Origin of the sequence: Symbiobacterium terraclitae, from assembly GCF_017874315.1 — a bacterium.
Classification (GTDB): domain Bacteria; phylum Bacillota; class Sulfobacillia; order Symbiobacteriales; family Symbiobacteriaceae; genus Symbiobacterium; species Symbiobacterium terraclitae.
Map to the genome: position 1 here is coordinate 1 of NZ_JAGGLG010000014.1, position 57671 is coordinate 57671.

44 protein-coding genes (1 of these 44 running past the window's edge) are annotated in these 57671 nt (G+C 66.8%); 16 read left to right on the forward strand and 28 right to left on the reverse strand.

Annotation, left to right across the window (positions count from 1 at the left end; all coding sequences use genetic code 11):
• Window positions 1-573: 573 nt before the first annotated feature.
• Both J2Z79_RS09475 and J2Z79_RS09480 read left to right on the forward strand, forming a co-directional pair.
• The gene (locus J2Z79_RS09475; protein ID WP_209466632.1) at window positions 574-888 is read left to right on the forward strand and encodes a YbjQ family protein; all 315 of its coding nucleotides are present in this window, start codon (window positions 574-576) and stop codon (window positions 886-888) included.
• A gap of 182 nt (window positions 889-1070) precedes the next feature.
• Window positions 1071-1418, forward strand: a complete 348-nt coding sequence (locus J2Z79_RS09480; RefSeq protein ID WP_209466633.1) for a cupin domain-containing protein — start codon at window positions 1071-1073, stop codon at window positions 1416-1418.
• Window positions 1419-1515: 97 nt separating this feature from the next.
• Here the strand turns inward: J2Z79_RS09480 and J2Z79_RS09485 are convergent, their stop codons facing one another.
• The 6 genes from J2Z79_RS09485 to J2Z79_RS09510 form a co-directional block, all read right to left on the reverse strand.
• Window positions 1516-2190 carry a hypothetical protein gene (locus J2Z79_RS09485; protein ID WP_209466634.1) on the reverse strand — a complete coding sequence of 225 codons (675 nt, stop codon included), beginning with the start codon at window positions 2188-2190 and terminating at the stop codon, window positions 1516-1518.
• Window positions 2187-4289, reverse strand: a complete 2103-nt coding sequence (locus J2Z79_RS09490; protein ID WP_209466635.1) for a hypothetical protein — start codon at window positions 4287-4289, stop codon at window positions 2187-2189. Before J2Z79_RS09490 ends, J2Z79_RS09485 begins: the two co-directional genes overlap by 4 nt.
• On the reverse strand, window positions 4286-5158 hold the full coding sequence (locus J2Z79_RS09495; RefSeq protein ID WP_209466636.1) for an ABC transporter ATP-binding protein: 873 nt from the start codon (window positions 5156-5158) through the stop codon (window positions 4286-4288). Before J2Z79_RS09495 ends, J2Z79_RS09490 begins: the two co-directional genes overlap by 4 nt.
• Window positions 5148-5801 carry an ATP-binding cassette domain-containing protein gene (locus tag J2Z79_RS09500; protein WP_209466637.1) on the reverse strand — a complete coding sequence of 218 codons (654 nt, stop codon included), beginning with the start codon at window positions 5799-5801 and terminating at the stop codon, window positions 5148-5150. The genes J2Z79_RS09495 and J2Z79_RS09500 overlap by 11 nt, the downstream gene beginning before the upstream one ends.
• Window positions 5802-5882: 81 nt before the next feature.
• On the reverse strand, window positions 5883-6719 hold the full coding sequence (locus J2Z79_RS09505; RefSeq protein WP_209466638.1) for a hypothetical protein: 837 nt from the start codon (window positions 6717-6719) through the stop codon (window positions 5883-5885).
• On the reverse strand, window positions 6716-7273 hold the full coding sequence (locus tag J2Z79_RS09510; RefSeq protein ID WP_209466639.1) for an RNA polymerase sigma factor: 558 nt from the start codon (window positions 7271-7273) through the stop codon (window positions 6716-6718). Before J2Z79_RS09510 ends, J2Z79_RS09505 begins: the two co-directional genes overlap by 4 nt.
• Before the next feature lie 256 nt (window positions 7274-7529).
• On the opposite strand from J2Z79_RS09510, the gene J2Z79_RS09515 reads away from it, so the two are divergent.
• Together J2Z79_RS09515 and J2Z79_RS09520 are read left to right on the forward strand one after the other, a co-directional pair.
• Window positions 7530-9101, forward strand: a complete 1572-nt coding sequence (locus J2Z79_RS09515) for a putative glycoside hydrolase (protein WP_209466640.1) — start codon at window positions 7530-7532, stop codon at window positions 9099-9101.
• A gap of 189 nt (window positions 9102-9290) precedes the next feature.
• Window positions 9291-9548, forward strand: a complete 258-nt coding sequence (locus J2Z79_RS09520; protein ID WP_209466641.1) for an RNA recognition motif domain-containing protein — start codon at window positions 9291-9293, stop codon at window positions 9546-9548.
• Between the two features lie 159 nt (window positions 9549-9707).
• Here the strand turns inward: J2Z79_RS09520 and J2Z79_RS09525 are convergent, their stop codons facing one another.
• Entirely contained in the window at window positions 9708-10604 is an 897-nt protein-coding gene (locus J2Z79_RS09525; RefSeq protein WP_209466642.1) for a Gmad2 immunoglobulin-like domain-containing protein, read from the reverse strand.
• Between the two features lie 259 nt (window positions 10605-10863).
• Here J2Z79_RS09525 and J2Z79_RS09530 point away from each other — a divergent pair, with 259 nt between their 5' ends.
• Complete coding sequence (locus J2Z79_RS09530) at window positions 10864-11280, forward strand: hypothetical protein (RefSeq protein ID WP_209466643.1); 417 nt, start codon at window positions 10864-10866, stop codon at window positions 11278-11280.
• Here the strand turns inward: J2Z79_RS09530 and J2Z79_RS09535 are convergent.
• From J2Z79_RS09535 to J2Z79_RS09555, 5 genes are read right to left on the reverse strand one after another with little or no spacing between them, the layout of a single operon-like run.
• A complete protein-coding gene (locus tag J2Z79_RS09535; RefSeq protein WP_209466644.1) occupies window positions 11277-12944 on the reverse strand; it encodes an ABC transporter ATP-binding protein in 1668 nt (555 codons plus the stop codon). The genes J2Z79_RS09530 and J2Z79_RS09535 overlap by 4 nt on opposite strands.
• 10 nt (window positions 12945-12954) lie before the next feature.
• Window positions 12955-14034, reverse strand: a complete 1080-nt coding sequence (locus J2Z79_RS09540) for a FecCD family ABC transporter permease (RefSeq protein WP_245302537.1) — start codon at window positions 14032-14034, stop codon at window positions 12955-12957.
• Window positions 14031-15044, reverse strand: a complete 1014-nt coding sequence (locus tag J2Z79_RS09545; protein WP_209466645.1) for a FecCD family ABC transporter permease — start codon at window positions 15042-15044, stop codon at window positions 14031-14033. The genes J2Z79_RS09540 and J2Z79_RS09545 overlap by 4 nt, the downstream gene beginning before the upstream one ends.
• Window positions 15031-16107 (reverse strand): ABC transporter substrate-binding protein, encoded by a 1077-nt coding sequence (locus tag J2Z79_RS09550; RefSeq protein WP_209466646.1) that lies wholly within the window; start codon window positions 16105-16107, stop codon window positions 15031-15033. Before J2Z79_RS09550 ends, J2Z79_RS09545 begins: the two co-directional genes overlap by 14 nt.
• Window positions 16108-16135: 28 nt before the next feature.
• On the reverse strand, window positions 16136-17020 hold the full coding sequence (locus tag J2Z79_RS09555) for a hypothetical protein (protein WP_209466647.1): 885 nt from the start codon (window positions 17018-17020) through the stop codon (window positions 16136-16138).
• A gap of 1313 nt (window positions 17021-18333) precedes the next feature.
• Here J2Z79_RS09555 and J2Z79_RS09560 point away from each other — a divergent pair.
• From J2Z79_RS09560 to J2Z79_RS09570, 3 genes are all read left to right on the forward strand, one after another.
• The gene (locus tag J2Z79_RS09560) at window positions 18334-18528 is read left to right on the forward strand and encodes a hypothetical protein (RefSeq protein WP_209466648.1); all 195 of its coding nucleotides are present in this window, start codon (window positions 18334-18336) and stop codon (window positions 18526-18528) included.
• A 529-nt stretch (window positions 18529-19057) separates the two neighbouring features.
• Entirely contained in the window at window positions 19058-19990 is a 933-nt protein-coding gene (locus J2Z79_RS09565; protein WP_342589461.1) for an ABC transporter ATP-binding protein, read from the forward strand.
• Entirely contained in the window at window positions 19980-20771 is a 792-nt protein-coding gene (locus J2Z79_RS09570; RefSeq protein ID WP_209466650.1) for an ABC transporter permease, read from the forward strand. The genes J2Z79_RS09565 and J2Z79_RS09570 overlap by 11 nt, the downstream gene beginning before the upstream one ends.
• A 490-nt stretch (window positions 20772-21261) precedes the next feature.
• Here the strand turns inward: J2Z79_RS09570 and J2Z79_RS09575 are convergent, their stop codons facing one another.
• Window positions 21262-21804 (reverse strand): putative glycolipid-binding domain-containing protein, encoded by a 543-nt coding sequence (locus tag J2Z79_RS09575; RefSeq protein WP_209466651.1) that lies wholly within the window; start codon window positions 21802-21804, stop codon window positions 21262-21264.
• Between the two features lie 62 nt (window positions 21805-21866).
• Here J2Z79_RS09575 and J2Z79_RS09580 point away from each other — a divergent pair, with 62 nt between their 5' ends.
• On the forward strand, window positions 21867-22742 hold the full coding sequence (locus tag J2Z79_RS09580; RefSeq protein ID WP_209466652.1) for a GNAT family N-acetyltransferase: 876 nt from the start codon (window positions 21867-21869) through the stop codon (window positions 22740-22742).
• 299 nt (window positions 22743-23041) lie between these two features.
• Here J2Z79_RS09580 and J2Z79_RS09585 read toward each other — a convergent pair whose 3' ends face one another.
• The 4 genes from J2Z79_RS09585 to J2Z79_RS09600 form a co-directional block, all read right to left on the reverse strand.
• Entirely contained in the window at window positions 23042-23653 is a 612-nt protein-coding gene (locus J2Z79_RS09585) for a TnsA endonuclease N-terminal domain-containing protein (RefSeq protein WP_209466653.1), read from the reverse strand.
• 93 nt (window positions 23654-23746) lie between these two features.
• Complete coding sequence (locus tag J2Z79_RS09590) at window positions 23747-25465, reverse strand: xylulokinase (RefSeq protein WP_209466654.1); 1719 nt, start codon at window positions 25463-25465, stop codon at window positions 23747-23749.
• 3 nt (window positions 25466-25468) lie between these two features.
• Entirely contained in the window at window positions 25469-26845 is a 1377-nt protein-coding gene (locus tag J2Z79_RS09595) for a pyridoxal phosphate-dependent decarboxylase family protein (protein ID WP_209466655.1), read from the reverse strand.
• A 318-nt stretch (window positions 26846-27163) separates the two neighbouring features.
• Window positions 27164-28477: an amidohydrolase gene (locus J2Z79_RS09600; protein ID WP_209466656.1), complete on the reverse strand. Its 1314-nt coding sequence runs from the start codon at window positions 28475-28477 to the stop codon at window positions 27164-27166.
• 115 nt (window positions 28478-28592) lie between these two features.
• On the opposite strand from J2Z79_RS09600, the gene J2Z79_RS09605 reads away from it, so the two are divergent.
• Window positions 28593-28754 carry a hypothetical protein gene (locus J2Z79_RS09605; protein ID WP_209466657.1) on the forward strand — a complete coding sequence of 54 codons (162 nt, stop codon included), beginning with the start codon at window positions 28593-28595 and terminating at the stop codon, window positions 28752-28754.
• Window positions 28755-29341: 587 nt separating this feature from the next.
• On the opposite strand, the gene J2Z79_RS09610 is transcribed toward J2Z79_RS09605, so the two are convergent.
• The 11 genes from J2Z79_RS09610 to J2Z79_RS09655 form a co-directional block, all read right to left on the reverse strand.
• A complete protein-coding gene (locus J2Z79_RS09610) occupies window positions 29342-30166 on the reverse strand; it encodes an HAD family hydrolase (RefSeq protein ID WP_209466658.1) in 825 nt (274 codons plus the stop codon).
• A 10-nt stretch (window positions 30167-30176) separates the two neighbouring features.
• Entirely contained in the window at window positions 30177-31013 is an 837-nt protein-coding gene (locus J2Z79_RS09615) for a carbohydrate ABC transporter permease (RefSeq protein ID WP_209466659.1), read from the reverse strand.
• A gap of 3 nt (window positions 31014-31016) precedes the next feature.
• Window positions 31017-31943 (reverse strand): carbohydrate ABC transporter permease, encoded by a 927-nt coding sequence (locus J2Z79_RS09620; RefSeq protein ID WP_209466660.1) that lies wholly within the window; start codon window positions 31941-31943, stop codon window positions 31017-31019.
• Between the two features lie 18 nt (window positions 31944-31961).
• Entirely contained in the window at window positions 31962-33284 is a 1323-nt protein-coding gene (locus J2Z79_RS09625; RefSeq protein ID WP_209466661.1) for an ABC transporter substrate-binding protein, read from the reverse strand.
• Between the two features lie 344 nt (window positions 33285-33628).
• Window positions 33629-34303 carry a DUF2726 domain-containing protein gene (locus J2Z79_RS18420; RefSeq protein WP_342589459.1) on the reverse strand — a complete coding sequence of 225 codons (675 nt, stop codon included), beginning with the start codon at window positions 34301-34303 and terminating at the stop codon, window positions 33629-33631.
• Between the two features lie 79 nt (window positions 34304-34382).
• Entirely contained in the window at window positions 34383-34613 is a 231-nt protein-coding gene (locus J2Z79_RS19290) for a DUF6884 domain-containing protein (protein ID WP_425353537.1), read from the reverse strand.
• Between the two features lie 44 nt (window positions 34614-34657).
• Entirely contained in the window at window positions 34658-36937 is a 2280-nt protein-coding gene (locus J2Z79_RS09635; RefSeq protein ID WP_209466662.1) for a DUF2357 domain-containing protein, read from the reverse strand.
• A 9-nt stretch (window positions 36938-36946) separates the two neighbouring features.
• Window positions 36947-40141 (reverse strand): SRA domain-containing endonuclease, encoded by a 3195-nt coding sequence (locus J2Z79_RS09640; protein ID WP_209466663.1) that lies wholly within the window; start codon window positions 40139-40141, stop codon window positions 36947-36949.
• A gap of 211 nt (window positions 40142-40352) precedes the next feature.
• The gene (locus J2Z79_RS09645) at window positions 40353-44945 is read right to left on the reverse strand and encodes an FtsK/SpoIIIE domain-containing protein (RefSeq protein WP_209466664.1); all 4593 of its coding nucleotides are present in this window, start codon (window positions 44943-44945) and stop codon (window positions 40353-40355) included.
• Entirely contained in the window at window positions 44935-46386 is a 1452-nt protein-coding gene (locus J2Z79_RS09650) for a hypothetical protein (protein ID WP_209466665.1), read from the reverse strand. Before J2Z79_RS09650 ends, J2Z79_RS09645 begins: the two co-directional genes overlap by 11 nt.
• Window positions 46387-46392: 6 nt before the next feature.
• Window positions 46393-50010 (reverse strand): Druantia anti-phage system protein DruA, encoded by a 3618-nt coding sequence (locus J2Z79_RS09655; protein WP_209466666.1) that lies wholly within the window; start codon window positions 50008-50010, stop codon window positions 46393-46395.
• Window positions 50011-50332: 322 nt separating this feature from the next.
• Here J2Z79_RS09655 and J2Z79_RS09660 point away from each other — a divergent pair, with 322 nt between their 5' ends.
• The 6 genes from J2Z79_RS09660 to J2Z79_RS09685 form a co-directional block, all read left to right on the forward strand.
• Window positions 50333-51355 (forward strand): LacI family DNA-binding transcriptional regulator, encoded by a 1023-nt coding sequence (locus J2Z79_RS09660; protein ID WP_209466667.1) that lies wholly within the window; start codon window positions 50333-50335, stop codon window positions 51353-51355.
• Window positions 51356-51417: 62 nt separating this feature from the next.
• Complete coding sequence (locus J2Z79_RS09665) at window positions 51418-52743, forward strand: ABC transporter substrate-binding protein (RefSeq protein WP_209466668.1); 1326 nt, start codon at window positions 51418-51420, stop codon at window positions 52741-52743.
• Between the two features lie 75 nt (window positions 52744-52818).
• Window positions 52819-53811 carry a carbohydrate ABC transporter permease gene (locus J2Z79_RS09670; RefSeq protein ID WP_342589460.1) on the forward strand — a complete coding sequence of 331 codons (993 nt, stop codon included), beginning with the start codon at window positions 52819-52821 and terminating at the stop codon, window positions 53809-53811.
• A 19-nt stretch (window positions 53812-53830) separates the two neighbouring features.
• On the forward strand, window positions 53831-54679 hold the full coding sequence (locus tag J2Z79_RS09675; protein WP_209466669.1) for a carbohydrate ABC transporter permease: 849 nt from the start codon (window positions 53831-53833) through the stop codon (window positions 54677-54679).
• Between the two features lie 19 nt (window positions 54680-54698).
• Window positions 54699-57287, forward strand: coding sequence for a sugar-binding protein (locus J2Z79_RS09680; protein WP_209466670.1), 2589 nt, complete (start codon window positions 54699-54701; stop codon window positions 57285-57287).
• A 9-nt stretch (window positions 57288-57296) separates the two neighbouring features.
• Window positions 57297-57671: the 5' end (the start) of a Gfo/Idh/MocA family protein gene (locus tag J2Z79_RS09685; RefSeq protein WP_209466671.1), read on the forward strand. Its footprint extends 792 nt past the window's final position; 375 of the gene's 1167 nt are visible here — the first part of the coding sequence; it begins with the start codon at window positions 57297-57299; its stop codon lies beyond the right edge, outside the window.

Here is a 57671-nt window from a genome sequence, read left to right on the forward strand (position 1 = left end):
GCCCCTGGCGACGGAAGCGGGAACATCCTCCAGCGCGCCAGGGTCAGTGAGGCTGGGGCCTCTGGCGTGTCCCTGGAGAGTGAGGCGGGGGCTTCTGGCCTGCCCCTGGCGACGGAAGCGGGAACATCCTCCAGCGCGCCAGGGTCAGTGAGGCTGGGGCCTCTGGCGTGTCCCTGGAGAGTGAGGCGGGGGCTTCGGGCTTGCCCCTGTCGACGGAGGCCTGAGCATCCTCCAGCGCCCCCAGGTAAGTAGGGCTGGGGCCTCTGGCGCGCCCCTGGAGAGTGAGGCGGGGCGTCCTCCCGCGCGTACCGGCGAGCGAGGCTGCGGCAGTTCTTTGGCGCGCCCTGCCCAGGGAGCCCGAGTCAACTGTGGGCGGGTCCTGGGCAGTCGGGCAGCGCCCGGATCAACTGTTCGCCTCGCTGCTCAAGATCAGGGTGCCAACCCGGTGCATCAACAGTCAGCACGAACAGACCCAATGCACCGGGCACGTCCCCCCAGATCCCCCTGTCGTGAACCTTTTCCCCAAGTCGGGCGTTCATGAGATTCGACAGGCCAAACAAGGAGGAACGCCGAATGCTGGTTACGACCACACCGACCGTTCAGGGGCGGGAGATCACCGAGTACCTCGGCATCGTGAGCGGAGAGACGATCATGGGGGCCAACTTCGTCCGGGACATCGCGGCCTCGATCGCAGACTTCATCGGAGGGCGGGCGGGTGCCTACGAGTCCAAGCTCCGTGAGGGGCGTGACGCCTGTCTGCACGAGATGATGAACGAGGCGCGGCGCCTCGGTGCGGACGCCGTTGTGGGAGTCGACATCGACTACGAGGTCCTGGGGCAGTCGATGCTGATGGTCACCGCCAGCGGCACGGCAGTGCGGCTGCGTTGACCTAGGACCGGTAGCGCCGGGTCGCCCGACGAGCCAGGGGGATCGTGACTCCGGCGTACCTCTGCAGAGCAGGGGTGCCGCGCAGGACGCGGGTCCTCCTCGGATCCGGGGGGCGCTTCTCGGGCCTGTGCGTGCGTCGAGTCTGTGCCCTGCGGGGATGCTATGGCGGGAGGAATCGAGCTATGGAGAAGGTCAACGTCTCAGCGCTGTCTGTGGTCTCCGAGACGAGGTTCACCAAGCGGATCGGTCTCAGCAATCCGCAGGTGCTGGTGTTCGTCCTCACCTTTGCGCCGGGCCAGGAGCTGCCGAAGCACAAGCATCCCGGGTCCACGCTGGTGGTGCATGTCACCGGCGGGTCCGGGGTGGTCGTGGTTGACGGGCGCGAGACGCCGGTCTCGACCGGCGACGTGCTCCTGGTGGAAGGGGAGGAGGAGTTCGCCGTCCGCAACACCGGTAACGAGGCCCTGGTGCTGCTGGCCAGCCTGAGCCCGAATCCGTCGGACCCCCGTTACGCACAGCCCATCGGGTAGGCGCAGACGGAGCGGCCATTCCCGCAAGATCGCACCGGCGACACCAGCCAGATCGCACAAGCAGACCCGGCCCACGACAGGGCCGGGTCTGCGCGTCTCATTCGGCCGGTGACGTGCCCGTAACCCAGCGCTCGCGGCGTCCGGCCAGCCGGAGCGCCAGGGCAAGGCCCAGGAGCCCCGCGGTCAGGGCCTGGAGGTGCAGCGCATGCGGGTCGCTGTCTGGCAGCGGGCGGTAGTGGGGGAACAGGTGGCCCCAACGGTGGAAGGTCCCGGGTCTCGTGAGGTCGACGTACCACCAGAGGGTGCTGGCCGCCACGCCGCCCACCTGGTGGCGGGCTACGGCGCTGCCGGCCAGTGCGGCTCCGCCCAGGGCGGCGGCGGGATAGGCCGTGATGGCGACCGCCGTGCGCAGGTCCACCGGGGTGTACAACTCGTGGGCCACGAGGAGCAGCAGCGCACTGGCAGCGATCCAGGCGGTCAGGGGAGCGGCGGCCAGCCGCAGAAGGTAGAGCGGTGCGGGGAAGCGCCAGGTCAGGTGCACCTCGCTGGCGCCGACCTCGTGGTCCAGCACGGGGACCCGGGCCAGCAGCAGGGCCAGGGCGAGGGGCAGGCAGACCTCCAGCAGGAAGGTCAGGTCGTCCTGGCTGCGCGCGGCCCCCAGGGGGCGGAAGCCGTCGTCGAGGAGATAGAGCAGTACGAGTCCCAGCCCCGCCGCCAGTGGCAGCCAGCCCCAGTTGGCCTGCGCTTTCCAGGCGTACAGCAGGAGCTTCATGTCGCTGGTGCCTCCTCTGGTGCGCCGCCTGGTGCCCCCTTGGGTGCGCCGTCCGACGTCTTCTCGTTGGGAAGCGCACCCGCGAGTGCCCGGTTGACGGCGTCCTCGAAATCCTCCGGAGTCGGGCCGGCCGGCAGCAGGGCGTGCATCTCCCGGAGCACCTGCAGGGCGGCGCCGCGGCCCGCCACCTCCTCGACCTGCACCAGGCGGTGGAAGGCCTCCTCGCCGTACCCAGGCCTTGTGCCCGTCCGCACGTACTCCATGTAGGCGCCGAAGCCCCGGTAGAGCCGCCCCTGCTCCGCAGTGAAGCCACCATTCGGCCACCAGAACCCCAGGACAACGCGGGAGCCGGGATCGGTGAAGTACGCCGGCCGGAAGCGGGCGAGCTCCAGCCCGTGCAGGAGCAGAGCGCCGGGCGTGGCGCCGCTTCCCGCCGTGGGGTCCCAGGGGTTGCCGTGGTAGAGGGCGTCGTGCACCTCGATCAGCCGCACCGGCCCCTGGGCGGTGCGGGGGACCATCGCCTCGTAGGCGGCGATCACGGATGCGATCTCTGCCGCCGCCCGCTCGGCCTGGACCCGGTTATCGGGCGAAGCGCTGACCAGCAGCCCGTGCAGCTCCTGCTCAGCCCAGGGGGTGCCCACCAGGTAGAGGCCGGTGGTTACCGCCGTGTTGCCGTCGCCGTTGTGCCGGATGTGCAGGTCGGATCCGCGCACTTCGACCGTGAAGCGGGCTGCGGGGTGGCCCACGGGCAGGTCGTCGGGCCGCTGCGGGCAGTAATCGGGAAGGAGCTCGGCGCACTCGCCCAGGAGGCGCGTGAGCTTCTGGGTGCCGGGTAGCGGATACCAACCGTAGTGGGCCGGGAGCAGGATCGACTCCTCTGCGATGTGGGCCGCTGCCTTGGGGCCGTCCCGCAGCCGCCACTGCCAGACCGTGCCTTCCCAGGCGGCGGAGATCCGCTTGGTCTCGCCGGGGGCGATCGGCACGGGGAGGGTCAGGTGATCGCCCTTTCGCTGAGGGGAGACTGGCTTACCCTCGACGGTCACGCCGGCGATGGCGAAGTCCCGCCGCAGGGTCAGGGGAATGGCAGTCAGGGGCTCACCGCTGACGTTGGTGACCGCGAAGCTGCCCTGCACCCGCACCCGGCGCGGCCAGGGGTCGAAAGAGACCGTCAGGTAGTAATCGTCGGTCACCACCGGGAACGTGGGCATCTCCTCCACAGGGCGCCGGGCCGCCTTCCGTTCCAGATCTTCCTGGACGAGCTGCGCCAGTTCGTGCTCCACCCCGGCGTAGCGGGCCCGCCAGTCGAGCACGTACTCCCGGGCCGAGGCGATGGCCAGCGCGATCGCCAACAAGAGCGCGGCAGCGTACCGGACGGCCGGGCGCCGGCGGTGGTGGGCGGCAAGCCACAGCAGGAGCGCCAGCGCACCCAGGGCGATCCCTGCGGTGAAGAGACGATTGAAGAAGACCAGGTCGAGGTTGTAGAAGAACCCGGTGGCGCCCTGCGGGGTGACCCGTCCGCTGGCGAAGAACTCGCCCAGCGGAGCGGGAACCCACGCGGTGGAGCGGGAGAGCAGGAGGGCTGAGAGCGGCCCCGCGAAGAACGCCAGCAGGGTGAGGAAGTAGGTGGACACCGCCGAGCGGGCCAGGGCGCCGATCAGCAGGGGGAGCGCCGTCACGTAGGCCAGCGTCACCGGAACCACCACGGCCCAGTTGAGGGCCAGGGCGGGCAGGTTCAGCGGCTGTCCGCCCAGGAGCACCGCCGCACCCGCCGCAGCCCAGGCGGCCAGGGAGACCACGAGCCAGATCAGGTAGTGGGTCAGGAAGCGGCCCACGATCCAGGGGGCCACCTCGTAGGGGAGGGCCCCGATCAGCTCCTCCACGTGCTCGCTGCGCTCCCGCCGGGCTGACGCGGCGGTGAAGAGCATCATCATCAGGTACACGATGGGGGCGCCCATCTCGTTGAACTGGTAGAAGATGCGGCCCGTCGCCCCTCCCCGGCTCATGGCCACGGCCATGGCCACCGCGGCGGCGAGGGTGATCCAGGGACCCGCCTCCCGGAGGGCGAGGCGCCACTGGGAGAGCAGAACCGCCCGCATCATGCCGGGATCCCCTCCATCAGGGCCAGGTAGCCGTCCTCCAGCGTCGGGGCAAGGGGCGTGCCCTGCCCCAGCGGGTTCTCCGGGCTCAGTACCCGCAGCTCCACGGCGTCGCCTGTCCGGCGCACGCCCACGACCCGAAGGACGCCGCGCAGGCGCTCGAATTCCCTCGCCGATACCGTCAGCTGCCAGACCAGGCCCCGGGCCCGCCCTACCAGGTCGCCCGGGGAGCCGGCGAAGCGCAGCCTGCCCCGGTCGATGACGGCCAGGGCGGAGCAGGCAGACTCCACGTCCGCCACGATGTGGGTGGAGAGCAGGATGATCCGGTCGCCGGCCAGCTCGGTGAGCAGGTTCCGGAAGCGGATCCGCTCCTCGGGGTCCAGACCGGCAGTAGGCTCGTCCACGACCAGAACCCGGGGGTCGCCCAGGAGGGCCTGCGCGATGCCCAGGCGGCGCTTCATGCCGCCGGAGAAGCCGCCGACGGGGCGGTCGGCGTCACGTTCCAAGTTCACCCTGGACAGCAGCTCATCCACCTGGCGCCGGCGCTCGGCGGGGCGGATCCCCTTCATCCCGGCGGCGAAGTCCAGGTACTCCCGCGCCGTCAGCCGGCGGTAGAAGCCGAACTCCTGCGGCAGGTACCCGATGATCTGCCGGACGCGGTGCGGCTCCTGCAGCCGGTCGATGCCGGCGATGGTAATGCGGCCGGAGGTCGGCTCCAGCAGGGTGACGAGGATGCGCATCAGCGTGGTTTTGCCGGCGCCGTTGGGCCCCAGCAGGCCGAACATCCCGCGCGGGATGGTGAGGGTCAGGTTATCCAGGGCCCGAACGCCGCCCCGGTAGGTCTTGGTGACCCCCTCGAGCCTAATCTCCAACCCGGTTCACTCCCTCCGCCGTGATCGTGAAGCGACCGTCGGCGCCGCCGGCCAGCGCCTCGGGCAGGTCCGTCGCCACCAGGACCACCCGGTCTGCGGAGAGCTCCGCCAGGAGCAGGCGCAAGCGGACCAGCTCCTCCGGGTCCAGCCCCTCGGTGGGCTCGTCCAGCAGGAGCAGGTCTGGGTCGTTCAGCAGCGCCGCGGCCAGCGCCAGGCGGCGGCGCTGGCCCGTCGAGTAGGCGGGGATCGCGCCGTCGGGCAGGTGGACCCGGGCCATGACCGCGGCCGCGCGCGCCTCCCGACATTCCGGCCGGACTCCCTTCAGCGCAGCCAGGTAGGTGAGGTAGCGGCGGCCGGTGGTCTCGGGAAGGTCCAGCAGCGCCTGCGGGGCGTACCCCAGGTGCCAGCGGTAGGCGGTGGGGTCCGCCCAGGCGTCCGCCTCGTCCCGGCCGCCCGGGAGGCGCAGGCGGATCCGGCCCGAGCGGGGACGCAGGATGCCCGCGGCGCACCGGAGGAGCGTCGACTTGCCGCTGCCGTTGGGCCCCGTGAGCAGCCAGAGCCCCGGGCCGACCGAGAGGTTCACGCCGGCCAGCACCGGCTGCCCACTGTAGCCAACCGTGACATCTTCGAGGATGAGCCGCATCATGGTTCCCTCCCCGCCGCCTCACGAGCGTTAGATCCGATCATGGTTGCGTCCGTGCCGTCCAGAGAGCGGCAGAACCGATCACGGTTGCCTCCCTGCCGCCCAACGGCCGATCCGCTCAGGGCGCAGTCCCGCCGAAAGGAGCAGGATCCCCGAGGCGAGGAGGGCCAGCTGGGCCAGGATCCAGCCCGGTCCGTCAGGCAGCCCGAAGGGGCTGAGCCGGATGAGGTGCAGCGCGCCCAGCAGTCCCCACAGCCCGGTGGCCAGGCCGGCGGCCACCGTGGTGCCGACGAAGAGCGTGAGGGTGAGCATCAGCCCGGCGAACAGGATGAGGGCGGCGGTCCAGCTGAGGTACAGGCGGAACCACGCGTGGAGTGGACCGGGAGCCAGGACGGGAATCGCCCCGAGCAGCAGGTCGTAGACCAGCGGGACCAGCATGCGCCCCAGCGCCACCTGTGCCGGCGTGACCGGGCAGGAGAGCTCCAGCTCCAGGGCGGCTCCCCGGAGGCTGCGGAACGCGTAGAGCACGCCGCCGATCACGAGGGGCGGTGCGAGTACCGCCGGCGAGAGGCCGGCCGTGGTCAGCGAGGGCCCGGCCACCAGGCCCACGAGGACGAACCCTAGCGAGGCGAGCCACCACGAGGGGCGGAAGTGGTGCAGCTGCGCCCAGAGGAGGAGGGCGACCGGCTCCCGGCTGAGCCCGACCTCCCGGAAGCGCCGGGGAGCGGGCTGGGGGAGGAGGGGGCGCAGCCGGTCGATGAGTGCGGCCGTGTCGGTGGCGGTGGGCAATGGCACCAGGTGGGCGTCCAGGCGTGCGAAGACCGCTGCGGCCTCTTCGGGGCTGAGCGCTGCTTCGGCCGAGCCGGCTGGCCCGGGAGCGGCGACTTCAACGATCAACTCGTCCCAGCGGCGCTTCACCGCACCTCACTCCTTCCTGCCTGCGCGTGGGATGGGTCCAGCAGATCCCGGAGCTTGCGGACGGCCCGGGAGAGGCGGGACCGGACGGTCCCCGCGGGCACCCCCACCACCTCGGCGGCCTCCGCCGAAGTGAGGCCGTGGAAGAACCGGAGCAGGAGCACGGCCCGCTCGCCCTCGTCCAGCGAGCGCAGGGCCTGGCTGAGCGCAGCCTGCTCGGCGATCTGCTCCGAGATGTCCACCACCGGCGATGGGCGGACCCGCTCGGGCTCGTCGGTGGGGAGGGACCGCCGGTCGGCGGCCTTGACGTGGTCGCGGTAGAGGTTGTGGGCGATGGTGTAGAGCCAGGGCCGGAAGGGGCGGGGGAAGCGGTAGGTGTGAATATGCGTGAGCAGGCGGGTGAAGGTCTCCTGCGTGAGGTCCTCGGCCGTCTGACGGTGCGCGGTGAGGCGGAAGAGATAGGCGAAGACCGGCCGGTGGTAGCGGTGTACCAGCGCCTCCAGGGCGGCCTCGTTCCCCTCCTGGACCTGCCGGCACAGCTCCTCGTCGCGGATCACGCCGAAACACCTCCCCACCCGGAAGTCATCAGTAGTACGACGCAGCCCTGAGGACTGTTCACGGGCCTGCGCAGATCATCCTCACTGACCTAATTGTTGATATATTACCAAGTTCGGTCGGACGTCGACAGCACCGGACCAGACTGGAACGCGGGGCAGGGTTTGACAGCGAAGTTGTTGAAGGTTGGAAGGTCACACCCCGGGTGAATGTCCGGGGTGTCGCCGCAGACTATCCGCAAAGGGTGGCATCAGAAGCGTGAAGAGACACCGCTTTGCTCGCAGCCTGGCGGGAGCCGTTCTCTGCTCCCTGCTCGCCTTCAAGCTGGATCCTGGCGTGGTCAGCGCGTCGCCGGCACCGTCGCAACCGGCCGCATCGCCGAGTACCACAGCGCCGACCGCCCCGCCGGCACCGACACCGCCGGACGGCGCCCCGAAAGCCCCGGTGATTCCGTCGGCGGCCGAGGTGAAGGGCGTCTACCTCACCGCGTGGAACGCCGCCAACCCGGCCTTCCTGGAGGGGATCCTGGGCCTCATCGACCGAACGGAGCTGAACGCGCTGGTGGTGGACGTCAAGGACGATTCCGGCCGCGTCACCATCGCAACCGATGAGGCCACAGCGGTGGCGGCGGGCGCGGTTGTGCCCTTCCTGCCCGATCCGCGGGCGTTCACCGACGGCCTCCACGCGCGGGGCATCTACGCGATCGCCCGCATCGTGGTGTTCAAGGACCCCATCGTCGCGCCCGCACATCCGGACTGGGCCGTGCACCACGCCTCGGGCGGCATCTGGCGCGACTGGAACGGCGTCGCCTGGCTCAACCCTTACAGCCGGGAGGCGTGGGACTACGTGATCCGGGTCGCCCGCGCCGCAGCCGAGGCCGGATTCGACGAGATCCAGTTCGACTACGTGCGCTTCCCCACCGACGGCGACCTCTCCGCGACGCGCTACCCCGGTGCGGACGGCCGTCCCTATGAGCAGGTGGTGGCCGACTTCCTGGCCCACGCCCGGGCGGAGCTGGCGCCGCTGGGGGTCCTGGTGAGTGCCGACGTCTTCGGCCTCGTCACCAGCGCCCGGGACGACATGGGCATCGGCCAGCGGCTGGAGGAGAGCGCCGGCGCCGTGGACTACCTGTCGCCCATGCTCTACCCGAGCCACTATGAGCGGGGCAACCTCGGCCTGCCCAATCCCAATGCCATGCCGTACGAGACCGTCTTCCGCTCGCTGGAAGACGCCCGGGAGCGCATCGCCGCAGCAGGCCTGAGCGAGCGGACGGCCGTCCGCCCCTGGCTGCAGGACTTCTCCCTGGGCCACACGTACGGCCCTGCGGAGGTGCGGGCGCAGATTCAGGCGACGTATGACGCGGGGTACTCCAGCTGGCTGCTCTGGAACGCCGCCAACGTCTACACCGAGGCTGCGCTGGTTGCAGGCGACACCGCCTCGCCGTGCTGCCTGCCGGCCGCCGAGGTGGGCGCCGGTGTGACGGTGCACCTGGATGGCCGTCAGCTGACCTTCGACGACGTGGAGCCGTTCATCGCCCGCAGCACCGGGCAGGTGCTCGTTCCGGTGCGGGCGCTGGCCACTGCGCTGGGCGGGACCGTGGAGTGGGAGGCGGCGTCGCGCACCGCCCGCATCACGCTCGGCAAGCGGACGATCGCCGTGACGGTGGGATCGGCGGGGGCGCTGGTGGACGGTCGGCCGGTGGACCTCACGCAGCCGGCGGTGCTCTGGCAGGGTCGGACCCTGGTGCCGCTGCGGTTCGTGGTCGAGGGGCTCGGTGCCCGGGTGGACTGGGACGGCGCCGCACACCGGGTGCTGATGACGTCGCGGTGACCGCGGCCCAGGAGTTGGTGTTGAGACTCCGGGTGAAAGTGCGTCAGGATAGTTGTGTTCTGTCGCCAAACAGAGTACCCTATAAGTGGTTGGTCCGGTTGGTGAGGCGCGCGTCCGAGGCATGTTCCGGGGATCGTGTTCCCTCTCCACAGCAGGCACCAACACCCTGAAGTGAGGGAGGGAGAAGGAATGATCAAGACTCTTTACTTTGGGAACCTCCCCTGGGCGGTCACCCCGGAGGACCTGACGAACGCCGTGTCCCAGTACGCGGAGGTTCGGGCCGCCCGGGTGGCGACCGACCGGGAGACCGGCCGCAGCCGCGGCTTCGGTTTCGTGGAGGTCCCCGAGGAGCAGGCTCAGGCCGTCATCGACGCCCTGAACGGGGCTGAGTGGGCCGGCCGCACGCTCACGGTGAACGAGGCTCAGCCTCGTCCCGGCCGTCGGTAGACCTTAACAGCGACCGCCCGGCGCTTCCGTGCGCCGGGCGGTTGAGTTTGCTACCGGGGGTGCGTACGGGCAGCGCGGGGTCTGGTGGGGGCGTGCGGGCCGGCATTGGGTCTGTTCCGGGGGACCCGTAACCTGAGCCCCTCTGCCCGACACGTCGCCTTACTTGCCGTGGAGCAGACCGGTTACGAGCTCCACCTGCATGGATCCGTCCCGCTGCGACTGGGTGACGAAGTAGACCTCCACCCCTTCGGCCGGCAGGGGCTCGTCCAGTGCGATCCGCACCTCAAAGGGGCTGTACGCCGGGGCGCCCTCGGCCACCGTGACCGGCTGGCTGGCCTTCACCTGGCCGTCGACCCGCACCTGGATGTCAAACACGCCCTCCCAGACCCGGGCCTTGCCCGAGACCAGCACGTTGCGCTCGTCGAGTTGCCGGGTCAGGACCTCGCTGAAGTTCGCCGACCAGACCGGGCCGACCCAGGGCTCGGGCACCGACAGCTGTGCCACCGGTTGCCGCTGCGGTCCGGCGGTGGCGATGACCACGTCCGCGGCAGTGCCCGCGGGCGGCGCCGGCAGGCTTGCGGTGAAACGGCGGTCCCTCACCTCGGCCTCCACCTCGGCGAGGACCTCGTCGCCAGCGCGCAGTTCCACGTGCACGTCCGGCACCGAGGCGAGACCAGAGACCACAAGGAAGGCATCCAGCCCGGCCTCCCAGCGCAGCGTGACACCTGTAACGGGGGGAGCCGGTTCAGCCGGGTTGGCGTCCACGCCCCCGCCCTGTCCGCCGCCAGACGTCGGGGGCTCGTTCAGCACCGGCTCAGGGACCGGCGGCACCTGCACGTCGCCCGGTGCGGTTCCGGTGGCAGGGGACTGGACCGGGGTGTCGGGATCCTGCGCGCCGCCGCCCTGGGGGACCTGCCGGTTCACGCCGCCGGAGGCCGGCGACGCGGTGGACGCGTCTCCCTCCTGACGCGAAGCGGGGTCCGCCGCCGTGCAGGCGGAGAGGGTCAGCACAAGGGCCATCAGGGCCGTCGCCAGGGCTCGCCGGGAAGTGCTCATCGCCGTCACCTCTGAATCATGCTGTCGTACCTGACAGACGAGGGCTGCGCGCTGCACGTTTCAGCGGCGGACGGCGGGGGTGCCGTACCGCTGGACCGCTGCCGGTCTGCTCTGAGGCTCCCGGCATGCCTCCCGGTCACGGGCGGGTGTCACTCTCGCATGATAACGTACACGTGCCGCAGGAGGAACGAAACTTCCTGCGTATTTTTATTAAAAGAGTACCGCATTACGGCCTGGAGGGCCGAGAGGGGGAGTCTGCGTGCACGGCATACAGAATCCGCGTTGCTTCCTCGTCTATGCGCTGGCGCCGGACGGCTGCGCGCCGGCGGAGGCGAACCGGCTGCTCAACGCCTACGTGGCCGATGAAAGCCGGGGCCTGGCAGTGTTCCACGACCACTTCATCGGCCAGCCGGGCGGGGTGGCGGTGTTCTACGCCGAGACGGAGGAACAGCGAGCGGCCCTGGGCGATCCCGGGCCGCTCGAGGGCTGGCGTGTGGAGGTGAGGCCGCTCATCTTCTCCCGCAGTCCGGCGGGGTTCGACGAGCAGACGTCCTTCACGCTGCGGGCGTATCGCAAGGCCGACTGGGAGCGGCTCCGCCAGGAGCAGCGTCCCCGCTACGGCGACCCCCTGAAGGAGGCCGAGACGGCCCGGGAGGATCGGTCAGAGGCCGACTAGGCCAGCGCACCGGCCAGCGCCGCCCCCGTCGGCACGATCAGGGGCCGCTGCGTCAGCGGGTCGGCGATCACCGTGCTCTCCACGCCGAAGACCTCGCGCACCAGGGCGTCCGAGAGCACCTCGGAGGGGGAACCCGCAGCCACGGCCCGGCCGTCCTTCATGGCCACCAGGTAGTCGGCGTAGCGGCTGGCCTGGGCGAGGTCGTGCAGCACCATGACCACCGTCTTTCCCTCCGTCCGGTTCAGCTCGCGCACCAGGTCGAGCACCTCCACCTGGTGGGCGACGTCCAGGAAGGTCGTCGGTTCATCGAGCAGGAGCACAGGGGTCTGCTGCGCCAGGGCCATCGCCAGCCAGGCGCGCTGCCGCTGCCCGCCGGAGAGGCTCGCCACGGGACGGTGCCGCAGCGCCGTGACCCCGGCGGCCGCCATGGCCCGCTCCACGGCTTCCTCGTCCGCGCGGCTCCACTGCCGGTACCAGGTCTGGTGGGGGTAGCGGCCCATCGCCACCAGCTCCTCCACCGACACCTGCGGCGGCGCCACCGCCCCCTGGGTGAGGATGGCCAGGCGCCGGGCGAAGGCCCGCTGGCTCCCGGCGGTGATGGGCGTCTCGTCCAGCATGGCCGTTCCGCCGGCGAGGGGGAGGAGGCGGGCCAGGGTTCGCAGGAGCGTGGACTTGCCGCAGCCGTTGGGTCCGATGATGGCGCTCACCCGGCCCGCAGGGAACGTCACGGTGAGGTCGGCCACCACCAGGTGGCCCTCGTAGCCTGCCTGAAGGCGCTCCGCCCGGAGTGACGCACCGCCCCGGGAGTCAGCGCTCACCCGCCCACCCCCGGGTGCCGGCATGGCCCGCTCCCGCAGGGCGCACGCCCCGGCCTCCGGGAAGAAGCACCGGCCGTGCGGAACGCAGAGGCGGGCGCCGGTGTGCGGATGGCAGACCACGCTGCAGCAGACGCCGAAGAGCTGCTCCAGCAGGGTGGGCTGCAGCACCGCGGCGGGCGGGCCCTCGGCGACGATCCGGCCGTCCCGCAGGGCCACCAGGTGGTCGCTCACCCGGGCGGCCTCGTTCACGTCGTGCAGCACCATCACCACGGTCCGCCCCTCGGACCGGCTCAGCCGGTCCACCAGGGCGAAGACCTCCTGCTGCTGGGCGATGTCCAGGTAGGTGGTGGGCTCATCCAGCAGCAGGATCGGGGTCTCCTGGGCCAGGGCCATGGCGATCCAGGCTCGCTGCCGCTGCCCGCCAGAGAGCTGGTCGACGGGCCGGTGGCGCAGGTCCGTCAGGGAGACCAGGGCCAGGGCGCGGTCCACGGCGGCCCGGTCGGCCTCGGTGGCGGGCTGCAGCAGTGCCTGGTGCGGGTAGCGGCCCCGCTGGACCAGCTCCTCCACGGTCACCGCCTCGGGCAGGGCCGACTCCTGGCTCAGGAGCCCCAACTGCCTGGCCACCTGCTTCGTGGGCAGGCGGTGGATGGCCTGCCCGTCCAGCAGGACCGTGCCGCCCCGGGGGCGCAGGAGGCGCGCCAGGGCACGCAGCAGCGTGGACTTGCCGCAGCCGTTGGGCCCGATGATGGAGGTCACGGCGCCGTCCGGGATGCGCAGGCTCAGGTTCGCAATCACGGGGTCGGGTCCGTACGCGAGGGTCACCTGTTCGGCCACGAGTCGGCTCATGCCTGCTCACCTACATCTGTGCGTTGGTGCGGTACAGGAGGAACAGGAAGTAGGGGGCGCCCAGGGCGGCGGTGATCACGCCCACCGGCAGGCTCACGGGCAGCGCGTGCTGCCCCAGCAGGTCCGCCCCCAGCAGCAGCAGGCCGCCCAGTGCGCCGGTGAACAGGAAGAGGCCGCCGCCGACGGGTCCGGCCAGCATCCGGGCCAGGTGGGGCACCATGAAGGCGACGAAGCCCACCGGCCCCGCGACCGAGACCGCCACCGCGCTCAGGGCGCAGCCCACCGCCATCAGGGCGAGGCGGGTCCGCTCCAGGGGCAGCCCCAGGCTGCGGGCGGTCTGGTCGCCGTACTGCAGCGCCCGCAGGGGCCACATCAGGACCAGTCCCGCCGGCACCAGGAGGGCCAGCGCTGCCGCCAGGGTGGCTACGTCCCCCCAGTCGCTGCCGGCGAGGCTGCCGGTCATCCAGCGGTAGGCGGTGGCCGCCTCGTAGACGTTGGCCCTCACGATGAGCGCCGTGGTGCCGGCGGTCAGCAGGGCGTGGGCGCCGATGCCCACCAGGATCAGGCGCGCCCCCGAGATGTGGCCGCGCCACGTGAGCAGGTAGACGGCGGCAGCCGCGCCCAGGGCGCCGGCGAAGGCGACGACAGGCAGCAGGACCGGCGGCCGGTGGGAGATGATCCACCAGACGGCGGCCACCGAGGCGCCCGCGTTGATACCGATCACGTCCGGCGAGACCAGCGGGTTGCGGAGGAGCCCCTGGAAGATCGCACCGGACATGGCCAGGGCGGGCCCCACCAGCATGGCGGCCAGCACCCGCGGGAGCCGGAGGCCCATCACGATGAAGGCGGCGTCCGCCGGGGCGGAGCCCAGGAGCGCCCGCACCACGTCGGCCAGCGGGAGGCGGAAGCTGCCCAGGGTAAGGCCCCAGGCGCCCAGGGCGAGGAGCGCGGCCGTTGCGAAGGCCACCCGGGCGGCCATGCGCAGGTCGATGCGAAAGGCGACAGGGCCGACTTGCACCAGACGCAGGCGGCGGCTCATGGCTTGCGGTTCGTCCGGACGGGCGCCGGTTGCTGTCGGGCGTACACTCATCGCTCAGCCACCCTCCGGCGCCGGGCCATGGAGATGAGGAAGGGGGCGCCCACCAGGGCGGTCACAACGCCCACCTGCAGCTCCGACGGGCGGGCCAGGACCCGGCCCAGGATGTCGGCGCCCAGGAGCAGCGCCGGGCCCAGGAGCAGGCTGAAGGGCAGGATCCAGCGGTAGTCGGATCCGACCCAGGCCCGGACGATGTGGGGTACCGCCAGCCCCACGAAGCCGACGGGGCCCGCCAGAGCCACGGCCGATCCCGCCAGCAGCACCACGAGGCCCGCCACGGCAGCCCGCATGCGGCCCGTGTGCATGCCGAGGGAGCGGGCGGCGTCCTCGCCCAGGCTGAGCGTGTTGAGCTGCCGCCCCAGGAGGAGGGCGCCCAGGAGGCCCGCCGCCAGGAACGGGACGACGGGCGGGAGCAGGTTCAGGCTGCGGCCAGCCAGCGACCCGGCCAGCCAGAAGCGGACCACCTCCAGCGTCTCCTTGTTCAGGAGCAGCAGGGCGGTCGTCCACGACCCCAGCAGCGCGCTGATGATGACGCCCGCCAGCGCCAGCTTCACCGGCGAGGCGCCGCCCCCGGCCGATGCGATGCCATAGACGAGCACTGATGCGCCGAGGGCGCCGGCGAAAGCGAACCAGATGTACTGCAGCGGATGGGTCATGTGGCCGAGGTAGACGGCCGCGACGATCGCGAAGGAGGCGCCGGCGTTCACCCCCAGCAGCGATGGCTCGGCCAGGGGGTTCCGGGTGGCGGCCTGCATCGCCGAGCCGGCGACGGCCAGGGCGGCCCCCACGCCCAGCCCGATGACCGTGCGGGGCAGGCGCATCGTGCGGACCACCGTCTGGGTGTAGGAGTCGGGGTCGTAGTCGGTGAGCGCCGCCAGGGCGTCGGCGGTGGTGACCGGGATCGACCCTACCCGCAGGCTCAGCAGCGCCACGACGACGAGGGCGCCGGCCAGCAGCAGGAGGGCTGCCGGCCGGCTGACCCTTGCCGGGCTACCGGACCACATCGGGATCGGCCGCCTTCACGGCCGCCGTGATGTCCTCCAGGATCGTCGCCAGCCCGTCCCAGCTGTACGGGGGAACGGCGACCCAGGGGTAGACCTGCCCGGCCTTCACCGCCGGGATATGGTTCCAGGTGGGCACCTGGGCGGCCAGCTCGGGCGGCTGGACCACGCCGGTCCGGCTGTCGTAGAAGAGGACGTCGGCCTGATACCGGAGGGCCTGCTCCCAGCTCAGGGCCTCCCAGTACATCTCGGGATTATCGGGGACGACGATGTTCATGCCCAGCTCCTGCAGGTATGCGAGGTCGGCGTAGTAGGGCGGGTTGCTCACCCAGAGCGTCTCCAGCGACCCGGCGCCGAACATGACCGTGAGGTCGGGCTTCTCGGCGAGGGCGGCCTGCAGCGCCGCGCTGGCCTCGTCGAAGTGCCTGCGGGCGTCGGCCACCTCGGGGGCGTTCAGGTCGGCGCCCAGGGCGGCGGCCAGGTCCTCGAACCGCTGCACGGCCTCCTTGATGGGCCGCTGGCCGACGGTGATACCCACAGTCGGGGCGATGACCTCCACCTGCGGCTGCACGTCGGGCAGGATGTACCAGAGTTCGGGCGGCACGTACATGATGCTCACGATGAGGTCAGGCTTCAGCGCCGCGAGCTTCTCCAGATCCAGCTCGCCCCACTCCTCGCCCACCGAGGTCACCCGGCTCAGGTCGACGTCCCCGATCGTGGGGTCGTTGCTGCCGTCGGGCAGGCGCTGGGGGCCGAAGACGCCGACCACCTCGAAGCCCAGGGCCCACAGGGAGGCGGCCGCCGTGGACTGCGCGACGACGCGGGCCGGCCGCTTGGGGAGGGTCACCGTGACGCCCCGGTCGTCGGTGAAGGTCCAGGGCTCGCTTTCGGCGTTGCCCACAGGGTTGTCGCCGGCTGCCGGGTCGGACGAGCCCGAACCGGCAGAGCTGTTGCCTGCGGGAGAGCTGTTGCCAGGGGCGGGGCCGGAGGTGTTGCCGGGAGCGGCGGTACAGCCAGTCAGGACCACAACGGCCAGCAGGGCGGCCAACAGGGTGCGGACGCGCATCGGGGAAGCCTCCTTGGGGTGAGATGCGTCAGTGGTGGTGATGGTGGTGGTGTGACCCGGCGTTCTGGCGGGACTGGATCAGCCGGGCCACCCGCTTCTCGTCGGATTCGAGGTAGCAGTTGGTGCAGTACCGGTCTTCCTGGTCCTGAAAGCGGGGCAGTGTGTACCTGAGGCAGCAGTGCGCCTGCACGACGATCTCCTCGGTCTTGCCGTCCACGGTGTACTGGAGCCTCCGGGGCATGCGGCGGACCGGGAAGGAGCGGCCTTCGACCGCCTGCGCCCACAGTGCCCATGCGGCGTCGAGTCCCAGCCCGGTGCGTCCGGCGGCGAGGAACCCTGTGGCGAGGAAGTCCAGCAGGATGCCCCAGCCGGCGGCACGGGTGATGAGGCCCCTGGACACCAGGGCTTCCATCAGCGGCTCGGCCAGGCCGGATACCTCAGCGAAGAGGGCGTCGGCCAGGGTGGAGCGGGCTGGTATCGTCTCCAGGCCGGGGGTGCCTGCGGCAGGATCCTCGGGGGCGACCAGCGCCCGTGGCTCAAGGAGTCGCATGGCGGGGCGGCGGCCGGTACGGTCGCCATTGCGCAGGGCGATGTTGCCGCGCAGCCGGACCACGCGCCCGTCGGCGGCGTAGATGTAGCCTGCGAGCACCAGGGGAAGGAAGTGGACGATCCGGAACAGGCGGGTGCCGATGAACGGCGGCGGGCCCCCGAAGTCGCCGGAGATCTGCTCCAGCAGCCGGTCTCTGAACGACGGCTCGTCCAGGGCCTCGTAGCGGTACCAGCCGTCGCTCTGACCGGGGTCACCCCAGCTGACCTCCGCCCACTTGTTGAGGGCGGCGACCTGCTGGATGGACGGGATCAGGGGCGAGTCCGTCCAGATGCTGCAGTGGGCGGGACCGGGTTCATCCTGCATGCACGGATCCCCCCAGGTTCGCCGGCTCCTGGCCGGTATATGTGATAATGATTATCAGTACCATTGGCAGTCTAGCGGCTGCAGTGGCTGCGCGTCAATAGGCTATCTCAGCTACCTGTGCCTGTTCGGGATCGGGCCATCGCCCGATCCGACCCGGGGGGACAAAAGTCGCCCGCCTGGCGCCGGGTGGCCAGACGGGCTGTGTCTCTGAGGTGTGCGGTGGGCGGGAGCCACGGGGCCAGGGCTCCGTGGGGGCGGGCCTGCGGGCGGGCATAGGTTCTGTTCGTGCTGACTGTTGATGGGGCCCCTCGGGGGGCATAGGTTCTGTTCGTGCTGACTGTTGATGGGGCCCCTCGGGGAGCGTAGGTTCTGTTCGTGTTCGCTGTTGACGGGGTTCGGGTCGGACATCGGATCTGTTCTGGCTCAGTGTTGACCGTGGAAGTGGAGGGGCGTAAGGGTTGATTGCCCCGGCGATCTCGGGCTGGGAGGTCGTGCGGGTGTCGGCGTGCACAGGGCCTGCTCGGGCTAACTACAGTGCGCCTCTGTAGGGTTGACCACTGCGTGCCGTTCCCGGGTTGACCGGTGGAGGGGACCGGTCGGGCCAAGGTTCTGCCTGTGCTGCTCAGTGGGCGATCAACAGTGAAGTAGAACAGAATGGAGGACTGGGGCGGATCTCGGGGGGGGGAGGGGGGCAGTGCCCGACCTCCGACCGTGCGGCCGCCGTCCCACTCGTAAGGGTGACGCTCACCGTGCGATCAACAGTCAAGCAGAACAGAACGGATGTCTGGCGGCGGCCCCCCGGGCAGCGGCCGACCTCCGTCCGTGCGGCCGCCGTCCCACTCGTACGGGTGACCGTCAGCAAGCGATCAACAGTGAACTAGAACAGAACGAATGTCTGGCGGCGCCCCCCCGGGGCAGCGGCCGACCACCGACCGTGCGGGCGCCGTCCCACTCGTACGGGTGACCGTCAGCAGGCGATCAACAGTCAAGTAGAACAGAACGAATGTCTGGCGGCCGCCCCCCGGGCAGCGGCCGACCTCCGTCCGTGCGGTTGCCATCCCACTCGTACGGGTGACCGTCAGCAGGCGATCAACAGTCAAGTAGAACAGAACGAATGTCTGGCGGCGCCCCCCCGGGGCAGCGGCCGACCACCGACCATGCGGCCGCCGTCCCACTCGTACGGGGGACCGTCAGCAGGCGATCAACAGTCAAGCAGAACAGAACGAATGTCTGGCGGCGGCCCCCCGGGGGCAGTTGCCGGCCGAAGGGCTCCGGACCCCGGCCGTCGTCCTACCTCATGTGGAGGGATGGAGATGCTGACCTTTCTCCTGTGGATTCTGCTGCTGGTGATTGCCCCGCCCCTGGCCCTCCTGGCGCTCGTGCTCTACCCGCTGGTCTGGCTGCTGCTGTTGCCGTTCCGCATCGTGGGCATCGCCGTGGACGGCGTTCTGAAGCTGATCTGGGCCGTGGTGACGTTGCCCGCGCGAGTGTTGGGCTGGCGGGGGTGACGTCCACGGACGCGGCGGCTCCTCGGCCCGTGCGGAAGCCGCATAAACGAAAGAGCGCCCCGCCGCCCGGTCGGGGCAGGACGCCGCGTGCCGCCCAGCAGGAACGGAGGGGATCCCGTGCCGTATGCCGCCCGCAGGAAGCGGAGGGGGTCCCGTGCCGTTTGCCGACCCCCAGGAAGCGGAGGGAGCCCGCACCGTTTGCCGCCCCCAGGAAGCGGAGGGGATCCCGCACCGTTTGCCGACCCCCAGTAAGCGGAGGGAGTTCAGCACCGTTTGCCGACCCCCAGTAAGCGGAGGGAGTTCAGCACCGTTTACCGACCTCCAGGAAGCGGAACACGTCACGTACCACCTACCTACCTGCAGGAAGCAGAGGGCGTCACGCACCGCGTGCCGACCCGCAAGTGGATGGCGTGACGTGCCACTTGGCGCGCTGATCCCGCAAGGGGGAGTTTACGCACAGCAGGTGTTCTGTTGAATAGGGCAAAATAGATACGGAAGTCAACATTGGGAGGAGTGAAGGGCTTTGGCCGTGCCGGCCTACGAGGTCAGGAACCTGGTGAAACGATACGCCCCTGACCTGCCACCTGCCAACGACGGGCTTTCGTTAGACATTTACCAAGGCGAGATCTTCGGCCTCCTTGGCCCCAACGGCGCTGGCAAGACGACCCTCGTCCGTCAGCTGACCGGCCTGACCCGGCCCACCTCGGGCACCATCCGCCTGTTCGGCCACGACGTCGTGGCCGATCCGTCGCTGATTCACCACTGGGTCGCCCTCCAGCCGCAGGGGCTGGCCCTTCCCAGCCAGGAGATGCCCCGCGAGCTGCTCGTGTTGACGGGGCAGCTGCGGGGCATGACTGTTGCTGCCGCCCGGAAGCAGGCGGACGAGCTGATCGAGGCCTTCAATCTCGGTGGTAAGCTGAAGGTGCCGTTTCACCGCCTGTCCGGCGGGCAGAGGCGGCTGATCTCCATCGCCCTGGCCCTGATGGGGGACCGGCCGGTGCTGGTCTTCGACGAGCCCACCAATGACCTGGACCCGGAGGTGCGGCGGGTCGTCTGGCAGCGCATCCAGGAGGGGGCGCGCGGGGGACGGACCGTGATCCTGGTCACCCACAACGTGGTCGAGGCGGAGACCGTCCTGGACCGGGTGGCCATCGTGCGGCGGGGGCAGATCCTCGCCCTGGGCACCCCCGGCGAACTCAAGGGACGGGTGGCCGGGAACGTCCGGCTGGAGCTCCTCTTCCGGCCGGGCGGCGACGAGCAGGCGGCCGGGTGGCTGCTGGAGCGGTCGGCCATCCCGATGGGGGCCCGGCGCTACGCCGTCATCGTCCCGCGGCCGCAGGCGGCGGAGGCCATATCCGACGTCCTGCCCCGGCTGGAGTTGCTGGACGACTTCCGGATCGTCACGCCCAACCTCGAGGACGTCTACCTGGAGCTGAGCGGGGGTGAGTCTATTGGCAGCTGACGCCGTCACGAGGGAGGAAACCCGGGCCAAGCCGCGGTACGCGCTGTCCTGGGCGCAGCAGTTCCGGCTCCTGTTCCGCCTCCAGTTCTCCGACTACCGGGCGAGCCTGCCGTTCTTCATCCTGTTCAGCATCCTGATGCCCGTGGGCTTCCTGTACGTGTTCGGCAGCAACGCGGCCAGGCCGGGCGCGGACGCCAGCTGGTTCCTCGCCGGCAACGTGGTGGTGTCGGTCTGCTTCGGCGCCAGCTCCTTCGCGATCGCCAGGGTGGCCTGGCTCCGCATCCGGCATGAGATGGACTTCTACGGCACGCTGCCGGTGAAGCGCACCGCCTTTCTGGCCACGCTCTTCTGCCTGGGTCAGATGTCGGCGCTGCCGGGCATGGTGAGCAGCCTGCTCGTGGGCAGCTGGATGCTGGGGATTCCGCTGCAGAATACCCTGGCGGCGGTGCCGCTGACGCTCCTCGCCGCGGCCAGCCTGACGCTGGTGGGCGCGGGCATCGGCGGCCTGTGCCGGACCCAGGCCGAGGTGAACCTGTACAGCAACCTGGTCGTCATCGTGGTGACCTTCCTGTCGCCGGTGCTGGTGCCGGTGGACCGGATGCCCGCGCTGTTGCGGGTGACGTCCTACCTGCTCCCGCCCGGGCAGGCAGCCATGGCGATCACCGACTCGCTGCATGGCGACTACGGCCCGCGGTTCTGGACCTTCTTCGCACTGCTCTGTCTCTGGCTGCTGGCCGCCGGCATCCTGGTGGTCAAGAAGCTGGACTGGCGGGCTGACTGAGGGTGTGGGGGCTTTCGGCGCCCGAGCATCTGGACCGGCAGGCTGAGTGAGGGTGTGAGGGCTTCCGGCTCGAGAGCGCCTGGTCTGGCGAGCTGACCGAGGGTGTGGAGGCTTCCGGCGCCCGAGCATCTGGACCGGCAGGCTGAGTGAGGGTGTGAGGGCTTCCGGCTCGAGAGCGCCTGGTCTGGCGGGCTGACCGAGGGTGTGGAGGCTTCCGGCGCCCGAGCATCTGGACCGGCAGGCTGAGTGAGGGTGTGAGGGCTTTCGGCTCGAGAGCGCCTGGTCCGGCGAGCTGACCGAGGGTGTGGGGGCTTCCGGCGCCCGAGCATCTGGACCGGCAGGCTGAGTGAGGGTGTGAGGGCTTCCGGCTCGAGAGCGCCTGGTCCGGCGGCTGACCGAGGGTGTGGAGGCTTCCGGCGCCCGAGCGCTCGGACCTGCGGGCTGATGGCGGGGTGAGCCAGCGGCGCGGAGGTAACCCGGCGGTGCGCGCTCACGGAGTCCTGCGGAAGAGGCCCGGGTACTCAATGACCAGACCGTCGGCATCCACGGTGAGCACGGCGGCGAAGCCGGTCTCCAGCGCCTCGTAGCGGTAGCGACCGTCGCCCAGGTTCGTGTACCGCTGCCGCACGGGCCGGACGTTCAGCCCGGGCGACTGGATATAGACCACGCGGATCTCAGCGGACTCGCCCGCGGCCAGCTGCAGCCGGCGGATGGGCAGCGTGTTGGTGAAGGGCGTGACGGAGATGTCCACGTCGGTGCAGCCTGCCAGCGCGGGCAAGGTGACGCCGTCCCCGTCCCGCCAGGTGCCGTCTGGCTCCCGAAGCAGGTCGACCCGTCCGTCCCGGTCCTGGACGGCCACCCGCCTGACCTGCCAGGCGGGGTCCAGCTCCAGGTGATAGGAGACGCGCGCCGACTCGCCGGCGCGTCCGCCCTCCACCACGGAGTCCGCGCTGATGACCCCGTCCTCGGTGTGGAGGACGAGTTCCTCCGTCCCCGGTGATACCAGCGCTGCCCATCGCAGCAAACGCTTCATCACGATCCCCCCTGTTGCCGATCTGAATCGAACGCTGAACAGGACCTCGCCGGGAGGTTGCTATGGAGCTCCACCTTGCTCGCCGCCTCGAGCGGTTCCGGGCCGCCCTGCAGGTCTCCTTCGCCCGCACCTGCGCCCGCATCTATCCCGACGCTTCCCCGGCCTGGGAGGATGCGGCCGGAGGCTGGGCTGTCTACACCCACGAGGGCACGCCGGTCAACCGGGCCATAGGGATGGGCCTGGACGGTCCGGTGACCGCCGCCGTTCTGGACCGGGTGGAGTCCTTCTACTTCGACCGGGGTGCGCCGTGCCAGGTGGACGTGACCCCCTTCACCCACCCGTCCCTCCTCGCCCTGCTGGAGCAGCGGGGATACCGGCGGAGCCTTTCGCTCCACATGCTGTACTGTCATCTCCCCGGGGGCGGGAAACCGGTTGACGTGCCCGGGGAGCAGGGTCGGGCTCCAGGGAGGTCGGCCGCTGACGGCATCGCGGTAGAGGCGGTGCCGGCGGAGCCCGATGCCCTTACGGCTTGGGTGGACCTTGTGACCGCCGCCTTCGGCTACGCGGTGCCGCCGGGGGCGGTGAACCTGATCCGCATCAGCGCCTTCCAGCCGGAGACCACCGCCTTCCTGGCCCGGGTCGACGGGCGGCCCGCAGGGGGAGGCGTCCTCCAGGTGATCGGGCCGGACGCCTACCTGGGCTCCACAGCGGTCCTGCCGGCGTTGCGGCACCGGGGGGTCCACGCCACCCTGCTGCGGACCCGCCTGGCGGCTGCCGCCCGTGCGGGTTGTACCCTCGCACAGGCGCAGACCGAGCCCGGGAGCGCGTCGGAGCGGAACCTGCTGCGGGCGGGGTTTCGTGTGGCGTACCCGCGGACGACCATGGTGCGCGCGTGCCCGCAAAGCGCAGCGAGATGCCCGGGTCCTCCCCGGCGCTAACCTGATGCCGGGCTGTGACCGTTGGTTCAAGGAGGGCTCCTGCACGGCGGCGTGCAGGAGCCCTCAGTCCAGACGGGCCACCGGGGCCGGCAACCCACACGGCTTCGGGGTTTTCTACGGGTCCGGGCAGGACAGGAGGGTACCTGGTGTACAGGGATGTGACGCAGGACCTCAACTGGCGGGCCGAATGAGGCGTGGCCCCTGCTCAAGCGACGCGGTGGAACAGGCCAGGTTACCCCAACCGACCCGCCGGCATCCACGGTGAGCACGGCGGTGAAGCCGGTCGCCAGCACCTCAGTCTATCTGGTGAGGTACACCCACAACCCGAGCACGATGGGACCGACCAGGAAGACCAGGATCGACCAAAATGCAAGGGATCTTCTTTCCCTTTCCTGGCGGTGGAGCCACGCCTCGCGCGCACGCGCCTGGAGGTCCTGTCTGGTGGCCTGGTCCTGAAGGCTCGCCACGGCCTCGTTACTGAACTGGCCCGCTGCGCCGTGCAGGCCGGTCGCCGGTGCAGGCGCAGGTCCGGTCCACACTTCGAAGGCCATGTCGTGTGCGGCGGCGTACTCTGCGGCGGCATGGAACTTCGCCTGGCTGGCCGGGTCCGATTCCGTCTGACGTGCCTTCACCTCAACCAGGACCTTTCGCCCGTCGTCATAGTGCACCAGGAGGGTAGGTGTGAAGTAGTACACCTGTTGCCCGAGACGATACGGGATGCGCAGCGGCCGGATCTCGAAGGAGACGACGGCCCTGTTCCGGACGAGCGCGCGGAAGATCCGCTCCTCCAGCGGCGACTGGCAAGTACCTGCGCCGCCGGGAATCTTCTGCGCGCGAAACTGGAAAGGGTACACTCTTCCGTGGCCCGTCGACCCGCCGCCTACGTTGTGGACGCCGCCTGTCAGGTGCACTGGTCATTCACCCCTTGCCATAGCCAGCTTCGGTGTACGTTGGTCCGGTTCCTGTTGGGATGGCCGCCCTCCCGCGGCAGCGAGGGTCGGGCGTCACGCCGGAGTATGCCGGTTGAGCCGGGCGTAGAGCCCCCGGTTCCGGCGGTAGACGGTCAGGAAGGCGCGGAAGAGCTCGTCGTAGGTCTGGCGGTGCGCCGGGTTGGGCTCGAAGGTGCGGGCGACGGCCACCAGCTCCGGCACGTCGGAAAAGCCCAGCTCACCCAGGCCCACGAGGGCCACGAGTCCGGCGCCGCGCACGTTCGCCTCCAAGGGGCGGTCCACCTGGTGGACCGCCCTGTTCAGTACGTCGGCGTAGACCTGGCACCAGAGCGCCGACCGGGCGCCGCCGCCGATCAGGCGCAGGGGCTCCATCCGCCGCTGGGCGAAGGACTCCACGGCACCCAGCAGCCAGCGGGCGTTGCACGCGACCCCTTCCAGCACCGCCCGGACCAGGTGGCCCCGGGTGGTCCGCAGGGAGAGGTTGTGGAATCCGCCCCGGACCCAGGGGTCCTCCACCGGGGTCCGCTCGCCGTAGAGCCAGGGGGTGAAGATGAGCCCGTCGCTGCCGGGGGGCACTTGAGCCGCGGCGGCCAGCAGCCGTTCGATCGCTCCCGGCCCGCCGGAGTGATGCGGGCCCCCGGCCGCAGCGCCGGCTGAGTGGGGGTCCGCGGCCCCGGCCGGTGCCCCGGCTGAGTCCAGGCATGCCGCCTCCCCGCCTGGCCCGCCAACGCCGTGCGGGTTCAGCGCCCCGCCTTCCGGGCGCGTGCCAGCTGCTTCGCCGGGCTCGCACAGCAGGTCCCGCAGGTGGGTGAGGCAGGCGCCGGCGGTCTCCTGCTCGTTGGCGATCAGGTACCGCCCCGGGATCGCCGAGGGAATCGCCGCCATGTTGTGCAGGAGGTCCGTCTTCATCCAGGGCACGTGGGCCGAGATCCAGGAAGAGGTGCCCACGTAGAGGTGGGGCTCCAGGTCCCGGGTGGCGCCGGAGCCGACGGCCGCGGCGTGGATGTCCGGCGTCCCGGCCACCACGTGGGTCTCGGGGCGCAGCCCCAGCTCGTCCGCCACGTCCGGGCGGAGCTTGCCCAGCACCGCCGTGGCGGGCAGCATGTCGGGCAGCTGCGCCCGGTCGAGCCCGGTGGCGGCGAGGAGGTCGGGGTCGTAGCGGATCTGGTACGGGTCCCGGTTGTCGGTGACCCAGTGGAGCGTCATGGCCTCGTAGGTGGAGGCGAACTCGCCGGTGAGGCGGAGGTTCAGGTAGTCCTTGGGCTCCAGGAACTTGTGCGCCGCGGCGTACACGTCGGGGCGGGCGCGGCGGATGTAGAGGATGTGGGCGAGGGAGTCCTTGCCCGCATGGCCGGGGATGCCGCCCGTCCGGCGGATCCAGAGCCAGAGCTTGTCCACGCCGTAGCCGGAGATCGCGACGGGCCCGCCGGTCAGCCGGGCGACGTCCGGCGCGCCGCGGGTGTCCATCCAGCTGATGGCCGGCATCAGGGGCCGGCCGCTGCGGTCCACGGCCACCGTGGCGGACCACTGGGCGGTGCAGCCGATCGCCGCGATCTGACCGGGAGAGGCGACGCCCCGGGCCAGCAGGCGGTGGGTGGCGGCCACCAGGGCGGCCCACCACTCGTCGGGGTCCTGCTCCGCCCCGCCGCCGGGCAGCAGGTGAAGGTGCACCGGGTGGGACTCCAGGGCGGCCACCCGCCCCGTGAAGGTCACCAGGGCCGCCTTCAGGGCCGAGGTGCCCAGGTCGTAGGCCAGTACGTACCGCTCCGCCATGGCCTACACCCTGTAGAGCAGGTCGATGAAGCCGGTGAGCACCTGGCGGACCATGTCGGGCGGGGCCGCAGCGGCCATGCCGTAGACGGGGGCCATGCCCGTCTGCCTCTCGGGGTTGGCCGCGACGGTCTCCACGGCAGCCCGCAGGTCGGCCAGGAAGCGGTCGACCACCCCCGGCTGCGCATGGCGCAGCGTGACCGCGATGTGGAAGGCCGGCGGCCGGTGCAGGCCGTTGAGGACCCAGCCCCGCTCGGCCATCTCCTGCATCACCTGGTAGATGTTGAGGGTGTCGGAGGCCACGGCGATCACCCAGAGGGGGTCGCCCAGGATCTGAAGGCCCGGGATCTGCCGGATGCCCGCCTTGATCTGATCTGCCGCCGCCAGGATGCGCCGGGTGGCCTCCAGGTAGCCCTCCTCGCCCATGGCGAGCATGGCGGCCCAGGCGGTGGCGCTGAGCGCCCCGGGCCGGCTGCCGGCGAAGGTGGGGGAGAAGTAGAGGCCGCCGGGCCAGTCGGCTGCGGTGAAGTACTGGTGGTGCAGGAGTTCGGGGGTCCGGTAGAGGATGACGGAGGTCCCCTTGGCGCCGTAGCCGTACTTGTGGGTGTCGGCCGAGATGGAGGTGACGCCCGGGAGGCGGAAGTCGAATGGCGGCACGGGGTAACCCAACCGCTCCGCCCAGGGGAGGACGAAGCCGCCGAGGCAGGCGTCCACGTGGCAGCCGATCCCGTGCTCCGCCGCCAGGGCGGCCAGCTCGGGGATGGGGTCGATGACGCCGTGGGGGAAGCCCGGCGCCGATCCGGCGATGACGACGGTGTTGGGGGTGATGGCCTCCCGGACGGCCTGGACGTCGGCCCGGTAATCGGGGCCCACCGGCGTGCGGATCAGCCTGATGCCGAAGTACTGCGCGGCCTTGTCGAAGGCGGCGTGGGCGCTGACGGGCACCACCGCCTCGGGCTCGGTGATGCCCTTGGTCGCGCGGGCCCAGTCCCGGTAGGTCTTCATGGCGAGCAGCAGCGACTCGGTGCCGCCGGAGGTCAGGGTGCCGCAGGCGGTCTCCGGGCCGTTCAGCATCCGGGCGGTCATGGCGACGATCTCCGCCTCGAACTTGGCGGCGCTGGGCCAGAGGTCGGGGTGGAGGGGGTTGGACTGGGAGTGGAGGGCGTAGACCTGGTTGAGGAAGGCGATGTGCTCGTCGTCGCCGTGGTAGACGGCGCCGGAGGCGTAGCCCTCCCGCCACCGGGGGGCCTCGGCCTCCTGCATGGCGGCGATCTCGGCGAGGATCTCCTCCCGGGGCCGGCCGGTCGCGGGCAGGCGGGCGTGGGAGGGGAACCGGTTCCGGTAGGGCTTGACCTGGGCCTCGAGGGCGGCGAGCAGGTCCATGGGGCATCCCTCCTTGCAGGCGATTGCGATTGAATTCCGCGAATGTCGCAATAGTCCTGCATACAAGAGGGGGCGCCTGGGGTTCTGCCTTGCAACGTAGGATGGGCGGAGCGATGCCAGGGGCAGAAGGACCGCGACAAGATCCGGGGAGGCGGGTCCTGGTTTCGTGAGAGTGCTTGAGTTATCTGCAGGACGGTTCCGGCGGCTGTGCAGTTAACACAGGCAGACAACGCGGAGGCCCGGTCAGGTCCGAAAGGACCGACCGGGCCTCGGTGAGCCAGATGCGACTGCGTCAGTCAGTGCACGGTCGCGGCGTTATCAGACTGGGGACGGACGGCCGCAGATGCGCGCCGCTGCCAGGGCGAAGACGGCCAGGCTGTGCTGCAGATCCGCCTCGTTGATGTCAAAGCGGGGGGTGTGGTGGCCGGCCTTATGATCGGTTCCCTGGACCATGTAGAGCGTCTGCGCGCCGCGCTGCGCGGCGCGGGCGGCGAGGACAGTGAAGTCGTCGCTGCCGCCAGTGACGTGCCCTGCGTTGTGGACGGTGAGGCCCGGGACGTATGCCGCCTCCTCGGCGATCAGCGCGGCCAGCTCGGGGCTGTTCTGGGAGCTGAGGCCGCGACCCTGCACCGATATGGAGAGCTCAACCTCCTGCGCGATGGCGGCGCCCTCCAGCACCTTCCGGGCGCGGTCCTCCATGTACTTGAGGATCTGATCCGTGGCGCCGCGCACCTCCAGCTGCATGTAGGCGTCGGCGGGAATGACGTTGCGGCCTGTGCCGCCCCGGACGACGCCCACGTTGATCCGCGAGGTGCCCTCCCCGTGGCGGGAGATCGCATAGAGCCCCTGAACCGCCTGGGCCATCGCCAGTACGGCGTTGTGCCCCATGTGGGGCGCGGCGCCCGCATGGGCCGGGATGCCCGTGAAGGTCACGTCGAGCTTGGAGGAGGCCAGCAGCCCGTCGATCCGCGTGTAGAGGTGACCCGAAGGCACGCCGCAGCCCAGGTGAGCGGCCAGGAGGAAGTCGACGTCGTCGACGACACCGGCCTCGGCCATGGGGTTGGCGCCGCGGCAGCCCTCCTCCGCCGGCTGGAAGAGGAGGCGGATGGTGCCGCAGAGATCGTCGGCGATCCGGGTGATGATCTCGGCGACGCCCAGTCCGATGGCGGTGTGCCCATCGTGACCGCAGGCGTGCATCTCGCCGGGATGGCGGGACGCGAACCCTCCCGTGAAGGGGGCGTGATCGGGATCGGTGCTCTCGGCCACCGGGATGCAGTCCATGTCAAACCGCATCGCCAGGGTGGGTCCGGGGCGCCCGGTGCGCCATTCCCCGACCACGCCGGTCAGCCCCCCGCGCATCAGGGGCAGGAACTCCGGGTCCGCTCCTTCGCCCTCCGCCCGCCTGTAGGCGGCCTCCAGCTCTTCGGCGCTCGGGAGCCCGAGCAGCGCGTCCGGGTCCATGACGTCCCGGCCGACCTTCACCGCGTATCCCAGGTCCCGCAGGCGGCGGGCAACCCGGCTGGCGGTGCGGAACTCCATGTGGCCGAGTTCCGGGTACATGTGGAGGTCCCGGCGGGTGGCGACGACGGTGGGAAGGACGGCGGAGACGAGCGACAACAGCTTCTGGCGCATGATCCCGACCTCCTGTCAGGTTGCAGTTGACTAAGCACTTCGCCAGACATGTCTGCATGGCCTGTCGGCGGAGGCTCCTGTATGTTGAGCGGCATATTCGGCGGAGCAAATGCGAGTGATCCTGCTGATGGGCCGCAGCGACGCCATCCATGCCGCGGCGATGCGTATCCCGGAGGGCTATCGCACGCTGGCGCTCAACCTCTTCGGCCTGCTGGTCCTCCTGTCGTTGACAGTCCTGCGCTCCGTCCTGGTGCGGGCAAGACCCGGCCCCAGGTAAGCAGAAGCAAGCCCGTCCCCAGGCGGCTCTGGCCGCTGCCACCGGGGACGGGCCGTTTTGTCCGGGTCGTGCCGGAGTGCGGAGCCCGGCGTGGTTGGGCGGAAGCGAGGCTGCACAGCACGCTGTGGGTGGAGCGTGCACGTGACTCATGCTCTCGACGTCGAAGGGCTCAAGCAGGTGCATTTCCAGGGGGGGGTAGAAGTTTAAATGTTGTGCGATCTGGACCGCGCCGTGCGGGAGAGGCGCCTCGCCGCCGTCAGGCGACGCAGCGGGTCAGGCCCGTCGAACGCTGCACATCCGCGCATCCCCGGACGGGCCGACCGGCGACGCCGTCCGATCCCGCGGCCGGGGCGACCGGCCGACCGGTGACCCCGTCCGATCCCGCGGCCGGGGGGCCGGCCGACCGGCGGGGCGGAGTTGAGGGGGGCGCTGCGCAGCGAGATCCCCGGGCTGCTCCCGGTTCAGGCGTTTGCGCACTACGTGGGCGAGGACCGGGAGGGGATCCGGGCCCGGTTCAGGCGGGTGCACGAGTGTGTGTTGTATGAGTTGAAACTTGGTCAGGGCGGGCAGTGACCGTCCTCGCTGGCTCAGCGCAGCAGCTGCGTGACCGTTTCGGGCACCTCGTGCAGCCCCGTCACGATCGCATCCGGGATGCACTCCTCAAACGCGACGGGCGGGTGGCCGTGGAGCACCCGGTCCCGTTCCAACCGCTGCCGGAGCCACGCCGTCGCAGCCCCGGGCCGCCGCCAGGGCGGGAGGTCCCGGACGCCATCCGGGAGCGCCTCGTAGCCCGAGACACCGGGCTGCACGATGTAGACCGCCATCCACCCCGCCCGGCGGGGACCCGCCACGTCGTGCGGGAGGGTGTCACCCACGTGAATTCGGGGGCTTCCCAGCGGCTCCGCCGCCCGGAAGATCTCGGGCAGGGGCTTCGTGGTGCCCACGGCGTCCGGCGTCACCATGGCGGCGAAGTAATCCCGGATTCCCAGCTGCACGAGGATCGGCTCCTGGTAGACCTGGTACCCGTTGGTGACGGTGACCAGCGTGTGTCCCCGGTCCGTCAGCGCCTGCAGGCACTCCCTGGCTCCCGGGTAGAGCCAGACCATGCCGGGCACCTGCACGTACTGGCGCACCAGCGCGGGCACGTCGAGGCGGCCCGGGTACCCGAGCCCCTCGGCTACCCGCCGCACCACGTCGTCCCAGTCGTATGCCTCCACGTACCGGCCCGCCTGCATGCGGGCCCGGTGCTCCGCGAGGATCTGGCGGAGCACCTCCCGGAAGGCCTCCTCGGGGTCTCCGCCCACGTGCGGGGCCAGCTCCCGCTGGATGTGGCCGAACACGCCATCCGGGCGCCCGGCGTGAAAGGGGTTGCGCTGCAGCACCCCGTCGAGGTCGAAGGAGACGAGTGCCAATCGCGCCACCTCACTTGACGGCGCCCTGGGTCAGGCCCGCGATGAACTGCCGGCTCATGAAGGCGAACATGACAATGACCGGCACGATGGAGATCGCCAGCGCGGCGAAGAGCGTCGGCCAGTCGGTGGCGTACTCGCCGAAGAAGACGCTGAGGCCGACCGGCACGGTCATCAGCTTCTTGTCTCTGAGGAAGATCAGCGGGAAGAAGAAGTCGTTCCAGGCGCCCAGCGCCTCGAAGATCGCCACCGTCGCCAGCGCCGGCCGCACCAGCGGCATCATGATCCGCCAGTAGACGGTCCACATGCCGGCCCCCTCCACGACGGCCGCCTCCGCCAGCTCGTTGGGCACCTGCCGGAAGAACGTGGTCAGCAGGAAGATGTCAAACGGCATCGAGGTGCCCACGTAGATCAGGATCAGCGCCAGGTGGGTGTTCATCAGCCCCATGTCCCGCACCAGCAGGAAGAGGGGGATGATGGAGAGGCGGCTGGGCACCACGAGGCCGGCGATGAAGAGCCCCAGGATGAAGGAGCTCAGCCGGAAGCGGATGCGGGCCAGCACGAAGCTCGCCATGGAGGCCGCAAGCAGCGTCGCGACCGTCGAGGTGATGGTGACGTAGAGGCTGTTCTTGAAGTAGACGGCGAAGTTGGCCTCGCTCCAGGCCCGCAGGTAGTTGGACCAGACGAACTCCTGCGGCCAGCCGAAGGGGTTGACGATCAGGTCACGGGTGCTCTTCACCGACCCCAGCAGCATGGTGATGATGGGGAAGAGCACCACCAGCGCGTAGCTGCCGAGCACCAGGTGAAAGCCGATGACCGACCACCGCAGGCGCGGGTTCCGCCACACCATGGGCTACACCTCCACCTGGAAGCGCCGCTGGATGCGCGAGGCGAACAGCGACGCCGGAATCACGATCAGGAAGGTGACCACCGCCAGCGCGGCGCCGAGCCCCATGCCGGTGGCCGTCGAGCCCATGCCGCCGAAGGCCGTGCGGTAGAACAGGGTGCCGAGCAGGTCGGTGCTGTAGAAGGGGCCGGCCTCAGCGCCCTGCATCACGAACACGATCTCGAAGAGGCCGAAGGCGCCCGAGAAGTTGAGGGCCATGAGGTTGATGAGGTTGGGCAGGATGATCGGGAAGGTGATCCGCCAGAACTGGGTGAACCGGCTGGCCCCGTCCACCTCGGCCGCCTCGAGGATGTCCCTGGGCACCGAGAGCATCGCGGCCAGGGCGATCAGCACCGGAAAGCCGAGCCCGTGCCAGACATTGACGGCGATGACGGTGGGCAGGGCGAGGCGGCTGTCGCCCAGCCACGGCATGGCCAGGGCGCCCAGCCCCACCTTGCGGAGCAGGGCGTTGACCGCCCCGAACTGCGGGTTGAGCATCAGGCTCCAGAGGAAGCCCGTCACCGCGAGGGAGATGGTGTTGGGCATGAAGATCAGGCCCTTGTAGAAGCCGGCGCCCCGGCGGATCTGCGTCAGCATCCAGGCGAGGAGCGTGCCGAAGCCGGTGCTCCAGACGAGCAGCAGGCCGAAGACCACGAAGTTGTGGCGCAGGGCCCGCCAGAACATCGTGGAGAACGGCGGCTGATAGAGGAACCGGGCGTAGTTCTGCAGGCCCACCCACACCTTGGGCGAACCCGGCACCCCGTTCCAGTCGTAGAAGCTGAGCAGGATCGAGTTGAAAAAGGGGTATACCTTGAAGAGCAAGTAAGGAAGGAGGGCCGGAAGCAGCATCAGCCAGAAGCTGTACCGGCCCGGGCCCTTCTGTCCTGCGTACATGGGGCGCGTCCCCTCTCGCTACTTCTTGAATGCCGGGTACCAGGAGGCCAGGTCGGCCTGCACGGCCCGGGCGGCCTGCTCCGGCGTCAGCATGCCGGCGAACATGCCCTGGAGGTTGGCCCCGAGGCTGGTGGAGATGTCGGGCGTACCGCTGTCGAACGGCGAGCGGATGCGGAACAGGACCCTCAGGCCCAGCTCGTTCTTCTGCTGCACGGCCTTGGCCAGCATCGGGTGCTTCTCCTCATCGAACTTGACGTTCCGGTTGCCCGGGATCTCGGCGAAGAGGTCGGCGTAGAGCTGGGCGAACTCGTCGGTGGCGGTGTAGGCGACCACCCGCATGGCCGCCTCCTTCACCTTGGACTGGGCGTTCACCGCGTAGCCGCCGTCGACGTACGGGTAGATCCGCACCGGATCACCCGCCTTCGCGGGCGGGGCGAGGAAGGAGCCGAGCTGGAGGTTGGGGTCGGTGTTGAGGTAGTAGGTGTTCACGGCCCAGATGCCGTCGATGATCATCGCCGTCTGGCCGGTGGCGAACAGGGTGCGGGCGTCCCGCTGGGCGGTGCCGACGAAGCCCTCCTGGGCGTACTTCGTCAGGGAGTCGACCTTGGCCAGCACGTCCACGAACTTCGGGTCGGTGAAGTCGGTCTTGCCCTCGATGACGTCCTGTGCCCACTGGTCGCCCAGCCAGGTGGCGCCGATCACGTCGACCATCAGGTTCACGGCGTAGCCGTCCTTGCCGCCGATGGCAATGGGGGTGATGCCGCGGGACTTGAGGGTCTCCATGATCTGGATCAGCTCGTCCCAGGTCTTCGGCTCCTGCAGGCCGTTCTCGTCGAAGATCTGCTTGTTGTAGAAGAAGGTGAGGGTCTGCACGGCGAAGGGCACCGCGTAGACCTTGCCCTCGTAGGAGGCCTGGTCGAGGATGCCCTGGTCGAAGCCGGAGAGGTCGAGCGAATCCAGCGGCTCGATCTGCCCGGCCTCGGCGTAGGAGCGGGTGCCGGCGCCGCCGCGGGCGGTGAAGATGTCCGGGCCGTCGTTGCCGGCCATGGCGGTTTTCAGCACCGAGTCGAACTCGGTGGACTTGATGCCGCGGAAGTCGATCTTGATGTTCTCGTTGTTGGCGTCCAGCATCTCCTGGACCTTCTCCCAGAGGTCTTCATCCTGGACCCGCCAGGACCAGACGGTGACCGTCGTCGGGGGCTGGTTGGACGGGGTGGAGGCAGGGGGCTCCGTCGACGTGGTCGGCGTCTGGGCCGGAGTCGGGTCGGACGGACGGGAGCACGCGGAAAGGAGGAGGCCGAGGGCCACGAGGATCGCTGCCAGGAGCCGATATCGGCGCATGCTGGGCTCTCCTTTCGAAAAGGTCTATACAACAACAACTAACTATACGAGCCTATTATTCTGATTTCCTTCTTACGTTTAGCTGCCGACTCCGGAGGGGAATGGGGCCTGAGCGGCGATCCGCCCGCCTGCCCGGGTGAGGGGCAGGCGGGCGGATGAGCAGAGTTGGTGGCGGAGTTCATCAGGGTCTTTTTCGGCCTCATCGACCCGGAGGGCGAGACGAAGCCCGGCGCGGTCTGTTCAGACCGGCCGGGCTTGGTGCGAAGGCCTGGCCTCTACGAGGCGGTGGCTGGGGCGAGGAAGCTCGGGATTGCGCCAGCTCGCGCGCCGTGCTGCCAAGCGCTCTACCGAACGGGCGCGGGTGCCGTGTGCCTGCAGCGGGGGAAGTTGGGACACCCGTAGAAGCGGTTGCCGTCTTTCTTCGACTGACGCAGCACCATCGGAACACCGCACTTGGGGCAGATGGGAACGGTGCCCGGCCGTGTGGTGGCCGGTGCGGCCTGCGCTGCGGCAGTGGGCCTCGCCACCGGTGGTGAAGTGGGGGCAATGGCGTTGCGCAGCGCCGCGGCAACCTCGTCAACCGAGTAGTTGGCTCGGGGCGTCATGCGAACCAGGGGAAGCCCCGCGGATCGAAAGAGCCTGTCCTCGAACTCGTCGCGCTGCTGACGGTGTGGCCGCGTATGTGACCGGTCATCGAGTTCAACGGCCAGCACCGGCCTCATCGTCCGCGCATCGCAGAGGAGGAAGTCCACGTGCTTGCTGAGGATTCTGTTGTTCCATGCCTGTGCTTGCTCGCCCACGGCGAAGAAGATGTCAGCCAGACGCACCTTGGGGCAGATCGCCCACCGGTCTCCCACGGCCAGCCGTAGAACCCCGTAGAGCGAGAGCTCTGCAGCAGATAGGAAGTCGTCCCGGCTTCTGTACGGCAGTTTGTCGGGTAACCGATAGGGCTCCTCCGCCTCGTTGGCGCCAAACAGCTGGAAGAGAAACCCGAGGCAGCCCGGGTTTTGCGAGCTCACTGGCTTTCACTCCCTTCTAGTGAAGGAAGTTCGATACATGATGGAACTGCTCCTCTTGATTTGCGCAAGGGGAGGGGCGTTAAGTGTCCTCGCGCGGCGTCCCGTAGAAGCGGAGGTGTTGTCCAATCTGGAGTCCCGCCACCGGACAGGTACAGCTGACCCCCGCCTGGACGAGGAGTTCTGCTAGGTGTTCTCGGTACTCGAGTCCGGTGTGGAGCTCAAAGATCAGGCCTGCCAGAGACGTGCCGAATCGGTTCCTGACCTGGGCAAGTACTCGCTCGGACCACTCGCGGCGAGACGAGGTGGACATGGCTTTGAGCGTCAGCAGGGTCACCAGAGTGCGGGTTCTTGCCCTTACCGCACCAACTCCAGCCAGGTTGTCGCAACGGGTTCGCCAAAGAGCGCTGAAGGATCTACTCTCTCCTTGACTTTCCGTACTGCCTCACTGGTCAACTGATCGAGCCACTGGGGGTGCGGGGTCTCACGAAGTGGCAGGCACACATACCGTCCGCGCGGCTCGGGGTACTGCAGTCCGCGCATGTCCGTCTCATCCAGCACCTGCGGATTGCCTGCAACTTGCCACACCTCCGCCGTCTCCATATGCGGCCCGTAGAGAACGACCAGTTCCGCCGTGAGCACTCTGGACCCGGGAAGCACGCTACCCCGTCGTCCGCCGGTGCGCATGTTGTACAGACGGTTCTTGTGGATCCACTGCAGCTGTTCTGGCCGTCGCACATAGCCCAGCAACACGACAGTATCGGCCGGCGGCTTGGACAGGAATGGTACGGCGGGGTGCTCGGTCACGTGGTAATCGCCGCGGGTGGACTCGCGCAGCCAGTAGCGCACCCGTTCATGCTGCGTGGTCTGCGTGGCTACATGTGTCAGCACATCATCGATGAACTTCGTCAATCCGTCCAGCCCAGTGCCTTGTCTGTCCCTCGTCGGTCGCAGAGCAAAGGCGCCCAGACCCGGCAATAGCTCATGAAACCTGGGAAGGAGCTCTTTTTCCGTCCCGGGGTAGATGACGTAGGCCCCGGCAGATCTACGAATGGCGTCCCGGTAGGCGTGCATCTTCAGCAGATCGGCCCGCTTCGATGTTTGCCGAGCTTCCGCCGACTGCTCCTCGTCCAGCAGCCTGGCCTCGCCTTCCTCTGTGGTGGGATCTTCGCCGAACAAGCCCGTGACACTCTCCACCCGGTACTTGGCGTCGAAGTGGATCCAGACCTCATCCGGCTCGCCGTACGTGGTGTCAGGCCTGATCAGGATGGAATAGTCCGGGCGCATGGGACGGCTCCACGAACCGCGATCACCCGCTCGGTGACCGAAGGTACGGTTGAACCAAAGTTCGATTCCCAGGCTTCGGCCGAGGCGGTGGACCTGGCCCTTCAGACGCCGCGAGCGCCCGCGCCGCAGCGTAACGCCCATGCCGTCCGGGCGGACCTCGATGAGCTGGCTCAGGTCGAACTCCCGCCCGCAGAGGCGCGCCATCACCTTGATCAACTGGAGGAAGACCCAGTACTCGTACAGCGTGGCGACGTCCCGCTTACCTGCACCGTAGACGTCCTCACCGCCATCCCATGTCAGCAGGGCCGCTGACTCAAACTGGAGATAGGCGCGATAGAGATCCCGATAGCCAGCCCGTTTCTGGAGTACCTGGCTCCCGGCGGGCAGGAAGGTGAGATCGCCGACTTCCTGGAACAGGCCAGCGGCCAGGAGTGTGTGCAGCCTCTCCTGGACCGCCTGAACCTCACGAAGTCCCCGTTGGACGGGCGCAGAGGTTGGCTCGCGAAGCAGTGCCTGCTCCACTTCCTGCGCGAAACTCTCCCAGCGGAGGAGCACGAACTTGATGAAGCGGTTCTCCGGTGTATCCAGGGTCTCTTCTGTCCGGGGAACCGCGATCTGCTTGGGAAGGGCTCGCACTGGTAGCTCCGCACTGCAAGCCGCGCGTGGGCCAGGTCGGCTCAGTCGCTGGGCGACGTGCGCCGACATCGGAATGGGCTGTCCCGGCCGGCGATACTCTGCCTCCTCCGTCCATGCCCTGTGCGGACGAGAGAGGATCTGAAGGATGGCTGCCTCGAAGGCCTCCCCGGAAAAGAGCCACTTGAGCATGGCAAAGCGGGCGTACAGCGTGGAGGCCTCGGCGGACTCGTCCACACGGAAGCGCTGCTCGGTGGGAGCGAACCGCTCCATGACCAGCTCGGCCATGCTGTCGGCAATCTCCTCGAGCATCCACTGGTACTGGCTCAGGTAGTCCAGTTTGCGAGAGCGAACCTCGAAGAGAGCCCGGCCGAGCTCTTGGTCGCCTGACAACACTACCACCGGCAGGGTGCCAGTGTAGAGTCGGGGGCGAAGCCTGCCGGTCCGCCAGTCGGCGGAGTCGGGGGAGAAGAGTTCCCTAGGCTCCAGGGTGATGGGCAGGTCTGTGCAGGCTTCTGGCACAAACGCATACCGGTACTCTGCTTCTTCCAACAGCTGAACGGGCGCCAGAGCGGGGTCGAGGCTTGGGTCTCCGCTCATGTCGATGAGCGGGGGCGGATTAGCATCTGCACGTACTTGCCCCGGCAGACTCACGGTGAGTGTGCCGACGACCTTGCCCGCCGCATCGCGAACCTTGACGGAAATGGAATGACACACCCGCATGGCTTACTCCGTAAAGCTGGTGAACTGGTTGACTCGCAGGCTCCGGAACATCCGGCGGATCTTCTGATAGGAGAGGGGGAGCTTCGGCTGTCCCTCGTGGGCCGCCTCGGGGTCGAAGTCGGTGGCTGCTCCAGCGGTGGGCGTGGAGGAGAGGTCGTAGCAGAAGCGCCCCAACGCTCGCAGGAGAGGTTCGAGCCGGCGGCGGGAGCCGTGCAGGCGGGGCAGGACCTTCTGGTAGATCTGTTGATCGAGGGCGGCCTCCACGGAGTCGTTCCCGGCGGAGGCCAGCATGCTTGCGTACCGGAGGGCCTCGTAGAAGACCCGATGGCCGAACTCGAAGTCGCTTTCGGCAAGGAGCTGGTGCACGGTTCGGAGGTGCGCGGCGAAGTCGTCCCGGCCGGGGGCAGGGTGGACATGTTGCCAGTCGTCATCTGTGGCAACTGCCAGGAACCCGCGCACCAGATCGTCGGCACCTGGAGCGAGTGGCAAAGGCCTAAAGAGGCTGACCTGAAGGTCGTCCGTTCCGACGCGGAACTCGAAGGTGTTGGCCCGGTCTAGTACTTTGGGAGAGAACATGTAGGTGGTCTCGTCGACGTTGACCGTGCCGACAACGAAGAGGTTGTCGGGCATGGGAATGCGCTCCGGCTCTCCATCTCGGATGACCCAGTTCCCATCTTGGTCCTGTTCGAGATTGGGCAGGCAGGGTTCGCCTGACTCGACGCCTGAGAGGAAGTCTGCGAAGTAGCGCTCTACGTGTGCGAGGTTCATCTCGTCCAGTACTAAGAGGTAGGGATAGTGGGGATCCTGAGCGGCCTTGAGCATGAACGCCAGGACAGGCGGTACGTACCAGGGCCGGCGGCCGCTCTCTGTTGTCCTCAGGGCGTCCTCGTAGCCGAAGAGGTAGTCGGGGCCTGTCCAGTCTGGGCGCACGGGCACCACCATGCGCCGATCCTTCCCTAGCCAATCGCCAAACCGCAGGGCGAGCTGGGTCTTGCCGGATCCCGACAGGCCGGTAAGGATCACCAGGCGCTTGGTGGCCAGGGCCGCGATGAAGGAACGTACGATCTCGTCGTGACGGGCACCGAACTGAACACCGCTCAGTCGAAGTGCTGCACTGAAGTTGCGCGTGATCGCGGCCAGGTCGGCCGTGGGCTCCGTCTTGGGTGCGGTGGAGTTGGCGACCTCGTCGTACTCCTCCTGAGTGGCCGGCTCGATAAGTGTCGTGAGCCACTCGGGGCGTCGAGTGGTCCGAACAGCACCGGTCCAGTGCCAGATGACGTGGATGGCATGGCGCGCTTCACCAGCCAACCAGGTGTAGCCCGGTTGCGAGACCTCTGCGAGTCCCACAACGGTGTTCGGGCCACGAGTGACCACCAGCGTGTCCCCCGGCCTGAGGTCCTTGAGGGTGATTAGTTCCCTAACCTGCCTGTCGATGTAGGCGGACGGCATGTCGCAGGTATGGGCAGACTCTCCGGTGAGCGCTTGCCTGACCTCAGATTCGGAAGTCAGCGGGGTCAGGTCGATAGCCGGAGTCTCCACATCAAGCAGCAAGAGGCCCCTCTGTAGACCGGCGTCCCAGTCTGAGGGAGTCCGAGGGGCAGCGACGCGGAAGAACCGGATGGGTTTCGACCCCGCGATCAACTCGGCCAAGGCGTCAGCCTGTTCGGGCGTAAGGCGGAAGTTCGTGCCCATCCTTGCCTTGAGGACAGTCATGTCGCGCAGAATTGGATGGTCTAGGAAGACACCACGTGGCATTGACGGTGTGAGAACGTGATCGATACGGACGACCGTCCTCAGCCTTTCACCCTCAAACCTGGAGGGGTCGACGTAGAACGGGCGTGACTCGGGAGCATCGGGCATTTCCTGGGGGCCGGCGAGAACCGTACCGGTCCCGACGAGACCGGCGCGGGCTCCAGCTTCCCAGAAGAAGACCTTGTCACCCTTCTGAATCTCGTTCTTGAACTGGTTGACGAGGAAGGTGATCGTAGGAAGCGAACTGAGGGCCCCCGATAAGTTGTAATACTGGGGATAGGCTTGGAAAACCCATGCCCTCCTTGCAGCAGGCGCTGCGGTCTGCGGACGAGTACGAGTCATCTCAAACACGTAGACCCGTCTCGAGTTGCCTGTACTATCCGGTTGCTGTTGCTCGTGGATCCTCGTCACCTTGAACCGGCCTAAGTAAGCGTAACCGCCATCCGGCAGCTTCTGAAAGCCATAAACGGGGAACTGCCCCGTCATGCTGTTCTTTAGAGCGAGGTTACCGTGGGCCATCTGCTGATCGCCAGACAGGCCTTCCCCTGTGTAGAATAGGGTGTCCCCTTTCCAGTGGTCTTGGTAAGGATGCTCCGCCTTGTAGTCTGAAGCTGCACTGGTGATGAACACAACCAGTTTCGTGTCGGGAGACCTGCCGGCAACGCGGATACCTCGCTGGGTTCCCACCTTGAAGGTATCCGCCAACTCGATGTTGGTGAAGCGGTGGGTCGTCAAGAAGAGCGTGGTCTTAGGATAGGTGGTGTAGTCCACGTAGGGGAGCTGCGTAAGGATAGCTGACACCGCCGTGGAACGGAACCGCGCTTGGGCGGGGAGCTCATCGACGGGGAGGATCTCCTGCTCCCTCAACGTCTGCCAGGCAGACTCGAACCATACCTTGGGAATAAGCTCTGTACCGCGTTCGCTCGTGACTTGGACTCCTTCTTCGAGCCACGAGATTGTGTTCGCCACCCCCCGCGTCAGGCTCTGGACGACTGTTCCGGTTGGGATACAGTCGATCAGGTGGGACCATACCGTTGAGAAGTCGTCGGGAATGGTCACGTTGCGTGGCGTGTTCCGTTCCACTAGGCGAACCTCGTAGTGATAGGGTTCACCGGTCTCGTAAAACTCTACGTACTCCTGCTCGCTTTCGGTCATGTCATCGGTCGAAGGGGGCTGCTCCACAGGCCCACGTACGAAGCGCTGATAGCTGTACCGGAGTCGATTTCGCAGAAGCAGTGCAAAGCCGCTATTGGAGCCGAAGCGGAGCCAAAGATCGCTGCTCGCCTGGCCCTGTCGAGAGTGGTGAACCATCCGTGCAGGATACAGATCATCTCCGTGACGCAGAATGACCTCGCGTGACTCACCTCTATCTGGAAGGTGACCGCCGTTGGCAAGTGCGAAGTCGCGCTGAAACTCCTTGGGAATGTGGCTGCCCTCAAGAAACATCGACTTGTCAACCTGCTTACGAGCGATAAGTCCGGGAACCTTGTCAGGTTTCGACCAGCTATGGGATGTTCTCATGGGCAACACCTCAAAATGAGAGAGATTAAGGGCAGATCAGATCTTCGTATGTTGGTTGCCAATTACCTCCCAATTGGGAAGGGGCCGTCCGATGCAGAGTGATCTGCTCTTCGGACAGCCCCTCCAGGAACTCCAACTAGCAACGCAAACCGGACAGAATTGAGACGAGTTCCTCGGGCTCTATTGTGTAACCTTGCGCACGTATCACACCCTCAGGTTCCTTGAACAAGAGGTCACCGTGGAACTGCAACTGCTCAGCCCCCGGGGCTTCGAGGATCATGCGCGAAGCGGTCACGTCGTTGACTCGCAAGGCAACCCGAGCGTTCATCAGGTTCCGAATGTTGGTTGGAACGAGATCGGCGCTTGGGCGTTGCGTGCAAAGGACCAGGTGGATTCCCCTGCTCCGACCGAGTTGGGCGACCCGACGGATGTTCTTGTAAAACGCGTCTCGTGCGTTTCGCTGACGACCAAGTTGGTCAACCAGGTCGGCAAACTCATCCACAACGACCACCAGGGGGGCCATGGGTTGCTGTGGGTTCTTGCGGTTGTAGTCCTGAATGTTGACGCAATGAGCCTCCATCAAGAACTCCCCGCGCGCATCAAGTGTTTGCGTTACTTGGCTCGAGAGAAGTTCAATGGCCTCATCAGCGTCATAGATGACTCGCCCACCTTCCAAGTGGGGGATCCCCTCAAAGAAGCTGAAGTCCTCTGGCTTTGAAGACGACAGGAACAGGCGTAAGCTGTCCGCTTCTGGGTGGGTGGTCAACAGGCCCAACAGGACTCCGTACAAGAACCGGGTCTTGCCCGCACCGGTTGTTCCTCCTACCAACATGTGGGGCATTCTGCCCAGATCCCTAATCACATCTTGGCCTTCCGGAGTGACGCCGATCGGGATGGGCATTTCCTCCGGCTTGCTGATGCGCGGCATGGCACGCAGTCCCTGTGACAGAGGCACTCGGACACGATCAATGCGGGGGACATCCAGTGCGATGAGATCTGACTGCGGGACCTGGGATACAAGCAGACCAGTTCGGCGCATCTCTCGACCTATATCCGGAAGCACGTCCCTGAGGGGGTCGAGACGTTGACCTCTAGCCAATCGAACGTAGAGTCTGATCACACTTGGTCCGACGACGGCCTGTTCTGGATCGCAGTCAGCGATCTGGACCCGATAGGATTGACAAGCCCGCCTGAAGGATCGGACAAGGTCCTGGATCTCCTCTGTCTTGGACACCACGCCCTCACCTTGCTCAAATGGTGAGGTTGATCTAACCGAGCTGGTTGTGTCAACACCGGGGATGCTTGGTTGGTCTTCTTCCACAGGGTTGTCATCAGCATCGCGAATTGGGACGTCTTCTGCGGCTATCTGGCTCGTGTCGGTCTCCTCAGCCAGTCGAAATTCGATGCGCGGATGGGCATCGGACACCAAGGATTGAACCTCCTGTGTTCCCAGCGTAACCAAGCGCAACGGGTGGACAGCATCCTGTACTTCAGGCCTCGAGGTGTTCTCCTCTGGTTGAACGTGTACGACTACTCCTGCGCAGCGGACTGGCAGGGTACTAGGCCGAGCGAACGTACCCTGAAGTCTGCGATACCATTCCCGTTTCCATTCGGGATCATGCACATCCCGGAAACACTCTCTAAACAGTTGGTACTTCAGTGTCTCGCGCCTTGCAGGCGTGAACAGCGTCTGGCTGTCCTCGTCACCGAAGATCGATTCGAGCACCTCAATTGTGGCGCGTAGTTGCTCAATGGCATGCCCGGCGAGCGCGAGGCCACCCTCGACCCGCTCCACCCGAACTTCGGCGTTATCTGCATGGGTTTTGACTTCGATCGGCTCGACCACTATACCGCCATCATCATCTACTCTCAAGCCAATCAAGTCAGCGCGCTGACTGGTGTTGTGCCGACTACTCAGCCATAGCCGTGCCAGATTCGAGTCGAGGGAGGCCACCAAGGAGATGGGGTAGCGGGTTCTGTACCAGGCTGCTGCCAAGACAGTTCCCATGAAAGCCTTCTCCTGACGCTCACGTACTTCGGGGTGGCCACCGGGTCCTGGAAGGGATAGCAGCCCCCCAGCGGCGATATGGCCAAAGCGTTGCACCAACGTCGCGACAGTCTGAACATCCGGGCGAAGATTGAATCTCCTCAGCAGGTCCACGAGATGCCCAATTGTGCGCGTGGACGGGGGAGCCCACACTCCAACTTCCCGCTGTCCGATCCGTCGTTCACCGAGCGGCACAGCCGACTCCGGGCTGTACGGCGTGAGGTCTCGATCGGCTATTACCATCCATGAGGCGGCTCCCGACGACAGCAGACTGTTCACCGAACGCAGGTCTGCACTTTGGTCATACTGGAGGCGAAGCTGTTGACCAGCCGGCAGCAACGCCGCTCGTTCGATTACGAAGTGATAGTCTGCAAAGATGCCCTCATCTGCCTCAGACGAGGGTGAGATAGTGCCTTTTTGGAACGTTTCGCTGAACTCGTACCGGTACGTGACCACCAACGGGCTTACGAGGAGCCTCCGAGCCTTGGGCGCGTGACCGATGTGGTATTGTGCCTGATCGAACAGGACAGCCAGATGCACCGGATGTTGGGCTAATCTGTTAACGGCTTCATCCACGTTGGGGACGCTGTGCATCTGAGTTACAATCTGTCCGCGACGTAGGAGTTCTGCCAGTTCATGATCCCGATCGTCCAAATCGAGCCTACCGAGGTCGGCTCTTGGGTTTTGACCACGCGTGAAGTAAACCTCAACCAGCACTTGCCGACACTTGCCTGAACGGTAGAAGTCGGCAATTGCCGTGAGAGCAAGCTTGACGTCCGGCACGTCAACCAGTCCCAATCTCAGTTGGGGGCTCGCAAAGGGATTGGTTGTCACGTACCGCTTGAGGACCTCTGGAAGGAAGTCGATTCCGTCACTTCCCAGATAGCGGTTCGTGTGGTTTTCGAAGGTAGGGAGGGTCTCGATGGTGCCCGCTTGAGGAAGAACTATAGGCTGTTCTCCAGCCACCTGCGGAGTCACAACCAGATAGTGCACGAGGTGCGGCAGCGACGGGAGCACCTCCGCTAGTGTCTCTCGCTCGTCGTCAGTAAGCTCTCTTCCCTCCCCGTTAACTTCTCTCAGAATCTCACGATATCGCCACAAGTGGAAAGGATGGAGGGGGGTTAGCAGCGCCTTCCACTCGCCTGGCGTACGGACGTAGATCACATCGAGACGAAGCAGTTCGGTCAACACGTACCGCAGTGCTTCGGCATCGCGTTCGTGAAGCAACGCTTCATACTGTCTGATCGACCTTAGCAGGCTTTCGTATGCATCCAGGTACTCATTCAGGGCCCTACGAGCGTCCTGATCCCCACCCAGCAGCGCGAAGGGGTAGGAAAGCAGGATGTCTGCGTTCCCGGCCAGGCGTTCGCGGGCATCAGTCATGCGATCTATGGCCTCGGAGAAGTCAGTGCCATTAGTGTATCTGTCAAAGCTACGTAGGAGTGTAAAGAGACACTTCCCGAGTAATCCCTGTTCTGGGTCCATGGGGCTATAAGGCTTCAGGTCAGTCAGTGATGCGTGGAGAAGTGCATCTTTAAGAGTGGTCCGAGTCGTTTCCAGGACACCGCCCCACCGTCCGTCTGAGCACGCACCCACGATTAACGCGGACAGGTCTCCATTCGGCAGATCTAGGACTACCGTTCGCCCCCCAAAACCAGGCGTTATCGCTACCGTTGCTTCGCCATCCTGCGGATTCGCGATCCTTCGGCGAATGGCTGCAACCAATTCCTGGAGGCCCTTCTGAGCATCTTCAGTACCCTGGGTAACACACTCAGCAATCGCTTGCACCAAGCGCTTACCTTTGAGAGGAACGGATTGCTCTGTGTCTCTTCCGCCATTGTCATCTACCAGGCGGTCAGGCGTAGGAACTCGCCTGTTCTTCTTAGGAAGAGGTCTTCCAGCCTTGATAAGGGCTTCTACGGTTTCTACATCCAGTCGACGAAGAGCCTGCTTGTCTCTAGTCGTGTAGAAGACCTTTAGGTCAGCAAATGCGCGACGAAGTCGCTCACGCTCGTCTCCACTTGCACCGACAAGGACATTTCCAAGGCGCTTCCTGCTCTGCTCGGAAAGGAGTGCCATTTCAACTAGTAACTCTCTATTGCGAACCAGACGCTCCCTTGGATCTCGTCTACGGTCGAGCAGCTGCTCATCACGCAACAACCCGAGACGCCATAGGTTATCAACGATCGCGTTAACATTCGCAGCATCCTGTTGAACTGCGCTGACGAACTGCTCCAATAGCTCGAGAGGAAATGTGTCGGACTCGTCCCGCAAGGCTTTCCAAAAGCGAACTTGGGGATCGTTGTTTGAGGGATCAGCTTGAGCTTGATCCAGGATGTAGGCGGCGATGTCACGTTCGGTGATGACATCGAGGTCCCCTAGAGAGTGCAGTTTCGGAGCGTCGTCCTTGACAAAGACTACAATGCGCCCTGCCAACTCCGGAGTACTTCTCCACTGCACAGCATCTTCTAGTTTGGTACTGATCCTTACGTTCTCTGGAATGGAGGTGCCCAATGGGTACCCCACGGCGCTGACGTGCAGGTCGTCGATCGTGGTCGACACCATAGCAGCAACAGCCGCGGGATCGATGCCGTGCACGCCCTTGACGACAACACCGATCTTCGCATTCCGAAGTTGATCGGTGAGAACCCCTGCTACTTGCACGTTACGATCAAGATTCATGGCTTACCTCCAGTTGCACCTGCAGTACGCCGTCTGCTAGCAAGCGAGCAAAACCCAAATCCCCAAGTCTCGCTGCGAACCGGCTACGGTTGGAGCGAAGCGAATCAGCATCTGCCTGGTACACACCTGCACTTACCAGTCTTTCTGTATCCTCGCTTCTTCCACCAACGAGGATCCCAAACCGCTTCCAGAGCCGCTCCTGAAGTGTGGGCATATCAACAACTGTCCCTGGCTCTACGGTAGCCCGGAGGAGGACTTCGAGGAGATCCTGTTGTACAGCGAACCGCTTGGCTGGTCTTAGATTCTCCGGCGGCCACAGTAACCCGCACCGGAGCCCCAACTGCCGCAAGTAACGAACCGGATCTGCCTCTGCCTCGATAGCCAATATATCGTAGAGAGCTTGTCCAGCTACGATGTACGGTTGGTCTGAGGAGCCGACCTCCTTGCGAGCCAGATCCCAGATCTCCTTTCCATCGTTGGATGGGGTACCTTTGTACGCCGGATAATCAGCGGTGGTGGGTTCGCTCGGAGAGTAGTAGTGCTCAAGGTATCTGCCGAATGCCCACGCATAGAAGCGAACCAAGGACTGACTAGCATACGTATACGTCATCGTGGAAGCTTTGGCTACCGGATCATCGTGATGATCTGAAAAGTCCAACAGTAGTGGCAGGACGCGATTCGAGCCCGATACATAGTAGCCCTCGAGACATGTAAGGTGGCGGACTAAGACGAGGCAAGCGAACAGAGTGATCATCCGAAGTCGCAGAAGCTTGTTCGGGTGTGAAACCAGGTGCTGCGACAAGGTTCTGGCGGCCTCGGCGAGCCCATTCCACAAGTCTTGAAACTCCGCAGGAATCTCAGCGTTCAAAAACGGTAGCTCATGGCAATCCATTTTGGGAGTATGCGATACGAACTCATCCTGAAGCAGCGGCAGGCTGAGCAGGGTTATTGGATCGTCGCATTCCGAGATCGACTGAAGAGCGCACTCGGCCAAAGGAGACTGTACCTTCTGCAGCCATGCTGCAACTAGTTCGCCGCCGGTTTGGGCAATTCGGTCCTTTGAGAGGAATCCTTGGAAGCCTGCTGTGTAAGATTCCATCTGGTCCCTGTGAAGGTAAACACCTTCATCAGCGTTAACAACCTTTCTTAGAAGGGGGCGCAACTTCCTCAGGTCAGCCTTGGAAACATCAGCAGGTAGGATCCTTCCCTGATCGAGTAGCCACTGATAGATAGTCTCCAGTTCGTGACCTTCCGGGACTGTCCCATCATTCTTGTGGGGAACTACGAACGCATTCAACAGGCGGGTATCTGCCGTTCGACCGACTAGAGTACGGAGCAGACCATTGGCGATGTGTACTGGCTTTACGTTCGTGGTATCGGGGTTCAACCCGACGTAGGTCTTGTCAATATCCGCGCGGATGGATTGGATGGTCAGTGGCACCGCGTCTCACTCCTTAACCTCAACAGACAGATACGTACGAGCTTGAGGATCAACGGTAACCCGCACCTGATCACCGCCAACCGGGTCAAGAAGCACCACGGTGACGTCGTCTGTGGGGTCGATAGCTTCTGACAGGAGTTCCATGAACTGCCACAACCTGCGGCTTGCGTCGCTTTCCAGGTACAAAACGGGGACCCCCCGTTCGACTTGGGCGAGAAGGTGGAACATCTCGAAGTCCACCCTCAACTGTGCCTGTGGGTTCGCCCGCAACCGCAGTAGAACGTGGTCTCGAGCCAGTTCGAAGGCGTTGGCCATCGACGGGATTAGCTGCGGGCGCACTAGCTCAAACTCACGCCGATAGCGTACTTTGCTTGAGTAGAAAACCTTGCGTGGCGAGTGGTTGTACCGATGACTTTGCCACACGATGAGCTCGTCTGCTCCGCCGTCAGATCCGAAGAAGCGGTTGATCCGTCGGAACAGAGTTCTGATTGCATCGCGATCTGATGTCGCTGACAGGAACTGCACAAACGCCGTCTCATCGTTACCTGCAACATCAAGCAGAACATCTCCGTGAGCATGGAAGAAGTAAAATGCCCTCTTTCTCGCTACGAACTGCTCAACGTCGTAGGGGTTGATTGGGCCAACTTCCTGCGTCCAGCCGGTGTCCCAGTCGGTAGTCTGGGTGTCGCCAAACGCGAGCTTTTCATCCCATATCGGATGTGTAATCTCGGCAGGGTCAAATGTCGCCCGGATTGCGTCAAACAGTCCTCCAATCCCTGTAAAAGGAAGCTGTGGAAGCGATAGCTCCCTGTTTCCCGAATCCGTCATGAGGTCGGCGCAACTTCTTCCCGCGAATAGCAGGTAGGAAACGAAACTCTGAAGCTCCCGGAGTGTAGCGTGATATCCCCTGCTGCTGACTCGGTCCAGAATAGCTTGAAGCCGCTCGCGGAAACGTGGGCTGCGAAGCAGAGAACGATTGCGGACAAAGTCGCAGCCCTCGCTTGGACAAGAGTTGCAAGCCGAGATGAAGTCGGGCGCAGCCATCTTGTTTATGACGGCCTCAACTATGTTCCGGGAAAGGACATTTCGTAGGTTTAGGTCAAAGACGGTGACTGAACGATCTGAAAACGAGGGGGCACCGCCATAAGCGACGGCTTGCGTGATCTGATCACGGGCCTCCTGAAGCGGTGTGAACTCGGGGTAGCGTTCAGCAAGGCTGAACAAGACAGCTTGGTTGATAGCCAGGCAGAACGGACGCCCCTCTAGCCGCGCTTGCTCCCAGCGTTCCTTCAACTCGTGGTCCAATAGAGTACTGGCATCGAGCTCAACAACTGGACGCATGGGGAGCTGACTCATGGCAGGAGCCAATATCCGCTGCAGGTGCGACTTACCGTCCCCCGGATTTCCTGTAAGCAGTACATCGCGCCCTGCCTCAAGTTCGGCGATAATCGCCCGGTCGAGATCCGTTTCAATGTGGATCGACTGGAGCAACCCCAGGTCGATGCGATCTGCAAATGAACTGGATCCCCTATATAGGTTGCGAACATACTCCCTAAGAGACTCATCGTGCCCAGCCGTCACACCAATCATCCCCTCCGCCTCGAACCGAATGGGTTGATACGCCGGTTCACGCGTGTCACCGCCATTATCCGGGGCCAGCACCAGGCTGTCTCCGGGGCTGAACTCCCTCACTTGGTCCAAAGCGGGTTGATATAAGATGCGACTCGCGAGCCAGCGCTGTCGCCAATACTCCGCAATGGCCTCGGTTCCCTCGATACCGTCCGTGTTATTGTCGAAGTAGTACTTGGGCTTATCGTCCATCCCGAGCAAGTATTCTCGACCATTTGTGGCTAGCCACGCGCCGTAAACGATTCGACCCATGGAATGTTTCGGAATCTCGTCAGTTACATATCGCTGCCCAGACTCAAATGCAGCATCCAGGGCTTGCCTGATGATCCTCAGCTTCGGACTTGGGCCTTCACCAAAGACATGGTTGACCTGGGTAACTCCCTCCGAAGAGGTAATGTCTTCCAGACATTGGAGCGTCAACCGGCTAATGTGCAAGGTGCCGTATCCGCTCGTCTCGCCGATTCTGTCCCATCTCACTGGCGGTGCGTCTGGCCGCAAGAGACCAGCGGGCAGTTTTAGTCGGTTGTACTGGCTTGAGCCGACACGGTACAGCGACGTAGTTCCCACATAGACGAGTTCCGCTGGTCTGATGACCTTCTGCCCCTTAAGTCTTGAGGCAATGTCACTCGGTCGATTGCCGTATCGCTCCCTGTAGTCAGCTACCACCTGGGGGGATAACGCCAGTAATGCAACCAGCTTACCACCAAGGAGATGGTTGTACGGGGGAATAGCACCACAGACGTTGAGCTCTAGAATGCTTGTTCCTACATGTCGACTCTTTTGGGCTTGTAGAGCGGAACGGATGGCCATCCTTACCGCGTCCTTCTGGACCAGTTCGGGCCATTTTCGACCAAATTCTGGGTCCGCCATGACTGCCTGAAGCGTTCGTTTGGCGCTAAGGAGGTTAGCGAGTTGCTCAGCGCGTTTACGGCGATACAGGGCCTCTTCTGCTGCCAAACTGATGCTGCCAAGTTCGCTTCTCTCTGCTTCTCCGTCAGTGTTACTACTCCACTCTCGCAGGGCCAGGTCCCGATCCTTCTTTGCTTCTTCGGCTATCCTGAGGAGCCGGCTGATTAGCTGCTCAGAAGGATTCTCGCACTCCTGAGGTGTGCACAGACCTTCTAGCTTGAGGTCTGCTAGCGCGTCGTGAACGTAGTTCAGAAGTCGCGCGAAATGCCGTTCGACTTCAGTGATGGACTGCGCTGAGTCTAGCTGTTGCAGAAAGCTCTTTAGGGTCCAACCGATGTACGTGTCACGACTCTCGATCTTTATTGGAGCATTCTCCAGCGATGCAATGCCAATGACAGGGTGATTGACTCTAGCAGCGTCCCGGACCAAGTAGAGCATGGTCCGGCCCGGAGTATTCTCGGGAGGCGAGGCCCAGGTCAGCCTGAAATAGCGCCAGATGTCTCCAAGTCGGTGACCGGAGAACTGGCAGACCGCGTTCTCCTGAACCAGCTGGAGGTATGGCCGCACAGCCTTACGCAACGCAGCGATCCTTTCCGCTTCGGGAAGGCTAGCGATGGACTCCATCTCAGCAGCCAGTTCTTTTCCATTCGCAATCAGAGCGGTAATCGGAAGCTTACCCTTGGGCGGGTTTTCCATCCGCTCGATAAACTCGCGAGCTTCCGCGATTTTGCTCAACCGGGCTTCGTACATAGCCATGCGAACAGACTGTTTTCTCTCGGACTTTTGCTCTTCAGGCACTCTATCCCCGGTGTCTGATGGTGGGCTGATCTGAATTTCTCCATCAAACCATCGACATGACCATCCAGCGACGAGAAGGTCGCGCAACAGCAGCCAACTCGCCCTGTAAATGCGCCGCTGCTGTGGATTGATCATCACCTCATGTGTTGCCCACTCGTACTCCTCCAAGGCAATTCTGCGGATTTCAACAGAGGGAGCCGCGGATTGGCACAGCTGAAAGGTCTTGGCGTGAAACCGCTCAAGGAATGTGCCGTTAAGTTTTGGGCGGTAAGGATAGAACGAGATCACGTAACCCACCCCTGTAGACCAATCAGTGTAGAGGGAAGTATGGCGCTGGCAGATGGGACGGTGGATGACCAGCCCGAACCAGTCCATACCTGTAGATTCCCCAAGATAACCGACTATTCCTTGTGAGAGAATCAGACGGAGTTCAGACAGTAAACTGGGGGGCAGTCTTGACCTAGGGGACTGCCCCAACGCTGTTCTTCCTTCGCGCCAATCCCCCTATAGTCTACCCAGATTGACCCTTGCACTGTTTCCCATATCCATGTTATTGTCTCCCTAGAGAAACACTCGTGAAACAATCCGTTTCCCAAAGGGGGCGCGGTCCGTGAAGCGCTGGTCCATCCGTGACGTCGCCCGGGTGGCCGGGGTATCCCCCGCCACCGTGTCCCGCGTCCTCAACAACAACCCGTCCGTCGCGCCGGACCTCGCCCGGCGGGTCCACGAGGCCGTCCGGGCACTCGAGGGCGGGCCGGCCGTGCCCCGGCGGATCCTCGTCGCCATGCCCCGGCGGCTCGAGACCTACGAGCCCGATCCCATGGGCGGCGCCTTCTACGGCCAGGTGCTCACCGGCCTGCACCAGGTCTTCCAGGAGGCCGGCCACGACCTCGCCCTGCTGCCCTACAACCCGGCCGACGGCGCGGAGGCCGTCATCCGGGTGCAGCAGGACCGGGCGGACGCCCTGGTCCTCATCGGCGCCGACGCCTCCGAGGAGCTGGCCCGGGAGGCCCAGCGGCAGTCGCTGCCCGTCATCGTCATCGACCGGCACGTGCGGGGCGTCGACTCCGTCATCTCCGACAACCTGGGCGGCAGCGAGGAGGTCACCGCCCATGTCCTCCGGCAGGGCTACCGCCGCCTCGCCTTCGTCAGCGAGTCCTTCGCCGACCCGTCCTTCGCCGCGCGCAAGCTGGGCTTCGAGCGGGCCGTGGCCGAGAGCGGCGTGGCGGGGGTCGACGTGCGCCAGTACGAGCTCGGCTTCGCCTGGTCGGACGCCCCCGCGGTGGTGGAGGAGCTCTGCCGCGCCTTCCGGCCGCCGTTTGCCATTGTCGCCGCCAACGACATGACCGCCCTGCACCTGCTCGGCATCCTCAAGGCCAAGGGGCTCTCCATCCCCGACGATGTGGGCCTCGCTGGCTTCGACGACATCGCCCAGGCCGGCCGGGTGGACCCGCCGCTGACCACCGTGCGGGTAGACAAGCTCGAGATGGGCCGCCTGGCCGCCCGGCGGGTGCTGGAGCGGCTGGAGGTGGCCGACCTCCTGCCCGTCACCATCACCATGCACGTCGCCCTGATGGAGCGGGCGTCCACCGCACTGCAGACCGTGCTTCAGGGAACCCGCCAGGAGGGCTGATCCGCCCCCGGCGTTCTCAGCGACCAGCCATGCCTGTCCAATCATGTCAAGGGGGTATTGGGATGAGACGGACTCCGCGACTTCTGGCCGCCATGGTGCTCTCGCTCTCGCTGCTCCTCTCCGCCTGCGGCGGCGGGAAGACCCAGCCGCCTGCCCAGCAGGGCGGGACGCAGCAGCCCACAGACCAGCAACCCGCAGCCCAGCAGCCCACCAACCAGCAGCCCGCACCTGCTGAGAAGGTGACGATCCGGCTCGCCACCTGGGCCGGCGCCGAGGAGGCGAAGGAACTCCAGGCCGTCATCGACAAGATCAACGGCGAGGCCACCGACTACCAGATCGTCCACGAGCCCGCCCCGGCCGACTACTACACCAAGATCCAGACCATGTTCGCCGGCGGCACCGCGCCCGACCTGCTCTGGCTCGCCCAGGAGTACGTGGTGCCCTACGCCGCCAAGGGCGCGCTGATGGACATCACCGACCGCCTGGCCAAGGACAGCCGCCCGGCCGCCAACCTCGACGACTACTTCCCGATGGTCCTTGAGCACGCCCAGTACCAGGGCCGCACCTACGGCCTGCCCTGGATCGCCCAGCCCGTGATCGTCTACTACAACGAGGCGCTGTTCGACGAGAAGGGCCTGCCGTACCCGACCGACGACTGGACCTGGGAGGAGTTCCGGGAGCTCGCCGTCAAGCTCACCGACAAGGAGCGGGGCATCTACGGCACCACCTTCAACGGCTGGCCGCCGGTGCACATGTTCATCTGGCAGGCCGGCGGCGAGGTGATCTCGCCCGACCTGAAGAGCTCGCCCATCGACTCGCCGGAGGCCATCAAGGCGCTCGAGTTCTACAGCTCGATCATCTACAACGAAGAGGTCGCCCCGGCGATGGCCACCCTCAACGAGCAGGGCTTCGGCGAGATGTTCAAGGCCGGCAAGATCGCCATGTTCTTCGGCGGCGCCGCCGACGACCTCGACCGGGTCGAGGGCCTGCGGGTCGGCCACGTGAAGGTGCCGAAGGGCCCGGTCAACCAGACCACCTTCGCCTGGGCCGCCTCCACCGCCATCAACGCCAAGACCAAGTACCCCGACCAGGCCTACGACGCCCTGGTGGCCCTGACCGAGGGCATCCACAACTGGAAGATCGTGCCGCCGCGCAAGTCCATGGCCACGGCGGAGCAGATCGTGAAGAACGAGCCCCGGAAGGCGAAGGGCGCCGACACCATCATGCGGGCCGCCCCGGATATGCGGGCCTTCCGCATCATCCCGAACCACCCCGAGTGGGACACCATCTTCTGGGAGCAGCTGCAGGATCCGCTGTACAACAAGAAGGGCAGCGCCGCTGAGCTGGCCGGGAAGGCCCGGGCCGCCCTCGAGGAGGTCCTGCCGTAGCGAGCGCACGCACGGGCCGGCCCCCTGGTCCCCAGGCGGCCGGCCCGTTTGCCAGACATGACGGGGGGAGTGTCGGTGTCCAATCCGTACGTCTACACCCTGGTGCACTGGCTCGTGACCGGTGCGGCCATGCTCGTCCTGATGCTGGTGGTCTACGCCTTCCTCCGGGCGCTGAAGGCGCGCCGGGCCACCGCCATCGGCTACGCCCTCATCCTGCCCTGGGTGCTCGGCTTCCTCATCTGGCAGGTCTACCCCTTCGTCTACTCGCTCTACCTCGCCTTCACCGAGTACGACGTGCTCACGCCGCCCAAATGGGTCGGCCTGGCGAACTTCGAGCGCATGTTCACCAGGGACATCCGGTTCTGGCCCTCGGTGCGTCTCACCGTCCTCTACTCGGTGATCAGCGTGCCCCTGGGGATGATCGGGGCCCTGGGCACCGCCACGCTGCTGGCGCAGGACGTGAAGGGCGTGGGCTTCTGGCGGACGCTCTACTACGTGCCCGCGGTCCTGCCCGCGGCGGCCACCGCCCTGCTCTGGCGCTGGATGTTCGCCCGGCAGGGGCTGATCAACACCCTGCTCACGCCCATCTACCGGCTCCTCGGCACGGAGCCGCTCTCCTGGTTCTCCGACGAGCGGCTGGTGCTGCCCTCCTTCATCATCATGTCGTTCTGGGGCGTCTTCGGCGCCAACACCGTCATCCTGCTTGCGGCGCTGAAGAACGTGCCCAAGGAGCTGAAGGAGGCGGCCCGGGTGGACGGGGCCGGCCCCTGGACCGTCTTCTCCCGCATCACCGTGCCGATGATCTCGCCCGCCCTCTTCTACGTGCTGATCATGGGCGTGATCGGCGCCATGCAGAACTTCACGGCACCGCTCTTCATCACGACCCCCGGCGGCGCCGGCACCTTCCTGAACGTCTACGTCTACCAGCAGGGTTTCACCCAGTTCAAGATGGGCTACGCCTCGGCCGTGGGCTGGTTCCTGATGGTGCTGATCCTCTTGCTCACCGCCCTGGTCTGGAAGTGGTCGGCCGCCTACGTCTACTACGAGGGCGAGATGCGCCGGAGCTGACGCGAGGGGAGGGATCCGGATGCGGCCCAGGCTTTTCGACCTGCTGAAGTCCTTCGTCACCTACTTCCTGCTCACCCTGGGGGCGGCGGTGGTGGTGGTGCCCCTCTTCTGGATGATCTCCACCTCGCTGAAGGGGCCGGACGCGCTCTTCACCTACCCCCCCGAGTGGATTCCCAGGCCCCCGGTGTGGCGCAACTACATCGACGCCTGGAAGATGCTCCCGTTCGGGCGCTTCCTCTTCAACACGATCTTCATCACGGTGCTGGCCATGACGGCCGAGCTGCTGACCACCTCGCTGGTGGCCTTCGGCTTCGCCCGCTTCCAGTTCCGGGGGCGCGACACGCTCTTCTTCATCCTGCTCTCCACCATGATGCTGCCGGGCGTGGTCACCATGATCCCCAGCTTCCTGCTCTGGTCGCGCCTCGGCCAGGTGGACACCTTTGACCCGCTGACCATCGGCGCCTGGTTCGCCTGGGGCCCCGCCTACATCTTCATGATGCGGCAGTTCTTCCTCACCATCCCGCGGGAGATGGAGGAGGCGGCGCTCATCGACGGGGCCAACGTGTTCCAGATCTACTGGCACATCATGCTGCCGCTGATCCGCCCGGCCCTCATGGCCATCGGCGTGCTCTCCTTCCAGGGCAACTGGAACAACTTCCAGGCGCCGCTGATCTACCTGAACACCATGGAGAAGTTCCCCATGATCCTCGGCCTCAAGTTCTTCGAGCAGTCGCTCTCGAAAGAGGCGCCGCTCTGGAACTACATGATGGCCATGTCGGTGCTGATGGCGGCGCCCATCCTGGGCCTCTTCTTCTCCGCCCAGAAGTACTTCATCGAGGGCCTGAACGTCGGCGCCACCAAGGGGTAGCCGGGGGGAGGTGTGCCCGATGCGGAGAACGCTGCGGTGGGCGCTCCGGCGCACGGGACTGCCGCTGCACGGGAGTCCGCCGCTGCGCCGGGTACTGGCCGCAGGCCTCGTCCTGCTCATCTTCATCCTCGCCGGCTGCACCTCCAGCCCCGGCCCGGCCCCCGGCCCCGTCCCGGAGCGAGTCGACATCGATCCCCCGTGGGGCCCCGAGGCGGTGGAGCGACCGATGCGCAGCGGCCTGATCAACCTGACCCACCTGAACAGCCTGGTCGAGCCCATGGAGGTGGAGGGGCGGGAGCTCTCCCTGGTCCACATCTACGCCGAGGCCCCCAGCTACGGCTGGGTGGACGCCAGCGACGAGGGCATCGCCTGCGTGGACGACGTGGCCCGCGCGGTCATCGTCTACCTCAACTACTACCGCGACACCGAAGACCCCGCCGCCCTGGCGCAGGCCCGCCGTCTGCTCAACTTCGTCCTGTACATGCAGGCCGAGGACGGCGAGTACTACAACTTCGTCACCGACAACCGGGGGACCATCAACCGGACGGGCCAGACCTCCTACAAGGCCTGGTCCTGGTGGGCCGCCCGCGGGCAGTGGGCCCTGGCTGAGGGCTACGCCCTCTTCCGGGAGCTGGACCCCGAATACGCCGCCCAGCTGCGGGAGGCCTACCTCCGGGGCGAGGAGGCCCTGAAGGCGAGCCTCACCGGCTACGGCCGGTGGGATGAGCTGCACGGCGCCCGGGTGCCGGCCTGGCTCCTGGGCGGCGGCTCCGACCTCACGGCGCTGGCGCTCTACGGCCTGGCCGCCTGGTACGAGGCGGAGCCCAACGACCAGACCCGGGCGCTGATGGAGCAGCTGGGCGAGGCGGTGGCCGCCTACCAGCTGGGCTCCTTCGCCGAGTACCCCTTCGGGGCCCAGCCCTCCAACGCCGCTTCCACCGCCCTCTGGCACGCCTGGGGCAGCCACCAGGTGATGGCCCTGGCCCGGGCCGGACGGCTGCTGGGGCGGGGCGACTTCATCGCCGCCGCCCGCCAGGCCGCTGACTCCTTCTTCACCTACCTGCTGGTGACGGACCTGGTCAACGAGGCGGCGGTGAGCTTCCGGCGGCAGGGGCAGATCGCCTACGGCGCCTCAATGCTGGTCCACGGGTTCGACGAGCTCTACCGGGCCACCGGCCGGGCGGAGTACGCCCGCTACGCGGGGCTGGCCGGCTCCTGGTTCTTCGGCAACAACATCGCCGGCGTGGCCATGTACGACCCCGGGACGGGGCGCGGGTACGACGGGATCAACGGCGCCAACCCGTTCATGGTGAACCGGAACGCCGGGGCTGAGTCCACCGTCGAGGCGCTGCTCTCGCTCCAGCGCATCGTCCGGGAGCCCGAGGCGGCCCGGTACCTGGAGTACCGGGAGGTCGGCCGCTCCTACGCCGCGGTGGTGGAGGTGGAGAGCGGCCAGCCGGTCTCCGGTTCCCCCGAGTACGGTCGGCGCGACTGGACCGGCGAGGCCACCTTCTCGGGCGGCCGCTACTACGCCCTGGCCCCCGGCGACGCGGTGGAGCTGGAGCTCCCCGTGGCGGAGGCCGGGGAGTACCACCTCTACCTGGCCCACGAGCGCCAGGCCGCCCCCAAGGACGCCGGCGCCAACACTGTGCACGCCGTCCGGGCCCCGGGCCCGGTGCACATCGACGGCATCCTGGATGACGCCGAGTGGGCGGGGGCCCCGGCGCACGCCGTGGAGCGGCAGGAGCAGCTGCTGCGGGGCCGCTCCACCTGGCCCGGCGCGGAGGCCGACTCGTTCCGCTTCCGCCTCATGTGGGACGACGAGAACCTCTACATCGGCGCGGAGGTGCGCGACCCCGAGCACTGGCAGCAGAGCGTCGGCCCCGGCGTCTGGCAGGGGGATGCCCTCTGGGTCTACCTGGACACCGCCGGCGGCGGCAGCCGGGTGGACGTGAAGCTCACCTTCGCCCAGACCCCGCAGGGCCCCCAGGTGTGGGACTGGCGGGGCGGCGGCTTCCTCCCCGGCGCCCGCCTGGCGTTCCGGCAGCTGGACGGCGGCTACGTCTACGAGGCCGCCCTGCCGCTGGCCGCCCTGGGTCGGCTGGACGCACTGCCAGACCGGGCCGTACAGGCGGCCACGGGAGCTGTCTGGGTGGCGGGCATCGACGTGGGCCGCGGCGCCACCGGCGGCGGCTTCATGTGCTGGACCGGCCTCGACCCGGACGCGGCGGAGAACCACGCCCCGCTGGCCTTCGTCGCAGAGCCGCCCGCGCGGCAGGACGTGGTGGCCCCGGCCTCCCAGGGCCCGGCCGATGTGGCCGTGACGGTGGAGGTGGGGGAGCACGCTCCGCTGGTGCTGCACGAGGCCGTGAGCCCCGACCGCGACTACCTCTGGCTCGACCGCCTGACGGGGCTGCCGCTGCGCCTGGAGCCCGGCGTCTACCGGGTGCGCATCACGGGCAGCGGCGCCGATCCGGCGAGGCGCTCCGTGGTGGATGCGCTGTGGCTCGTGCCCAGCCGGCAGCGGAAGGTGCTGGCCGGCCCCGACGGGCGGCAGCTGGAGCTGATCCGCCACTGGAACGCCGGGTTCACGGAGTGGAAGGAGTGACCGGATACGTTGTTCGAACCAGTGCGTCTCGGCATCTCCGGCCTCGGCGGCTTCGGCCGGTTCGCCCTGGACGCCCTCGCCCGCACCCCTGAGGTCCGGGTGGTGGCCGTCCACGACGTCGACGGGGAGCGCGCCGTCCGGATCGGCGGCGCCGCGGGCGCGGCGGTCTGCTCCACCTACGCGGAACTGGTGACGCACCCGGAGGTGGAGGTGGTCTACCTGGCCACGCCGCCGTCCGCCCACGGCCCCCAGGCGCTGGAGGCCCTGCGGAACGGGCGCCACGTCTTCGTGGAGAAGCCGCTGGCCACGTCCCCGGACGAGGCCGACGCCATCGCACGCCTCGCGGCCCAGGCGGGGCGCAAGGTCGGCATCAACTACGTGCTC

Coding starts and splice junctions, on each gene's coding strand:
- J2Z79_RS09475 (WP_209466632.1), top strand. CDS start 574: ATGCTGGTTACGACCACACCGACCGTTCAGGGGCGGGAGATCACCGAG.
- J2Z79_RS09480 (WP_209466633.1), top strand. CDS start 1,071: ATGGAGAAGGTCAACGTCTCAGCGCTGTCTGTGGTCTCCGAGACGAGG.
- J2Z79_RS09485 (WP_209466634.1), bottom strand. CDS start 2,190: ATGAAGCTCCTGCTGTACGCCTGGAAAGCGCAGGCCAACTGGGGCTGG.
- J2Z79_RS09490 (WP_209466635.1), bottom strand. CDS start 4,289: ATGATGCGGGCGGTTCTGCTCTCCCAGTGGCGCCTCGCCCTCCGGGAG.
- J2Z79_RS09500 (WP_209466637.1), bottom strand. CDS start 5,801: ATGCGGCTCATCCTCGAAGATGTCACGGTTGGCTACAGTGGGCAGCCG.
- J2Z79_RS09520 (WP_209466641.1), top strand. CDS start 9,291: ATGATCAAGACTCTTTACTTTGGGAACCTCCCCTGGGCGGTCACCCCG.
- J2Z79_RS09525 (WP_209466642.1), bottom strand. CDS start 10,604: ATGAGCACTTCCCGGCGAGCCCTGGCGACGGCCCTGATGGCCCTTGTG.
- J2Z79_RS09535 (WP_209466644.1), bottom strand. CDS start 12,944: ATGAGCCGACTCGTGGCCGAACAGGTGACCCTCGCGTACGGACCCGAC.
- J2Z79_RS09540 (WP_245302537.1), bottom strand. CDS start 14,034: ATGAGTGTACGCCCGACAGCAACCGGCGCCCGTCCGGACGAACCGCAA.
- J2Z79_RS09545 (WP_209466645.1), bottom strand. CDS start 15,044: ATGTGGTCCGGTAGCCCGGCAAGGGTCAGCCGGCCGGCAGCCCTCCTG.
- J2Z79_RS09550 (WP_209466646.1), bottom strand. CDS start 16,107: ATGCGCGTCCGCACCCTGTTGGCCGCCCTGCTGGCCGTTGTGGTCCTG.
- J2Z79_RS09555 (WP_209466647.1), bottom strand. CDS start 17,020: ATGCAGGATGAACCCGGTCCCGCCCACTGCAGCATCTGGACGGACTCG.
- J2Z79_RS09560 (WP_209466648.1), top strand. CDS start 18,334: ATGCTGACCTTTCTCCTGTGGATTCTGCTGCTGGTGATTGCCCCGCCC.
- J2Z79_RS09575 (WP_209466651.1), bottom strand. CDS start 21,804: ATGAAGCGTTTGCTGCGATGGGCAGCGCTGGTATCACCGGGGACGGAG.
- J2Z79_RS09580 (WP_209466652.1), top strand. CDS start 21,867: ATGGAGCTCCACCTTGCTCGCCGCCTCGAGCGGTTCCGGGCCGCCCTG.
- J2Z79_RS09590 (WP_209466654.1), bottom strand. CDS start 25,465: ATGGCGGAGCGGTACGTACTGGCCTACGACCTGGGCACCTCGGCCCTG.
- J2Z79_RS09595 (WP_209466655.1), bottom strand. CDS start 26,845: ATGGACCTGCTCGCCGCCCTCGAGGCCCAGGTCAAGCCCTACCGGAAC.
- J2Z79_RS09600 (WP_209466656.1), bottom strand. CDS start 28,477: ATGCGCCAGAAGCTGTTGTCGCTCGTCTCCGCCGTCCTTCCCACCGTC.
- J2Z79_RS09615 (WP_209466659.1), bottom strand. CDS start 31,013: ATGGTGTGGCGGAACCCGCGCCTGCGGTGGTCGGTCATCGGCTTTCAC.
- J2Z79_RS09620 (WP_209466660.1), bottom strand. CDS start 31,943: ATGTACGCAGGACAGAAGGGCCCGGGCCGGTACAGCTTCTGGCTGATG.
- J2Z79_RS09625 (WP_209466661.1), bottom strand. CDS start 33,284: ATGCGCCGATATCGGCTCCTGGCAGCGATCCTCGTGGCCCTCGGCCTC.
- J2Z79_RS19290 (WP_425353537.1), bottom strand. CDS start 34,613: ATGTCCACCTCGTCTCGCCGCGAGTGGTCCGAGCGAGTACTTGCCCAG.
- J2Z79_RS09640 (WP_209466663.1), bottom strand. CDS start 40,141: ATGTTTCTTGAGGGCAGCCACATTCCCAAGGAGTTTCAGCGCGACTTC.
- J2Z79_RS09645 (WP_209466664.1), bottom strand. CDS start 44,945: ATGAATCTTGATCGTAACGTGCAAGTAGCAGGGGTTCTCACCGATCAA.
- J2Z79_RS09665 (WP_209466668.1), top strand. CDS start 51,418: ATGAGACGGACTCCGCGACTTCTGGCCGCCATGGTGCTCTCGCTCTCG.
- J2Z79_RS09675 (WP_209466669.1), top strand. CDS start 53,831: ATGCGGCCCAGGCTTTTCGACCTGCTGAAGTCCTTCGTCACCTACTTC.
- J2Z79_RS09680 (WP_209466670.1), top strand. CDS start 54,699: ATGCGGAGAACGCTGCGGTGGGCGCTCCGGCGCACGGGACTGCCGCTG.